The 54,352-nt window shown below is 66.5% G+C and carries 64 protein-coding genes (2 of these 64 cut by a window edge); 36 read left to right on the forward strand and 28 right to left on the reverse strand.

The window, feature by feature from the left end:
* Positions 1-117: the 5' portion of an HpcH/HpaI aldolase/citrate lyase family protein gene (locus DU478_RS02815; protein WP_114509415.1), read on the reverse strand. The gene continues 741 nt to the left of window position 1, outside the view; 117 of the gene's 858 nt are visible here — the first part of the coding sequence; its start codon is at positions 115-117; the stop codon falls past the left edge of the window.
* A 245-nt stretch (positions 118-362) separates the two neighbouring features.
* Here DU478_RS02815 and DU478_RS02820 point away from each other — a divergent pair, with 245 nt between their 5' ends.
* Entirely contained in the window at positions 363-671 is a 309-nt protein-coding gene (locus tag DU478_RS02820) for a hypothetical protein (protein ID WP_114509416.1), read from the forward strand.
* A 96-nt stretch (positions 672-767) separates the two neighbouring features.
* Here the strand turns inward: DU478_RS02820 and DU478_RS02825 are convergent, their stop codons facing one another.
* Positions 768-1,523, reverse strand: coding sequence for a sulfite exporter TauE/SafE family protein (locus DU478_RS02825; protein ID WP_114509417.1), 756 nt, complete (start codon positions 1,521-1,523; stop codon positions 768-770).
* A 158-nt stretch (positions 1,524-1,681) separates the two neighbouring features.
* Between DU478_RS02825 and mdh the strand changes: the two genes are divergently transcribed.
* From mdh to DU478_RS02845, 4 genes are all read left to right on the forward strand, one after another.
* On the forward strand, positions 1,682-2,644 hold the full coding sequence (gene mdh / locus DU478_RS02830) for a malate dehydrogenase (RefSeq protein WP_114509418.1): 963 nt from the start codon (positions 1,682-1,684) through the stop codon (positions 2,642-2,644).
* Positions 2,645-2,774: 130 nt separating this feature from the next.
* Positions 2,775-3,434: a histidine phosphatase family protein gene (locus DU478_RS02835; RefSeq protein WP_114509419.1), complete on the forward strand. Its 660-nt coding sequence runs from the start codon at positions 2,775-2,777 to the stop codon at positions 3,432-3,434.
* Between the two features lie 57 nt (positions 3,435-3,491).
* Entirely contained in the window at positions 3,492-4,553 is a 1,062-nt protein-coding gene (locus DU478_RS02840; protein WP_114509420.1) for a saccharopine dehydrogenase, read from the forward strand.
* Positions 4,550-5,680, forward strand: a complete 1,131-nt coding sequence (locus DU478_RS02845) for a saccharopine dehydrogenase family protein (RefSeq protein WP_114509421.1) — start codon at positions 4,550-4,552, stop codon at positions 5,678-5,680. The genes DU478_RS02840 and DU478_RS02845 overlap by 4 nt, the downstream gene beginning before the upstream one ends.
* A 175-nt stretch (positions 5,681-5,855) precedes the next feature.
* Here DU478_RS02845 and DU478_RS02850 read toward each other — a convergent pair whose 3' ends face one another.
* The 3 genes from DU478_RS02850 to DU478_RS02860 are packed head-to-tail and all read right to left on the reverse strand — an operon-like array spanning position 5,856 to position 8,188.
* A complete protein-coding gene (locus tag DU478_RS02850) occupies positions 5,856-6,977 on the reverse strand; it encodes a CaiB/BaiF CoA transferase family protein (RefSeq protein WP_114509422.1) in 1,122 nt (373 codons plus the stop codon).
* Positions 6,974-7,639: a DsbA family protein gene (locus DU478_RS02855; protein WP_114509423.1), complete on the reverse strand. Its 666-nt coding sequence runs from the start codon at positions 7,637-7,639 to the stop codon at positions 6,974-6,976. The genes DU478_RS02850 and DU478_RS02855 overlap by 4 nt, the downstream gene beginning before the upstream one ends.
* A 39-nt stretch (positions 7,640-7,678) precedes the next feature.
* On the reverse strand, positions 7,679-8,188 hold the full coding sequence (locus tag DU478_RS02860) for a DUF721 domain-containing protein (RefSeq protein WP_114509424.1): 510 nt from the start codon (positions 8,186-8,188) through the stop codon (positions 7,679-7,681).
* 92 nt (positions 8,189-8,280) lie between these two features.
* On the opposite strand from DU478_RS02860, the gene mutY reads away from it, so the two are divergent.
* Positions 8,281-9,324, forward strand: coding sequence for an A/G-specific adenine glycosylase (gene mutY, locus DU478_RS02865; protein ID WP_114509425.1), 1,044 nt, complete (start codon positions 8,281-8,283; stop codon positions 9,322-9,324).
* Here the strand turns inward: mutY and DU478_RS02870 are convergent.
* Positions 9,321-9,620, reverse strand: coding sequence for an HNH endonuclease (locus DU478_RS02870; protein WP_233501094.1), 300 nt, complete (start codon positions 9,618-9,620; stop codon positions 9,321-9,323). The two genes, mutY and DU478_RS02870, sit on opposite strands and share 4 nt — an antisense overlap.
* Positions 9,621-9,684: 64 nt before the next feature.
* Between DU478_RS02870 and DU478_RS02875 the strand changes: the two genes are divergently transcribed.
* Positions 9,685-11,031, forward strand: a complete 1,347-nt coding sequence (locus DU478_RS02875; protein WP_114509427.1) for a mechanosensitive ion channel family protein — start codon at positions 9,685-9,687, stop codon at positions 11,029-11,031.
* A 57-nt stretch (positions 11,032-11,088) separates the two neighbouring features.
* Positions 11,089-12,234, forward strand: a complete 1,146-nt coding sequence (locus DU478_RS02880) for a TIGR03862 family flavoprotein (RefSeq protein ID WP_114509708.1) — start codon at positions 11,089-11,091, stop codon at positions 12,232-12,234.
* A 133-nt stretch (positions 12,235-12,367) separates the two neighbouring features.
* On the opposite strand, the gene DU478_RS02885 is transcribed toward DU478_RS02880, so the two are convergent.
* Genes DU478_RS02885 through leuS form a run of 4 tightly spaced genes read right to left on the reverse strand, consistent with a single transcriptional unit; the run spans position 12,368 to position 17,017 of the window.
* Entirely contained in the window at positions 12,368-12,955 is a 588-nt protein-coding gene (locus DU478_RS02885; RefSeq protein ID WP_114509428.1) for a glutathione S-transferase family protein, read from the reverse strand.
* A gap of 15 nt (positions 12,956-12,970) precedes the next feature.
* Positions 12,971-13,969 carry a DNA polymerase III subunit delta gene (locus DU478_RS02890; protein ID WP_114509429.1) on the reverse strand — a complete coding sequence of 333 codons (999 nt, stop codon included), beginning with the start codon at positions 13,967-13,969 and terminating at the stop codon, positions 12,971-12,973.
* Positions 13,966-14,454 (reverse strand): LPS assembly lipoprotein LptE, encoded by a 489-nt coding sequence (lptE, locus tag DU478_RS02895; RefSeq protein WP_114509430.1) that lies wholly within the window; start codon positions 14,452-14,454, stop codon positions 13,966-13,968. Before lptE ends, DU478_RS02890 begins: the two co-directional genes overlap by 4 nt.
* Complete coding sequence (gene leuS, locus DU478_RS02900) at positions 14,441-17,017, reverse strand: leucine--tRNA ligase (protein WP_114509431.1); 2,577 nt, start codon at positions 17,015-17,017, stop codon at positions 14,441-14,443. The genes lptE and leuS overlap by 14 nt, the downstream gene beginning before the upstream one ends.
* Before the next feature lie 190 nt (positions 17,018-17,207).
* On the opposite strand from leuS, the gene DU478_RS02905 reads away from it, so the two are divergent.
* Positions 17,208-18,467: a glycosyltransferase gene (locus DU478_RS02905; RefSeq protein WP_114509432.1), complete on the forward strand. Its 1,260-nt coding sequence runs from the start codon at positions 17,208-17,210 to the stop codon at positions 18,465-18,467.
* Positions 18,468-18,489: 22 nt separating this feature from the next.
* Here DU478_RS02905 and DU478_RS02910 read toward each other — a convergent pair whose 3' ends face one another.
* The gene (locus DU478_RS02910) at positions 18,490-18,993 is read right to left on the reverse strand and encodes a DUF3576 domain-containing protein (protein WP_114509433.1); all 504 of its coding nucleotides are present in this window, start codon (positions 18,991-18,993) and stop codon (positions 18,490-18,492) included.
* A gap of 267 nt (positions 18,994-19,260) precedes the next feature.
* On the opposite strand from DU478_RS02910, the gene DU478_RS02915 reads away from it, so the two are divergent.
* The 3 genes from DU478_RS02915 (at position 19,261) to DU478_RS02925 (ending at position 22,471) form a co-directional block, all read left to right on the forward strand.
* Positions 19,261-20,262 (forward strand): porin, encoded by a 1,002-nt coding sequence (locus DU478_RS02915; RefSeq protein WP_114509434.1) that lies wholly within the window; start codon positions 19,261-19,263, stop codon positions 20,260-20,262.
* 92 nt (positions 20,263-20,354) lie between these two features.
* Positions 20,355-21,827 carry a tetratricopeptide repeat-containing sulfotransferase family protein gene (locus tag DU478_RS02920; protein ID WP_114509435.1) on the forward strand — a complete coding sequence of 491 codons (1,473 nt, stop codon included), beginning with the start codon at positions 20,355-20,357 and terminating at the stop codon, positions 21,825-21,827.
* Positions 21,818-22,471 carry a YggS family pyridoxal phosphate-dependent enzyme gene (locus tag DU478_RS02925; RefSeq protein ID WP_114509436.1) on the forward strand — a complete coding sequence of 218 codons (654 nt, stop codon included), beginning with the start codon at positions 21,818-21,820 and terminating at the stop codon, positions 22,469-22,471. Before DU478_RS02920 ends, DU478_RS02925 begins: the two co-directional genes overlap by 10 nt.
* A gap of 172 nt (positions 22,472-22,643) precedes the next feature.
* On the opposite strand, the gene DU478_RS02930 is transcribed toward DU478_RS02925, so the two are convergent.
* The 6 genes from DU478_RS02930 to DU478_RS02955 form a co-directional block, all read right to left on the reverse strand.
* Complete coding sequence (locus tag DU478_RS02930; RefSeq protein ID WP_114509437.1) at positions 22,644-23,207, reverse strand: F0F1 ATP synthase subunit B; 564 nt, start codon at positions 23,205-23,207, stop codon at positions 22,644-22,646.
* Positions 23,208-23,211: 4 nt separating this feature from the next.
* Positions 23,212-23,781, reverse strand: coding sequence for a F0F1 ATP synthase subunit B' (locus DU478_RS02935; RefSeq protein WP_114509438.1), 570 nt, complete (start codon positions 23,779-23,781; stop codon positions 23,212-23,214).
* 87 nt (positions 23,782-23,868) lie between these two features.
* Positions 23,869-24,093 (reverse strand): F0F1 ATP synthase subunit C, encoded by a 225-nt coding sequence (locus DU478_RS02940; protein ID WP_007816449.1) that lies wholly within the window; start codon positions 24,091-24,093, stop codon positions 23,869-23,871.
* A gap of 76 nt (positions 24,094-24,169) precedes the next feature.
* Positions 24,170-24,928, reverse strand: a complete 759-nt coding sequence (locus tag DU478_RS02945; protein ID WP_114509439.1) for a F0F1 ATP synthase subunit A — start codon at positions 24,926-24,928, stop codon at positions 24,170-24,172.
* Positions 24,918-25,265 carry an AtpZ/AtpI family protein gene (locus tag DU478_RS02950; protein WP_114509440.1) on the reverse strand — a complete coding sequence of 116 codons (348 nt, stop codon included), beginning with the start codon at positions 25,263-25,265 and terminating at the stop codon, positions 24,918-24,920. Before DU478_RS02950 ends, DU478_RS02945 begins: the two co-directional genes overlap by 11 nt.
* Positions 25,266-25,576: 311 nt before the next feature.
* Complete coding sequence (locus DU478_RS02955; protein ID WP_114509441.1) at positions 25,577-26,098, reverse strand: OmpA family protein; 522 nt, start codon at positions 26,096-26,098, stop codon at positions 25,577-25,579.
* A 271-nt stretch (positions 26,099-26,369) separates the two neighbouring features.
* On the opposite strand from DU478_RS02955, the gene DU478_RS02960 reads away from it, so the two are divergent.
* A complete protein-coding gene (locus tag DU478_RS02960; protein ID WP_114509442.1) occupies positions 26,370-26,762 on the forward strand; it encodes an ArsR/SmtB family transcription factor in 393 nt (130 codons plus the stop codon).
* 29 nt (positions 26,763-26,791) lie between these two features.
* On the opposite strand, the gene DU478_RS02965 is transcribed toward DU478_RS02960, so the two are convergent.
* Positions 26,792-27,724, reverse strand: a complete 933-nt coding sequence (locus DU478_RS02965) for a DMT family transporter (protein WP_114509443.1) — start codon at positions 27,722-27,724, stop codon at positions 26,792-26,794.
* A complete protein-coding gene (locus DU478_RS02970) occupies positions 27,721-28,602 on the reverse strand; it encodes a LysR family transcriptional regulator (RefSeq protein WP_114509444.1) in 882 nt (293 codons plus the stop codon). The genes DU478_RS02965 and DU478_RS02970 overlap by 4 nt, the downstream gene beginning before the upstream one ends.
* 121 nt (positions 28,603-28,723) lie before the next feature.
* Here DU478_RS02970 and DU478_RS02975 point away from each other — a divergent pair, with 121 nt between their 5' ends.
* From DU478_RS02975 to DU478_RS03045, 15 genes are all read left to right on the forward strand, one after another.
* Positions 28,724-29,305, forward strand: a complete 582-nt coding sequence (locus tag DU478_RS02975) for an FMN-dependent NADH-azoreductase (RefSeq protein ID WP_114509445.1) — start codon at positions 28,724-28,726, stop codon at positions 29,303-29,305.
* Between the two features lie 349 nt (positions 29,306-29,654).
* Entirely contained in the window at positions 29,655-31,151 is a 1,497-nt protein-coding gene (gene ffh, locus DU478_RS02980) for a signal recognition particle protein (RefSeq protein ID WP_114509446.1), read from the forward strand.
* 160 nt (positions 31,152-31,311) lie between these two features.
* Positions 31,312-31,860, forward strand: coding sequence for a GNAT family N-acetyltransferase (locus DU478_RS02985; RefSeq protein ID WP_114509447.1), 549 nt, complete (start codon positions 31,312-31,314; stop codon positions 31,858-31,860).
* Positions 31,857-32,363 (forward strand): GNAT family N-acetyltransferase, encoded by a 507-nt coding sequence (locus DU478_RS02990; protein WP_114509709.1) that lies wholly within the window; start codon positions 31,857-31,859, stop codon positions 32,361-32,363. Before DU478_RS02985 ends, DU478_RS02990 begins: the two co-directional genes overlap by 4 nt.
* Positions 32,360-32,944, forward strand: coding sequence for a GNAT family N-acetyltransferase (locus tag DU478_RS02995; RefSeq protein WP_114509448.1), 585 nt, complete (start codon positions 32,360-32,362; stop codon positions 32,942-32,944). Before DU478_RS02990 ends, DU478_RS02995 begins: the two co-directional genes overlap by 4 nt.
* Positions 32,941-33,540, forward strand: coding sequence for a GNAT family N-acetyltransferase (locus DU478_RS03000; protein WP_114509449.1), 600 nt, complete (start codon positions 32,941-32,943; stop codon positions 33,538-33,540). The genes DU478_RS02995 and DU478_RS03000 overlap by 4 nt, the downstream gene beginning before the upstream one ends.
* Before the next feature lies 1 nt (position 33,541).
* Positions 33,542-33,859: a chorismate mutase gene (locus tag DU478_RS03005; RefSeq protein ID WP_114509450.1), complete on the forward strand. Its 318-nt coding sequence runs from the start codon at positions 33,542-33,544 to the stop codon at positions 33,857-33,859.
* Positions 33,860-33,902: 43 nt separating this feature from the next.
* Positions 33,903-34,271, forward strand: a complete 369-nt coding sequence (gene rpsP / locus DU478_RS03010) for a 30S ribosomal protein S16 (protein ID WP_114509451.1) — start codon at positions 33,903-33,905, stop codon at positions 34,269-34,271.
* A gap of 254 nt (positions 34,272-34,525) precedes the next feature.
* The gene (locus DU478_RS03015) at positions 34,526-35,347 is read left to right on the forward strand and encodes a MipA/OmpV family protein (protein ID WP_114509452.1); all 822 of its coding nucleotides are present in this window, start codon (positions 34,526-34,528) and stop codon (positions 35,345-35,347) included.
* A 74-nt stretch (positions 35,348-35,421) separates the two neighbouring features.
* The gene (gene rimM, locus DU478_RS03020) at positions 35,422-35,931 is read left to right on the forward strand and encodes a ribosome maturation factor RimM (protein WP_114509453.1); all 510 of its coding nucleotides are present in this window, start codon (positions 35,422-35,424) and stop codon (positions 35,929-35,931) included.
* A 10-nt stretch (positions 35,932-35,941) separates the two neighbouring features.
* Positions 35,942-36,757: a hypothetical protein gene (locus tag DU478_RS03025; protein WP_114509454.1), complete on the forward strand. Its 816-nt coding sequence runs from the start codon at positions 35,942-35,944 to the stop codon at positions 36,755-36,757.
* 76 nt (positions 36,758-36,833) lie between these two features.
* On the forward strand, positions 36,834-38,021 hold the full coding sequence (locus DU478_RS03030; RefSeq protein WP_147276314.1) for a hypothetical protein: 1,188 nt from the start codon (positions 36,834-36,836) through the stop codon (positions 38,019-38,021).
* Positions 38,022-38,098: 77 nt separating this feature from the next.
* Complete coding sequence (gene trmD, locus DU478_RS03035; RefSeq protein ID WP_114509456.1) at positions 38,099-38,899, forward strand: tRNA (guanosine(37)-N1)-methyltransferase TrmD; 801 nt, start codon at positions 38,099-38,101, stop codon at positions 38,897-38,899.
* An 80-nt stretch (positions 38,900-38,979) separates the two neighbouring features.
* A complete protein-coding gene (aspS, locus tag DU478_RS03040; RefSeq protein ID WP_114509457.1) occupies positions 38,980-40,758 on the forward strand; it encodes an aspartate--tRNA ligase in 1,779 nt (592 codons plus the stop codon).
* A 3-nt stretch (positions 40,759-40,761) separates the two neighbouring features.
* Positions 40,762-41,520, forward strand: a complete 759-nt coding sequence (locus DU478_RS03045) for a BglII/BstYI family type II restriction endonuclease (protein ID WP_114509458.1) — start codon at positions 40,762-40,764, stop codon at positions 41,518-41,520.
* Here the strand turns inward: DU478_RS03045 and DU478_RS03050 are convergent.
* Positions 41,493-42,125, reverse strand: a complete 633-nt coding sequence (locus DU478_RS03050; RefSeq protein WP_114509710.1) for an MT-A70 family methyltransferase — start codon at positions 42,123-42,125, stop codon at positions 41,493-41,495. The two genes, DU478_RS03045 and DU478_RS03050, sit on opposite strands and share 28 nt — an antisense overlap.
* A 170-nt stretch (positions 42,126-42,295) precedes the next feature.
* Positions 42,296-42,772 (reverse strand): hemerythrin domain-containing protein, encoded by a 477-nt coding sequence (locus tag DU478_RS03055; protein ID WP_114509459.1) that lies wholly within the window; start codon positions 42,770-42,772, stop codon positions 42,296-42,298.
* A 162-nt stretch (positions 42,773-42,934) separates the two neighbouring features.
* Here DU478_RS03055 and DU478_RS03060 point away from each other — a divergent pair, with 162 nt between their 5' ends.
* Together DU478_RS03060 and DU478_RS03065 are read left to right on the forward strand one after the other, a co-directional pair.
* Positions 42,935-44,320 (forward strand): DUF1800 domain-containing protein, encoded by a 1,386-nt coding sequence (locus DU478_RS03060; protein ID WP_114509460.1) that lies wholly within the window; start codon positions 42,935-42,937, stop codon positions 44,318-44,320.
* Positions 44,321-44,325: 5 nt separating this feature from the next.
* The gene (locus DU478_RS03065) at positions 44,326-45,564 is read left to right on the forward strand and encodes a DUF1501 domain-containing protein (protein ID WP_114509461.1); all 1,239 of its coding nucleotides are present in this window, start codon (positions 44,326-44,328) and stop codon (positions 45,562-45,564) included.
* Between the two features lie 41 nt (positions 45,565-45,605).
* On the opposite strand, the gene DU478_RS03070 is transcribed toward DU478_RS03065, so the two are convergent.
* The gene (locus DU478_RS03070; protein WP_114509462.1) at positions 45,606-46,322 is read right to left on the reverse strand and encodes a response regulator; all 717 of its coding nucleotides are present in this window, start codon (positions 46,320-46,322) and stop codon (positions 45,606-45,608) included.
* 165 nt (positions 46,323-46,487) lie between these two features.
* Here DU478_RS03070 and mce point away from each other — a divergent pair, with 165 nt between their 5' ends.
* Complete coding sequence (gene mce / locus DU478_RS03075) at positions 46,488-46,892, forward strand: methylmalonyl-CoA epimerase (RefSeq protein ID WP_114509463.1); 405 nt, start codon at positions 46,488-46,490, stop codon at positions 46,890-46,892.
* A 47-nt stretch (positions 46,893-46,939) separates the two neighbouring features.
* A complete protein-coding gene (locus DU478_RS03080; protein ID WP_114509464.1) occupies positions 46,940-47,236 on the forward strand; it encodes a DUF1467 family protein in 297 nt (98 codons plus the stop codon).
* Here DU478_RS03080 and DU478_RS03085 read toward each other — a convergent pair.
* The 5 genes from DU478_RS03085 to DU478_RS03105 form a co-directional block, all read right to left on the reverse strand.
* Positions 47,190-47,891 (reverse strand): EI24 domain-containing protein, encoded by a 702-nt coding sequence (locus DU478_RS03085; protein ID WP_114509465.1) that lies wholly within the window; start codon positions 47,889-47,891, stop codon positions 47,190-47,192. The genes DU478_RS03080 and DU478_RS03085 overlap by 47 nt on opposite strands.
* Entirely contained in the window at positions 47,888-48,466 is a 579-nt protein-coding gene (locus tag DU478_RS03090; RefSeq protein ID WP_114509466.1) for a nitroreductase family protein, read from the reverse strand. Before DU478_RS03090 ends, DU478_RS03085 begins: the two co-directional genes overlap by 4 nt.
* A gap of 71 nt (positions 48,467-48,537) precedes the next feature.
* Positions 48,538-48,780 (reverse strand): hypothetical protein, encoded by a 243-nt coding sequence (locus DU478_RS03095; RefSeq protein ID WP_114509467.1) that lies wholly within the window; start codon positions 48,778-48,780, stop codon positions 48,538-48,540.
* A gap of 9 nt (positions 48,781-48,789) precedes the next feature.
* Positions 48,790-49,182, reverse strand: coding sequence for a thiol-disulfide oxidoreductase DCC family protein (locus DU478_RS03100; protein WP_114509468.1), 393 nt, complete (start codon positions 49,180-49,182; stop codon positions 48,790-48,792).
* Between the two features lie 40 nt (positions 49,183-49,222).
* On the reverse strand, positions 49,223-50,059 hold the full coding sequence (locus DU478_RS03105; protein WP_114509469.1) for a DUF6473 family protein: 837 nt from the start codon (positions 50,057-50,059) through the stop codon (positions 49,223-49,225).
* 156 nt (positions 50,060-50,215) lie between these two features.
* On the opposite strand from DU478_RS03105, the gene DU478_RS03110 reads away from it, so the two are divergent.
* Positions 50,216-51,091, forward strand: coding sequence for a 3-hydroxybutyryl-CoA dehydrogenase (locus DU478_RS03110; protein WP_114509470.1), 876 nt, complete (start codon positions 50,216-50,218; stop codon positions 51,089-51,091).
* A 1-nt stretch (position 51,092) separates the two neighbouring features.
* Here the strand turns inward: DU478_RS03110 and DU478_RS03115 are convergent, their stop codons facing one another.
* The gene (locus DU478_RS03115; RefSeq protein WP_158545731.1) at positions 51,093-52,157 is read right to left on the reverse strand and encodes a glycosyltransferase family 2 protein; all 1,065 of its coding nucleotides are present in this window, start codon (positions 52,155-52,157) and stop codon (positions 51,093-51,095) included.
* 268 nt (positions 52,158-52,425) lie between these two features.
* Between DU478_RS03115 and sucC the strand changes: the two genes are divergently transcribed.
* The 3 genes from sucC to sucD all read left to right on the forward strand — a co-directional run.
* The gene (gene sucC, locus DU478_RS03120; RefSeq protein ID WP_114509472.1) at positions 52,426-53,619 is read left to right on the forward strand and encodes an ADP-forming succinate--CoA ligase subunit beta; all 1,194 of its coding nucleotides are present in this window, start codon (positions 52,426-52,428) and stop codon (positions 53,617-53,619) included.
* A gap of 88 nt (positions 53,620-53,707) precedes the next feature.
* Entirely contained in the window at positions 53,708-54,055 is a 348-nt protein-coding gene (locus DU478_RS03125) for a hypothetical protein (protein WP_114509473.1), read from the forward strand.
* Positions 54,056-54,195: 140 nt separating this feature from the next.
* Positions 54,196-54,352 carry the 5' end (the start) of a succinate--CoA ligase subunit alpha gene (gene sucD, locus DU478_RS03130; RefSeq protein ID WP_114509474.1) on the forward strand. It continues 731 nt past the right edge of the window, so 157 of the gene's 888 nt are visible here — the first part of the coding sequence; its start codon is at positions 54,196-54,198; the stop codon falls past the right edge of the window.

Genomic DNA, 54,352 nt, shown 5'->3' on the forward strand with positions numbered 1-54,352 from the left:
ATCTTCGAGGTCGAAGATGATCGCATCCACCGGCAGCGTGCGCGCCTTGTCGAGCGCGCGCTCCTTGGAGGCGGGAAGATACAGAACCGAACGGAAGGGGCGGGTGTTGAGGGTCATCCGAGTCTCCTTGGGAAACAATCTTGCGCGGACGATGCGCATACATTGGCATACATTTCAACCCCGAACGTGCCGCAGCGCAGCAAAATCCGCCGGATTTCCGCCGCGTCCGGACCGTTAACCCTTTCTGAAGGAGCAGGCGCGCAGAGTTTCAGCAGACCTGAAACAGGCAGGCGGACCCTGCGCCGCATTCAAGAGGACCCGTTGCCGCGGCCCGGCCGCGCCCCCCGACGAAAGGGACCGACATGACCCGTTTTCTCCTTCTGGCCAGCCTGCTGGCGATCCCCGCCACGGCGCCTCCCGCGCTGGCCGCCACCGCGCAATGCGCCCCGCGCGAGCGCGTCGTCGAACGGCTGGCCAGCACGTACGGCGAAACCCGGCAAAGCATCGGCCTAGGCGCCAACAACGCGGTGATCGAGGTCTTCGCTTCCACCGAAAGCGGCACCTGGACGATCACCGTCACCACGACAGAGGGGCTGACCTGCCTCGTCGCCAGCGGCCAGGCCTTCGAAACCATGGCCGAGGCGCTGCCGCCACCGGGCGAAGACGCCTGAACGACATTTTCCCCTTCTTCGGTTCACAATAACCCTCAGAGAGCACGAGAGACTGGTCTCTCGTATCGCCCGGGTCCCACCCGGGCGATCCCCGGCTCAGGTCAGCGCATCGAAAATCAACTTCGCACCGGTGACCGTCAGCAAAACGTAAGTGAGCCCGAAGAACACCCGCTCGGGCACGATCCGGTGGGCGCGGATGCCGAGCCAGGTGCCGAAAACCGCAAAGGGCGCCAGCACCAGGTCCAGTCCCAGCGTCTGCCAGGTAAAGATGCCCATGGCCGCGTAGAAGCCGGCCTTGAGAACGTTCATCGCCCAGAACACCACGACGGTCGTTGCCTGGTAGGTGGTCTTGTCCAGCTTCTGACCCAACAGATAAACCGCCGCGGCAGGCCCGCCCGCATGGCTGACGAAGCTGGTGAAGCCCAGCACCAGCCCGGTGACGAACCCCGTTTTGGCACCGAACCGGCGCTGCGCAAGGCCGATCAGGCCGGTGCTCTGCGCCAGTTGCCAGGCCACGAACAGCACCGAGATCGCCCCGATCAGGAAGCGGATCACGTCCGGGTCCGCCTGCGCGTAGAACACCGCGCCCAGCACCGTGCCCGGCACGCCGCCCAGCATCAGCAGCTTCGCATCCGGCCAGCTCCACTTGCCCCAGTAGACTTTCAGGCTCGCCGCGTCGATCAGCATCAGAAGCGGCAGCATGATCCCCAGGGCCACCCCCGGTTCCACCACCAGCGCCAGAATCGAGGCGCTGGCAAAGGCCGCGCCGGACCCGAAACCGCCCTTGGATATGCCCGCAAACACCACCGCAGGCGCCGCCACGGCGAGAATCGTCCAATCCAGAAGCTCCACGCCCGACCCCCTAAAGCCCTCAATTTTCTTGCTTTAGCGCGAACAGTTCCGCGATGACACCCCCGCGGCGCGCGGACGCCGCGCTGCGGCGGACTTGCGCGGCGCGGCGCAAAGCACTAGCCATGCCGAAAATTTGCAACGGAGCGGAGACAGCATCCATGGCCAGACCCAAGATCGCCCTTATCGGCGCCGGACAGATCGGCGGTACGCTTGCCCACCTGGCAGCGATCAAGGAACTGGGCGACATCGTCCTGTTCGACATCGCCGAGGGCACGCCGCAGGGCAAGGCGCTCGACATCGCCGAATCCGGCCCGTCCGAGGGCTTCGACGCCGCGCTCAAGGGCGCCAACGACTATGCCGATATCGCGGGTGCGGACGTCTGCATCGTTACCGCCGGCGTGCCGCGCAAGCCGGGCATGAGCCGCGACGACCTGCTGGGCATCAACCTCAAGGTCATGAAGGCCGTGGGCGAAGGCATCGCCGCCAACGCGCCGGACGCCTTCGTGATCTGCATCACCAATCCGCTCGACGCGATGGTCTGGGCGCTGCGCGAATTCTCGGGCCTGCCCCATGCCAAGGTCTGCGGCATGGCCGGCGTGCTCGATTCGGCCCGCTTCCGTCATTTCCTGAGCCTCGAGTTCAACGTGTCGATGAAGGATGTCACCGCCTTTGTCCTCGGCGGTCACGGCGACACGATGGTGCCGCTCACCCGCTACTCCACCGTGGCCGGCATCCCCCTGCCCGACCTGGTCAAGATGGGCTGGACCACGCAGGACAAGCTCGATGCCATCGTGCAGCGCACCCGCGACGGCGGCGCCGAGATCGTCGGCCTGCTGAAGACCGGTTCGGCCTTCTACGCCCCCGCGACCAGCGCCATCGAGATGGCCGAAGCCTATCTCAAGGACCAGAAGCGCCTGCTGCCTTGCGCCGCCTGGTGCGACGGCGAATTCGGCCTCAAGGGCTTCTACGTCGGCGTGCCGACGATCATCGGCGCCGGCGGCATCGAACGCATCGTCGACATCAAGATGACCAAGGACGAACAGGCGATGTTCGACAACTCGGTCAACGCCGTCAAAGGCCTGGTCGAAGCCTGCAAGGGCATCGACGAGTCGCTGGCCTGACACCCTTCGCCGGGGCGGACGCCGCCCCGGCCAGACGCCCCGGCGCCGGGCCAACGGTCGCCTTGTCTGTCCTCTCTCTTTCCTTACGCGATCGCCTTGCCTAAGAGGCAGGCCGAAGGAGAGGCTGCCCATGTCCCACGTCACCCTTGTCCGCCATGGACAGGCCAATTCCAGCGCCCGCGACGAGGGCGGCTATGACCGGCTGAGTCCGCTGGGGCATGACCAGGCGCGCTGGCTGGGCGACTACCTGCGCGACACCGGCGACGTCTTTGTCCGCGTCTACAGCGGCACCCTGCGCCGCCATGTCGAGACCGCCGCCGGCATCGCGGCGCCCTGCGACCGGGAAACGGTGCTGGATCCTCGCCTCAACGAGCTGGAATATTTCACGATGGCGGCGCTGATGGCCGATCAGCACGGCATCCCGGTTCCGACCGACCGCGAAAGCTTCGTGCATCACCTGCCGACGCTCTACCGCCTCTGGCGCGATGGCGCGATCGAGGGCGCGCCCGAGAGCTTCGACCAGTTCGAAACGCGGGTCAGCGATGCGCTGCACGAGATCGCCGCCGGAACCGGCCGGGCGCTGGTGGTGACCTCGGGCGGCGTGATCGGCATGGCGATGCGGGTGACGATGGCGCTGGACATCCCGGCGCTGGCGCATGCCTGCCTTGCCATCCGCAACGCGTCGCTGCACCGGTTCCAGCCGCTGGCGACGGGCCTTGCCCTGACCCAGTTCAACGCGACGCCGCACCTGGACCGGCGCGACCGCCAGCATGCCTGGACTCACCTTTGATACCTCTTTTCCCCGTGGGCCGGCTGGGATAGCTTTAGGCGAAATGCGGGGGACTTCATGACACATCTGTGGGTGCGCGCGGAACAGCGCCCGAACGAGGAACGCGTGGGCCTGACCCCGGACGGGGTGGCGGCGCTTTTGGCCAAGGGCATCGACGTCACCGTCGAATCCAGCAGTCAACGGGCCATCCCCCTCAGCGGCTACCGCGCCGCCGGGGCGGTGATCGCCCCGGAAAACAGCTGGCCAGGCGCGCCGGAGGATGCGCTGATCTTCGGCCTCAAGGAACTGCCGGATGACGGCACGCCGCTGAAGCACAAGCACATCATGTTCGGCCATGCCTTCAAGGGCCAGCCTGCAGGCCAGCGCCTGCTGAAGCGGTTCCGCGCCGGCGGCGGCACGCTCTACGATCTGGAATATCTCACCTCGGCCAACGGCCGCCGCATCGCCGCCTTCGGCTATTGGGCGGGCTATGCCGGCGGGGCGGTGGCGCTGCAATGCTGGCTGGCCCAGCAGGAGGGCGGCATCTGCGGCCCGGTCAGCACCTACCACGACGCCAAGAGCCTTCTCGACGACCTGCAGGGCCAGCTTGTCCGGGACGGCGCACGCCGCCCCCGCGCGCTGGTGATCGGCGCAAAGGGCCGCGTCGGCAGCGGCGCCACCGACCTTTGCACCGCGCTGGGTCTCGGGGTCACGCAATGGGACATGGCCGAAACCGCCCATGGCGGGCCGTTCCCCGAAGTGTTGGAGCACGAGATCTTCCTAAACTGCATCCTCGCGCAGCCCGGCACACCGGTCTTCGTGCCAGCCTCGGCCTGCACCGATCCGCGGACGCTGCGGGTGATCGGCGACATCGCCTGCGATCCCGACAGCGACTTTTCCCCGATCAAGGTCTACGACCGGACCACCAGTTGGGACGAACCGGCCCTGCGCGTCCACGACGACCCGGTGCTCGATGTGACGGCCATCGACAACCTTCCGTCGCTGCTGCCGGTCGAAAGCTCCGAGGATTTCGCCGAACAGCTTCTGCCGACGCTGATGACGCTCGGCGATCTCGACAGCGGCGCCTGGGGACGGGCCTTCGCCGTCTTCGAAACGCATGTGAAAGAGGGGGCGCAATGACGATTCACTGGTGCGGCACGGGCCTTTCGGCCATTCCCGGCCTGCGGCGGCTGATCTCGGACGGGCACGAGGTGACGGTCTGGAACCGCACGCTCGACAAGGCCGAGGACGCGGTCGGCGACCTGACCCAGCGCCTGCACGAATTCGAGATGGCGGCGCTGCGCGCCGAGGTGCAACCGGGCGACGTGGTCGTGTCGATGCTGCCTGCGGACTTTCACGTGCCGCTGGCCGAAATGGCCATCGACCGCAGCGCGCATTTCGTCAGTTCCTCCTACATCGCGCCGGACATGCGTTCGCTGCACGCCCGCGCGCAGATCAAGGGAGTGTGCCTTGTCAACGAGGTCGGGCTCGACCCGGGCATCGACCACCTGATGGCGCATCACCTGGTGGCCGCCTACCGCAGCAGCGCCGCCTACGATCCCGCCAATGCGCTCAGCTTCACCTCCTACTGCGGCGGTGTGCCGAAACATCCCAACGCCTTTCGCTACAAATTCAGCTGGGCACCGGTCGGCGTGCTGAAGGCGCTGCGCTCCCCGTCGCGGTCGATCCGTGCCTTTTCAGAGCTCGAGGTGGCGCGCCCCTGGGACGCGCTCAGCCGCTACGATGCGCCGCTGCCGGTGCCGGAAAGCTTCGAGGTCTATCCGAACCGCGACAGCCTGCCCTTCATCGAGCAGTACCACTTCGACCCGACATGGAAGGTGAAGACCTTCGTGCGCGGGACGCTGCGGCTCAACGGCTGGTCGGAGGCCTGGGCGCCGATCTTCGACGCGGTCGAGACGGCGGACGACGCGGCGCTGAACGCCCTGGCGCAGCGGCTGCTGGCGGAGAACGCCTATGAAGAGGAAGAACCGGACCGCGTGGTCATGTGCGTGTCGCTCCTGGCCGAGGCCGAGGGCCGACCGGCCTGGCACCGGACCTATGTGATGGACGCCCATGGCGATGCCCGCGGCACGGCGATGGCGCGGCTGGTGTCGCACCCGGTGTCCTGGGCGGTGGACGCGGTGATGCTACGGCAGATCCCGCCTGGCGTCTCGGCTGCGCCCTCCGATCCCAAGCTGGTGTCGGAGTGGCTGGGCCGGGTGGAGACGCTGGCGCAGACGCTGATGGTTGTGGATCATCTGGCATGAATGCACCGCTGCCGCGCTTTCAATGCGGGCGGCAGTCCTGATACCGAGCGCCGGATTGGGGGCCAGCCCCCAAACCCCCGGAGATTTAGGGGCAAGATGAAGGGACCGCGTTGCGCGCCCGTCTTCATCTTGCCAATAAACTCCCGCCGGAGGCTCCGGCGCTTGCAGCCCCCGCCTAACCCTCACCGAGCTTGGGCGACGGCCTGTCCAGGACCAGTTCGGCATCGGAAAACCGGAAGGGCGCGCGCAGGCCGGGCACGTCGCCCGGGGCGATCCGCATCCCGCGCGCCTGCACCTGCGGATCGGCCATGACCTCGGCCATGTCGTTGATCGGCCCGGCGGGCACGCCTTCGGCCTCGCACGCGGCCAGCAGGTCGGCCTTGGTCCGGGTGAGTGTCGCCGCGGTCAGGCGCGCGGTCATCTCGGACCGGTTGGCGATGCGGTCTGCGTTGGTCAGAAAATCCGGGTGCTCGGCCATCTCCTCGAGACCCAGCAGTCGGCAGAGGCGCCGGTACTGCGCATCGTTGCCGGTGGCGATGATGATGAACCCGTCGGCGCAATCGAAGACCTGATAGGGCGTGAGGTTCGGGTGGTAGTTGCCCGTCCGTCCCGGCGGCGTGCCGGTGGCGAGGTAGTTCATCGCCTGGTTCGCCGTCACCGACACCGCGCAGTCGAGCAGCGCCATGTCGATGTGCTGGCCCCGCCCGGTGGCATGGCGCTGGTGCACTGCGGCGAGGATCGCCGCCACCGAATAGACCCCGGTGAAGAGGTCGGTGACCGCCACGCCCGCGCGCTGCGGCTGACCGTCGGGATCGCCAGTGATCGACATCAGCCCCGACATGCCCTGGATGATGTAGTCGTAGCCCGCCCGGTGCGCGTACGGCCCGTCCTGCCCGAAGCCGGTGATCGAGCAGTAGATCAGAGCGGGATTGAGCGCCGACAGGCTGTCGTAATCCATGCCGTATTTCCGCAGGCCCCCGACCTTGAAATTCTCGATCAGGATATCGGCGTCGGCGATGAGTTCGCGCATCCGTTCCTGGCCCTCGTCGCTTGCGAGGTCCACCACCACCGAGGATTTGCCCCGATTGCAGGAGTGGAAATAGGCCGCCGTCCGGTCATCTTCACGCTCGATGAAGGGCGGCCCCCAGCGCCGCGTGTCGTCGCCCTGCGGCGCTTCGACCTTGATGACCTCGGCGCCCAGATCGGAAAGCGTCTGGCCGGCCCAGGGACCGGCCAGGATACGGGCCAGCTCGATGACCTTGAGGCCGGCGAGCGGCCCGCGTGGGGCAGAGGTCATTCGCCGAGCTTTTCGTCCAGGATGGCCGAGAAATCGGCATAGTTCATGTTGGAGTACTTCTGCCCGTCGATGATGAAGGTCGGGGTCGACTGGACGTCATCGGCGGTGGCGTTTTCCTGGTACCAGGCCACCAGCGTGCGCAGCTTGTCGCCGTCGGTCAGACAGGACTCCAGCTTGTCGTTGTCGATCCCCGCGATCAGGCCGATCTTGCGCAGCTCGTCAGCGATGGCGCCGTCTGCGCCGGCCCGGACCCAGTCCGACTGGCCCTTGTAGATCAGGTCCGCGATGCCGAAGAACTTCGACGGCTCGCAGCGCGCGATCATCGACGCCCACATGCCGTACTTGTCGAAATAGACCTCGCGGTAGGTGAACTTGATCTTGTCGGTGTCGATGTAGTTGGCCTTGAGGTCGCCATAGACGTTCTGATGGAACGTCGCGCAATGCGGGCAGGTGAAGGAGGCGTATTCGATCACCTCGACCTCGGCCTCCTCGTTGCCCAGCACCATTTCCTGGATCGTGCTGGTGTCGACCTCGGCGGCCTGGGCATTGGCGGCGCCCGTGGGCAGTTCCGCCGGGGCGGTGCCGGTGCTTTGAGACAGCCAGAGGCCGCCTCCGGCCATCAGAGCGAATGCCAGGGCGGCGGCGGCAAGGGTACGGGTCATGGAAAGTCCTCTTTCGTCGGTGGGGCCGGGGCGGATGCCTCAGCCTTTGGATCTGGATATGACGTTCGCGGCCAGACGTTCAAGCGCCGCGCGCAGGGCGTCGTCACCGACCGTTTCGGTCGAGGCGCGCGCGCGGGCGACAACCTCGGGCGCGGCGGCCGCGTCGGCGCGCGGGCGCGGCCGGTGCTGAAAATCGGCCTGCCCTTCGGCAAAGCCGGTGGCGGCGGTCTGGGTGATGCGGATGCGCGCGATGGCATTGTAGCCGTAGACCGCGTTCACGCGGGCGCGGATCTGCTCTTTCTGCATCTCGAGCATCGGTGCCTGCGCGCCGGTGGTGAGCAGCGTCAGCGTCGCCCCCAGCCCGCCCTTGCCAAAGCCGATGTCCACCGGGCGGCTGATCGCGGCAACATCCTCTCCGGCAATCTCGGGCCAATGGGTCAGCACCCGGGACTGCGCAAAGCCGCGGCTTTCGCTGGCGCGCCGTATCTGCCCCTGCAGGAGCGTCGCGGTACGGGCGAAACCCTTTGATGTGCCGGATCGTCTGGCCATGGCTTGAATCCCTCTCTGGCTTCCTATTCTAAGGGGCGAGGGCCGCCCTCGCCAGCCCCAAGAGCGCGGGCGCCATCACAGGAGGTTGAGACTTGCGTGAACCCGCCGACCCAGGCGCGCTGCTGGACTGGTACGACCGCCATGCGCGCGCCATGCCCTGGCGCGTGGGGCCGGCGACACGGCGCGCGGGCGTCCGCCCCGACCCCTACCGCATCTGGCTGTCCGAGATCATGCTGCAACAGACCACGGTGGCAGCGGTGCGCGACTATTTCGTCAAGTTCACCACGCTCTGGCCGCGGGTCACCGACCTTGCCGCCGCCGAGGATGCCGAGGTCATGGCCGCCTGGGCGGGCCTGGGGTACTACGCCCGCGCCCGCAACCTGCTGAAATGCGCCCGCGTGGTCACGTCCGAGCACGGCGGCACCTTTCCCGCCGATCATGCCACCCTGCTCACCCTGCCAGGCATCGGCCCCTATACCGCCGCCGCAATCAGCGCCATCGCCTTCGACGCGCCGGAAACCGTGGTCGACGGCAACGTTGAACGGGTCATGGCGCGGCTTCACGACGAACACACGCCCCTGCCTGCCGCGAAGCCCATCCTGACCGAGATGGCCCGAAGCCTCACGCCGCAGGAGCGGCCCGGCGATTATGCCCAGGCGGTGATGGACCTCGGCGCCACGATCTGCACGCCGCGCAAACCCGCCTGCGGGCTCTGCCCCTGGCGGCCCAGCTGCGCCGCCTTCGTCAACGGCACCGCGACCGAGCTGCCGAAGAAAAGCCCCAAGAAGAAAAAGCCCGTGCGCCTTGGCATCGTCTATCTCGCGCGGCGCATCGACGGCGCCTGGCTGCTGGAGACCCGGCCCGACAAGGGGCTTCTGGGCGGAATGCTGGGCTGGCCCGGGTCGGACTGGTCCGACGCCCCCGTCGAAGACCCCCCGATTCGCGCCGAATGGAAGACGCTGGACGCCGAGGCCCGCCACACCTTCACGCATTTCCACCTGCGCCTCACGGTCAAGACCGCGCTGGTGCCCATGGACCGCGCCCCCCTGCGCGGCACCTTCTTGGAGCCCGACGCCTTCGACCCCGAGGCCCTGCCCACCGTCATGCGCAAGGCCTACAATCTCGCCCGGACCTAGCGCTTGCGCCGCCCGCCCGCGCTCCGCTTGTGAAACCCCGGCGGACGTTTCGCCACCCACTTGACGAAGGCCGCCAGCCGCGGATGCGCGCGCAGCTTTTCCGGCGTGTCGTAATCGCGCGCAAGCTCCGCCTCGGTCAGGCTCGCATGGATCTCGTTGTGGCAGATCTGGTGCAGCAGCACGACCGGCCCGCCCTTGCCGCCTTTGAGCTTGGGCACGAGGTGATGCAGGCTTTGCCGGACGCCCTTCGGCACCGGACGCCCGCACAGCGCGCAGATCGGATCGCTTTCCGTCACCATTGCCCCCTTTTGATCCGGGGCATAATCTGCGCCGCGAACTGACACTGACAAGGCGGCGCCGATGGACTGGGACCTCTCCACCCAACCGGAGATCGTGCAGCGCGCGGCGGACTACGGGCTGATCGGCTGGGACACCGCCCGCAGCTGGCTGGTCTCGCCCGCCGTCTGGTCGCAATTCGCGCTGATCGCCGCCGCCTTCATCCTGGCCTGGCTCATCGCCCGGCAGCTGCGGCCGTGGCTCGCGCAGTGGCTGACACCGCCCGCGGCGAGCACCGGCGCGCTGTCCCGGGCCCGGCGGTTCGCGCTGATCTTCCTGCCGCTGATCCTGCCGCTTCTGGCCTATGCCCTGACCGGACTCGGAGAGCAGATCACGCGGCAGCTCTTCGGTTCGGGCGCGGTCATCGCCTTCGGCCAGCGGCTGTTCCTGGTGCTGGCGGCACGCGCCTTCGTCCGTGACATGGTGAGCGATCCCTTCCTCAAGCTGCTGGGCCGCTATGTGCTGATGCCGGCGATGCTCCTCTATGCCTTCGGCATCCTCGACGACGTGACCGCCCGGCTCGACGCGGTCATCCTCAGCCTCGGCACGATCTCCTTCTCGGCCCTGGCGCTGTTGCGCGGGGTCATCGCGGGCACACTGCTCTTCTGGCTGGGACGCTGGTCCAACGACCAGAGCGCGCAATACATCGAACGCCAGGACATGCGCCCGGCGACGCGGCAACTGGCCGCAAAGGCGGCCGAGATCGCGATCTTCGGCGCGGCCTTCCTGATGCTGATGACCATCATGGGCATCCCGCTGACCTCGCTCGCCGTGCTGGGCGGCGCGCTGGGCGTCGGGATCGGGCTCGGGCTGCAACGCATCGTCGCCAACTACATCTCCGGCGTGATCCTGCTTCTCGAAGGCCAGGCGACCGTGGGCGACTACGTCGAGCTCGACAACGGCCAGGCCGGCACCATCGTCAGGACCACCGCCCGGGCGATGATCCTCGAAACCTTCGACGGCCGCTGGATCGTGGTGCCGAACGAGGATTTCATCACCACCCGGATCGTCAACTATTCCGACCAGGGCAGCGCCAACCGCTACTCGGTCGACTTCTCGGTCTCCTACGACACCGACATCAACCGCATCCCCGACCTGATCGCCGCCGCCGTCGCCACACATCCCGGCGTGTTGCAGGACCCCGAACCGCCGGATGTGGAGCTGCGCGGATTCGGCGAGTCGGGCATCGACTTCGGGGTGGAGTTCTGGGTAAACGGCATCGACGACGGCAAGAACAAGTACGCCTCGGACGTGCTGTTCCTGATCTGGAACGCGCTCAAGGAGAACGGCATCGACATCCCCTACCCGCACCGCGTCATCGAAATGCGCACCGGTCCGGCTGCCGCGCCGGACCCGTCGCCGCGGCCCTGACCGGTGGCCGCGATCCGGACAGATGCGCTTGTCATCGGGGGCGGGCCGGCGGGACTGATGGCCGCCGACGCCCTGCTCTCGGCCGGGCACCGCGTCATGCTCTGCGAGGCAAAGCCGTCGATCGGACGCAAGTTCCTGATGGCCGGAAAATCCGGCCTCAACCTCACCAAGGCCGAAGCCTTCGGGCCGTTCCTCGACGCCTATGGCGCGGCGGCGCCGATGCTGCGTCCGATCCTCGAACACTTCCCGCCCGAGGCCGTCGCCGCCTGGGCCAACGGCCTCGGTCAGCCGACCTTCACCGGCTCCACCGGGCGGGTTTTCCCGACGGCGATGAAAGCCTCGCCGCTGCTCCGCGCCTGGCTCGAACGGCTCGCCGATCTGGGCCTCGACCGCCGCACCCACTGGCGCTGGACCGGGTGGGAGGACCCCGGCACCCACAGCTTCCAGACCGCCGGAGAGATCCTGCGCGTCGGCGCCCGGGCCGTGGTCTTCGCCCTGGGCGGCGCCAGCTGGGCGCGGCTGGGGTCGGACGGGCAATGGGCCAACATCTTCGCCGCCGGCGGCATCGCCGTCACCCCGTTCGCGCCCGCCAACACCGGCATCACGATCGCCTGGTCCAGCCACATGGCGCCGCACCTGGGCGCGCCGCTCAAGAACGTGGCCTTCCTCGCCGGCACGCGGCTGTCACGCGGCGAGGCGGTGATCGCGGCGCATGGGCTCGAAGGCGGCGGTCTCTACCCGCTGTCGCCGGCCCTGCGCGCGGGCGCGCCGCTGCGAGTCGATCTCGCGCCGGACCGGACCGCCCGCGAGCTGGCGAGAAAGCTGGCGTCGCAACCGGCAAGACAAAGCCTGCCGAACCGCCTGCGCCGCGCCTGCGGTCTCGATGCCGCCAAGATCGCGCTGCTGAACGAATGCGCGCGCCCCCTGCCGCAGGACCCGCAAGAGCTCGCCGCCGTGATCAAGTCCCTGCCGCTGCCCCATGCCGGCCTGCGCCCGCTCGACGAGGCGATCTCGACCGCCGGCGGCGTGGCGCTCGACGCTCTCGACGCCACCCTGATGCTGCGCGACAGGCCCGGCTCCTTCTGCTGCGGCGAGATGCTGGACTGGGAAGCCCCCACCGGCGGCTACCTGCTGACCGCCTGCCTCGCCACCGGGCTCTGGGCCGGCGAACACGCCGCCGCCTTCCTCGAAACGGCGGCCTGATCCTTCATCTTGCCGATAAACCTCCAGAGAGCACGAGAGACAGCGTCTCTCGTATCGCCCAACGGGCGATCCTGCTGCGCCGATGCGCAGGCGCATCGGACGACGTCTGTCGTATCGCCCGAAGGGCGATTCCCTAGCGGGCTGCGGCGGCCTGGTAGGCGGGACGCGCGGCAAGGCGCCTGGCATAGGCCCGGAACGGCTCCGGTGCCTCGGGAAAGGTCGCCATCCGCGCCCAGCCGCCGCAATGGGTCAGCAGGATGTCCGGCACGGTCATCTCTTCGCCCATGACGAACGGCCCCGCCATCTCGGCGCTGATCCGCTCGAGGTTGCGGGCGAATTCGGCGCGCAGGCTGTCCTTCACCGCCGGCACGCGCTCGGCCTCGGGAAGGATGAAGCTGTGCCGCGCGGCGGTCCAAAGCAGGGCATCGAGCTCGTCGAGGATGCGTTGGGTCCAGCCGTCCTGCCGGGCGCGCTGCACGGTGCCGGCGGGGGCGGTGAAGCGCCCGTGCTTGTCCGCGAGGTACGTCAGGATCGCGGTCGAATCGGTCAGCGTCGCCTCGCCGTCCAGCAGTACCGGGATCTTGCCCAGCTTCGAATGCTGCGTGACCTCCTCGGACCGCGGCTGCACCGGCAGGTGCGTGTAATCCGCCCCCAGTTCCTCCAGCAGCCACAACACCCGGAAGGCGCGGCTCTTGCCCATGCCGATCACCGTGTAGCCCATGCGTCTCTCTCCCCGTTACCGTCGTTGCAGCATCGCCAGCCGGATGAGCGCCCGCTCCACCAGTGCCATCGCAGGCGCCTTCTGCCCGGCAGAGCGCAGCTGCAGGTCGGTGTCGGTCAGGATCTCCAGCGCCATTTCCAGCTTGTGCACGCCCCAGACCTGCGCCTGCCGCATCATCGCATCGCGCTGTTTCCAGTTCATCCGCACGTTTCCCGCCCCGGCAGCGATGGCGTGCAGGGCGCGGAAATGCCGGGTGCCCATGATCACCAGGGTCACCGCATTGGTGCCCTGCGCGTGCAGGCGCGACATCACCGGACCGATCTCGGCGGATTTGCCATCCGCCACCACGGTCAGGATCTCGTCCACCTCCGCCTCGGTCGAGGTCGGCGCGCAAAGCGCCACCTCTTCCGGGGTCAGAGGCGCCTCGTCGCCCAGCTTGTAGAGCGCCACCTTCTCGAGCGTCTGGCGGAAATCGCCGGGATCGAGTTCGCGCGCCAGCGCCGTCAGCGCGTCCATGCCCGGACGTGCCACGTCGCGCAGGCCGGCGCGGGCGAGGTCCGCCTCGATCTCGGCGCGGCTTGGGGGATCGTTGTAGATGCCCGCGGCATAGGCGTTGCGGTGCGCTTCGAACAGCTTTCGCAGCCCGCTGCCGCCCTTGAGCGCACCCGCGGTGACGACGATCTGCGCATCGCCCGGCAGCCAGGCGTCCAGCGCCGCGCCGACGGTCTTGGCCAACCCGTCGGTCGCGTCTTCGACGAAGGCCACGCGCGGCCCGGGAAAGAACCCCTGCGCCTTGACCGCGTCGAGCAGCATCGCCGGATCCTTGCGCAGTTCGGCGCCAGGGATACGCGCCAGCCGCATCTCGGCCTCGCCCTCGGGGCCGATCAGGGCGGCGATCACCTGCTGGCGCTTGAGCGCCACGCGCATCGCATCCTCGCCGTAGATCAGCAGGCCGGTCTTGTCGGGATCGGGCTTGGCGAAATAGCCCGACGCCTCGCGCGCCGAGAGTTTCATGCGGGCAGCTCTGACGACAGCAGCAGCAACTGGTCGACGATCTGGTCGGCCAGAATCACCATCAGCCGCTCTTCGGCATCGCGCGCCCCCGCCAGGGTCGCGACGTTCGATCCGAAGGCGGAATAGCCGGTGAAGGCGACCGCGCGGCGTTCGGAGATCAGCGTGTCGGTCACGGTGTCGCGCAGGCGGTACCGCGCCTCTCCGGTCAGCCGGTACCGCGTGGTGCTGCCCGCGGAGGTCGTGCCGAAGCCGTCCTGTTCGGTGGTGACCTCCACCGACAGCGCAAAGCGGCCCGCGGCGGCACGGCCCAGCCGCTCCTCGATCCGGCGGTTGAGCATGTAGACTTCCTGCGTTTCCGGCGGGGCCAGCATGACCTGGCCCTGCAGCCGTCCGGCGCTGCCCGTCGGCCCGTAGGCCGGGGCAAAGCCGCAGGCGCCGAGCGCCAGGCCGGACAGCAGGAACAGGCGGCGGTCAGATGACGACATTCACGATCCGTCCGGGAACGACGATGAGTTTTTTGGGCTGGGCCCCGTCCAGCGCCTTGATCACAGCATGATGCGCCAGCGCCAGCTTTTCAACCTCGGCAGTGTCCATGTCGCGCGGCACGTCGATCTCGCCACGGCGCTTGCCGTTGACCTGGATCGGCAGGGTCACCGTGTCGTCCACCATCATCGCCTCGTCCGCGACCGGCCAGGCCGCGTTCGCGATGAGCCCCTGACCGCCCAGCAGCGCCCAGATCTCTTCTGCCAGATGCGGCGTCATCGGCGCCATGAGCTGCGCCAGCACCCGCGCCGCCTCGCGCTTGGCCTTGGCCCCGGCATCGGATTTCGCCAGCGTGTTGGTAAAGGCGTAAAGCCGCGCGATCGAGGCGTTGAAGCCGAAGGATTCGATGCCCTGCGTCACGTCGAAGATGGTCTTGTGCATTTCTCGCAAAAGCGCCTCGTCCGACCCTTGCGGCCCGTCCTCGGCACCGGCGATGTCGGACGCGATACGCCAGACCCGGCCCAGGTGCTTGGCCGCGGCCTCGGCCCCGGCGGCGGTCCATTCCACGTCGCGTTCGGGCGGGCTGTCGGAGAGGACGAACCAACGCGCGGTATCGGCGCCGAACTGGCTGATGATCTCGACAGGATCGACGACGTTATTCTTGGATTTCGACATCTTGGCCGAGGGAATTACCTCGACCTCTGCGCCGCCGTCCTTGAGGAACGCCTTGCCGTCGCGCAGTTCCACCGTCTCGGGGTAGTGGTAGACCGGGCGGCCCTCGGCGGTCCGGGTCTGGAAGATCGCATGGGTCACCATGCCTTGCGTGAAGAGCGCATCGAAGGGTTCGATGCTCTTGCCCGGCAGGTTGCCGGTGCGCTGCATCGCGCGGGCGAAGAAGCGCGAATAGAGCAGGTGCAGGATCGCGTGTTCGATGCCTCCGATATACTGGTCCACGTTCATCCAGTACTCGGCCTCGGTCATGTCCACCGGCGTGTCGGACCAGGGCGCGGTGAAGCGGGCGAAATACCACGAGGAATCGACGAAGGTGTCCATCGTGTCGGTCTCGCGCTTGGCCGCTGCCCCGCAGGACGGGCAGGTGCAGTCACGCCAGGTCGGATGCCAGTCGAGCGGATTGCCGGGCCGGTCGAAGGTCACGTCGTCGGGCAGCTTGACCGGCAGGTTTTCCTTCTTTTCCGGCACCACGCCGCAGGTGTCGCAATGAATCACCGGGATCGGGCAGCCCCAGAACCGCTGACGCGACAGGCCCCAATCGCGCAGGCGGAACTTGGTGACACCCTGCCCCACGCCATTGGCTTCGCAGAAGGCGATGGCGGCGTCGATGGCCTGATCGGCGGTCTGCGCCTCCTCGCCGGCAAAGCCGTTGATGTAGCGCACCGTTTCAGGCTTGGGCGGCACATAGGCCGGTCCGCCGTCCTCGGGCAGGATGAACGTGCCTTCCTCGCCCATGGCGGGCGCGTAGACCGAGGTCACGGGTAGTTCGTACTTGCGCGCGAATTCGAGGTCGCGGGCATCGTGCGCCGGGCAGCCGAAGATCGCGCCGGTGCCGTAGTCCATGAGAATGAAATTCGCCACGTAGACCGGCAATTCCCACGCCGTGTCAAAGGGATGGCGCACGCGCAGCCCGGTGTCGTAGCCCTTTTTCTCGGCCTTCTCCATCTCTTCTTCCGAGGTGCCCATCTTGCGGCAGTCGGCGTTGAAGGCCGCGAGCGCCGCGTCGTCCCTTTCCAGGTGCCGGGCCAGCGGATGATCGGGCGAGATGCCAACGAAACTCGCGCCCATCAGCGTGTCGGGCCGGGTCGTGTAAACCTCGATCCGGTCGAACCCGTCGGGCGCGTCGATGGTGGAAAAGGCGAATTGCAGCCCGCGCGACTTGCCGATCCAGTTGGCCTGCATCAGCTTGACCTTGGCCGGCCAGTCGTCGAGCGCGTCGAGCGCATCCAGCAACTCTTCGGAATAGTCGGAGATCTTGAAGAACCACTGGGTGAGTTCCTTGCGCTCCACCACCGCGCCCGACCGCCAGCCGCGGCCGTTCTCGACCTGCTCGTTGGCCAGCACCGTCATGTCGACCGGGTCCCAGTTCACCACCGCATTCTTACGATAGACCAGCCCCTCTTCGAGGAAGTCGAGGAACAGCGCCTGCTGCTGGCCGTAATATTCCGGATCGCAGGTGGCGAATTCGCGGCTCCAGTCGATCGACAGGCCCAGCGGTTTCATCTGCGCGCGCATGTCCGAGATGTTCTGGTAGGTCCATTTGCCCGGATGGATGCCCTGCGCCATGGCGGCGTTCTCTGCCGGCAGACCGAAGGCGTCCCAGCCCATCGGGTGCAGGACGCTGTGGCCGGTGGCCAGCTTGTAGCGTGCGATCACGTCGCCCATCGTGTAGTTGCGTACGTGCCCGATGTGGATGCGGCCCGACGGATAGGGAAACATCTCGAGCACGTAATACTTCGGCTTGTCCTCGGATCGCACCGCCTTGAAGGTCAGGGCGTCGTCCCAGGCCTTTTGCCATTTGGGTTCGATCGATGCGGGATCATAGCGCGACATTTGGGCGTCCTTTGGGTGGCGGGCGGTTCTGCGCTGGTGTGATAGGCCGCGTGCAGCCCAGCGTCCAGATGCAGGGGCGACATTTCCGCCACCGCCGGGCGCGCTGCGGTCTCGATCCCCGCCGCAAAGCTTGGCGAGCCGCGTCCCGCCGTGCCACAAGGCACAAAAAGTCAGCGCGGGTGGCGGTTTCATGAAGATATTGTGCATACATCAGAATTTTCCCGGTCAGTACAAGCACCTGGCCCCAGCGCTGGCCCGGCTGGGACATCAGGTCGTGGCGCTGACGCCGAAGGTGGAAAAACCCACAACCTGGAACGGCGTGCAGGTGATCCCCTACAGGATCAACGGCCGCAGCACGCAGGGCATCCACCCCTGGGTGCTGGATTTCGAAACCAAGGTCCTGCGCGGGTCATGCTGCTATCGGGCCGCCCTGGCCCTGCGCGACCGCGGCTTTGAACCCGACGTGATCCTGGCCCACCACGGTTGGGGAGAGAGCCTGTTTCTCAAGGATGTCTGGCCGAAGGCCCGGCTGGGCCTGTACTGCGAACTCTATCATCTTTCCACCTATCCGATGCTCGACTTCGACCCGGAATTTCCGGCCAAGACGGGCGAGGGCGAAGCGCTGCGCATTCGCCTGAAAAATCTGAACAATCGCCTGCACGAAGAGGTTATGGACGCGGGCATCAGCCCGACGCGGTTCCAGGCCGCGACCTTTCCGGAAAAGTACCAAGATCGCCTCACCGTGGCGCATGACGGCGTCGCCACCGATGTAATCGTTCCCAATCCGGACGCCCGGCTCGAGGTGACGGACGGTAGGGTGCTGACCCGCGACGACGAGGTGGTGACCTTCATCAACCGCAACCTCGAACCCTACCGCGGCTATCACATCTTCATGCGCGCCCTGCCCGACATCCTGCGCCGCCGTCCGAATGCCCAGATTGTCCTGCTAGGGGGCGACGAGGTGAGCTATGGGGCCCGTCCGCCCGAGGGCCAGAGCTGGAAGCAGATCTACATCGACGAGGTGCGCGGCCGGATTTCCGACGCCGACTGGGCGCGGGTGCATTTCCTGGGCCGCGTCCCCTATGCGCGGTTCCTGGCGATGATGCAGGTCAGCCGGGTGCACGTCTACCTGACCTACCCCTTCGTGCTGTCCTGGTCGCTGCTGGAGGCGATGAGCGCGGAATGCGCGATCCTCGCCAGCGACACGGCGCCGGTCAAAGAGGTGCTCGAAGAGGATGTGACCGGGCGGATGGTTGATTTCTTCGACCGGGACGGGCTGGTGGAGCGTCTCTGCGACCTGCTGGACGATGCACCGGCGCGGGCGCGTCTGGGCCGGGCGGCGCGCGATTTCGTCAAGTGCAGCTATGACCTCGAGACGGTCTGTCTGCCGCAGCATCTGGCCTGGGTGGACCGGCTGGCCAAGGCAGAGCCGCGGCCGCCGCAGGACTGAGACGAGGCGGCGGTCTCCGGCTTCAGAATCGGGTGTCTTGCTGGCGCAGCTGGCGGGCGCGGGTCAGGATCGCATCTTCGACCCCGCGCAGCGTGGCCGCATCGACCGGCCCCGACGCCGTATGCAAGGCCAGGTTCAGCGACCGCGCATCGAGCGCCGGGTCCGAAACGTAGATCGTCGCGCGGTAGGCGCGGCCGCCTCCGGGGGGCACGCCGAATCCGGTGCTGATTACGCCGGTAAAGGGGTCGACAGACTGGACCGGCAAAAAGTTCAGAACCTCTAGCGACGCGTTCCAGATGTACTTGTTGACGGCACCGATCTCGTCGGTCGGGCTGCGGGACCGGAAGATGTCGAAGAACGACGACTCCGGCGCGCCGCGTTCGCCGTAGATGATCTCATCGGCGATCTCGCTGGCCGGGCGCGTCTGCACGGGCTGGGCATCGTCGCGACGGAACGCGCCGCATCCCGCGAGCGCCACCAGGGACAGCACAAGGCCTGCACGCAGTCCGATCCGCAGTTTATCCATTCTTCCCGCTCCCGCCGGTCTTTTCACTGCGTTTTGCATACCTGCCAAGCCTGCCGCCGACAAGCCGAACTTGCCCCGCCCCTCGCGGGCGCGCGCAGGGTTCCAAAGCGGCCCGGAACAGCTTGTGGCAAATGCGCATCACTGATCCACTTGTTGCCCGGGCCATTTTGGCTTCCCTTGCAATGACCCGGCCCGCAGGAGCATAGAAGCTTCATCAAGGCCGGACATCCGGATTGGTACGTGCCTTACGAACACATGAGGGAAACAATGAAAAAGATTCTTTTTGCATCCACCGCGCTGGTTGCAACCGCAGGCGTCGCATCCGCTCAGGACCTCGGCGTCGCTCTGACCGGTGGTGCCGAAATGGGTATCTTCGGTGGTGACTTTTACGGCACCAACAACGACGACGCCCAGTTCCTGACCGACCTGGAAGTGCGCTTCACCCTGTCCGGCGAAGCAGACAACGGTCTGACCTTCGGCGCCACCATCGACCTCGACGAAGCCAACGCAAACGGCGTTCACGAGAACGAAGCCCTGCAGGGCGGTGAAGCCGTGTTCGTGAGCTTCGGCGGCGCGACCTTCTCGATGGGTGACGTCGACGGTGCATACGACGCACGCCTGGCCGAAATGGCTCTGGCCGGCGGCTCGCTGCAGGACGACGAAACCACCCACGCCGGTTTCGACGACCAGGACGGCTTCTTCTCGAACACCTTCGTCTCCGGCCTCGACGGCAACGAAGATGGTCAGATCGCACGCTTCGACTACACCTTCGACGCGTTCACCGGCTCGTTCTCGATCGAGCAGGACAACCAGGGCCAGGGTGACGACAACGTCTACGGCGTCGGTTTCTCCTATGACGGCGAACTGGCCGGCATCAACCTCGGCGTTGGCATCGGTTACCAGACCCAGAACGACGTTGCGAACTCCACCGGTATCTCGGTCACCGGCGCGTTCTCCAACGGCCTGTCCGCTGGTGTCCTGTTCACCCAGACCGACTTCGATCCGTCGGGTCTCGAGAACCAGCGTCACTTCGGCATCGGCGTCGGCTACGAAGTCAACGCTCTGTCCATGGGTCTGAACTACGGTAAGTTCAACGACTACCAGGGCATCGACGGTCGCGAAGCATCGGGCTACGGCCTGGCCGTGTCCTACGACCTGGGCGGCGGTCTGGCTGCGCAGCTGGGCTACAGCCACAGCAACATCGACGGCGGCGGTCTCGGAGACGTCGACTTCGACAGCTACTCGCTGGGTCTCAGCATGAGCTTCTAAGTCTTTCACAGACTTCGAGGGAAAGAGCGGGCTTCGGTCCGCTCTTTTCTTTTGGGACGCAGGCTTTTATCACCTCAGGAAAAGGGGGCAGGATGGCCGCGCTTTCCAGACAGCAGATCAAGACGCTTTACGATCAGGCCGTGGCGATGATGCGCGCGGGCCAGATCGCGCCGGCCGCGCAGGCGTTCCGGCAGCTGCTCACCGTCCTGCCAGACCATCCCGAAATCCACGCCAACTTGTCCGAGATCGCTCACAAGCTGGGCCAGCAGCAGACCCGCGCCGATCACCTCGCCCGCGCGCTCGCCGCCCGGCCCGACGATCCGCGCCTCAACGAGGCCGCGACCGAGGCCTTCACCGCGACCGGGGACTATCCCGCCGCTCTGGCAGCCCATGACCGGCTGATCGCCCAGGATCGCGGCAACCTGAAACGCCAGGCCGACAAGGCGGTGACGCTCCAGAACATCGGCGACTTCGATGCCGCCAACGCGCTTTTCCGCAAGCTGATCAAGAAACATCCCAAGACCGGCGCGCTTTACCGCATGTTCATGACCACCGCGCGCATCGACGCGGACGACCCGGTGATGACCGGCATGGACCGCGCCCTGCGCGACCCGAAGCTGCCGACCTCGGACCGCATGCACATCCACTTCGCCCGCGCCCGCGCGCTGGAGCAGCAGAAACGCACCGGCGAGGTCTTCGCCGACCTGCACAAGGCCAACGCGCTGCAACTGGAGCTCTACCCCAAGGACAGCGCCGAGAAGGAGGCGCAGAACGCCGCCCTGCACGCCTTTCAGGACGGCGCCGACCTGACCCCGATCGGCCCGGAACAGCCGGTGCGCAGCCTCTTCGTCACCGGCATGCCGCGCTCCGGCACCACGCTGGTGGAACAGATCCTCGCCAGCCATTCCGACGTGACGGCAGGCGGCGAGATGCCCTATGCCTCGCGCCTGACCGTGAGCCTGTTCGGCAGGAAGTCGGGCTTCATCCCGATGGACGAGGCCGCGGACCAGCAGATCTTCGACTTCGCCAAGGGCTACGTGCAGGCGATCCGCATGCAGACCGGCGCCACCTCAGGCGCCGTCACCGACAAGGCGATTCAGGCGCATCGCATCTACGGCCTGCTGCACCGCGCCCTGCGCGGCGTGCGCTTCATCGTCGTGCATCGCGACCCGCGCGACATCGCGCTGTCCATCTACAAGAACCATTTCCGGCTCGGCACGCACCGCTATGCCAACGACCTGGCCGAGATCGCGGCCGAAATCAAATCCTTCCGCGCAAACATCGCCATGTGGAAGACCCGCCTGCCCGCCGGCGTGCTGTACGAAGTCCGTTACGAGGACCTGGTGGCCGATCCGGACCCGCAGATCCGCGCGCTGATCGACGCCGCCGGCCTGCCGTGGGAGGACCGCTGCCTCGACTTCCACACCGCCAAGAGCACGGTCAAGACGCTCAGCCTGCAACAGGTGCGCCAGCCGATCTACACCGGCTCGGCCCAGGCGTGGAAACGTTATGAGGCCGATCTTGCGCCCTTCATCGACGCCTGGGGAGACACGCCATGGGACTGACCGACATCCAAGACCGCATCGCCAAGGCCGAAAAAGACGCCGACCGCGCCCCCGGCTCGGTGCAGCTTATCGCCGTGTCAAAGGTGCAGCCCAATGACCGGGTCGAAGCGGTGCTGGACCTGGGCCACCGCATCTATGGCGAGAACAAGGTGCAGGAAGCGGCGGGCAAATGGCCCGACTTCCGCGCCCGCTATGACAGGCTGTCGGTGCACCTGATCGGCCCGCTGCAAAGCAACAAGACCCGGCAGGCCATGGGGCTCTTCGACGCGATCCACTCGGTCGACCGCCCCAAGATCGCCAAAGCCATCGCCCGCATCGCCCAGGAAGAGGGGCACTGCCCGGAGCTCTTCATCCAGGTCAACACCGGCGAGGAGGACCAGAAGGCCGGCGTCCTGCCTGCCGATACAGACGCCTTCGTCGCCGAATGCCGCGACCTCGACCTGCCGGTGCGCGGCCTCATGTGCATCCCGCCGGTGGATGAGACCCCGTCGCTGCATTTCGCGCTGCTGGCCAAGCTTGCCGCGCGCAACGGTCTCGACGGCCTGTCGATGGGCATGAGCGCGGATTTCGAAGAAGCCATCGCGCTCGGCGCCACCCACATCCGCGTCGGCTCCGCCATCTTCGGCGAACGCGACTACGGCTGACCGCCGGCGGCCCGCTCCCGACGGCCCCCAGCTTCATCTTGCTAATAAACTTCCGGGGGGTCCGGGGGGCTGGCCCCCCGGCGTGCAAGGTTTGCCGTCCCACGCTCCCCCTGAAACGGAAAAAGCCCCGCACCAATGGTCCGGGGCTCCTCCAATCCGTTCCGCACGAAAGTCAGTGCAGCTTGGCGCTCACCTCGTCGATCGACGCGTCGATCCGCTTGTTCGCCTCGGCATCGGTCATCTGCTTGGCCATGACGTCCTTGGCTGCCTGCACCGCGACGGTGATCGCGCTGTTGCGCACCTCGCGCACGGCTGAGGCTTCGGCAGAGGCGATCTGGTCCTCGGCGGCGGCCATACGGCGCTCCAACGACTTGGCGATATCGGCCTTGGCCTGCTCCGCCGCCAGTTCCGCTTCCTCGCGGGCCTGGGCGACGATGCGGTCGGCCTGCTCCTGCACCTCGCGCTGCTTGCGCTCGTAGGAGGCCAGCAGGGTCTGCGCCTCCTCGCGCAGGGCGCGGGCTTCGCTCAGCTCGTCCTGGATGCCCTGGGCGCGCTTGTCGAGCATCCCGGCCAGCAGGCTGGGCACCTTGAAGTAGACCAGCACCACGAGGAACAGGATGAACGCCAGCGTCACCACGAAATCGGTGTTGGTCAGAGAAAAGAACACGTCGCCCGCGGCAAAGGCCGGGGTGGCCGCGACGAGGGACAGAAGGACGGATCCGGTCAGCTTGTGCATGGGACTATCCTTTCATCCGGTTGGCGACGGCGGGATCCACGTCCTTGGCATCGGCAGAGCCGCCAAGCGCTGCGACCAGAGCCAGTGCCGTCTCCTTGGCGACGGCTTCGACGTTCTCCATGGCCGTGGCCCGGATCTCGTTGATCGCCTTCTCGGATTCCGCGGCCTTGGCGGCGATTTCCGCATCGGCTTTCTTATTGGCCTCGGCCACCTCGGCCTTGATCTCCTCGCGGGTGCGCTGGGAGATCGCCTGCGCCTCGGCGCGGGCATCGGCGAGCGCCTTGTTATAAGCCTCTTCCGCGGCTTCGGCCTGACGCTTGAGGTCTTCGGCCTTGGCGATGTCGTTGCTGATCGTGCCCTGGCGTTCGGCCAGAACGGCGGCGATGCGCGGCAGGGCCACGCGCGACAGCACAAGGTAGATGGCGATCAGCGCCAGAACCAGCCAGAAGATCTGGTTGCCCCAAGTGGCGAAATCCAGCTGCGGCATCCCCGGCGCGCTGCCGGCATCTTGGCTGGCGACGCCGACGGTATCGGCCAGGCCGTCGCCCGCGGCTTGAGTTGTTTCGGTAGCCATGTGGCCGTCCTCCAGGAGTACTTTTCTCTACAACGGGCGGGGCGGTCCGTACCGCCGCCGCCCGCGCGTAAGGATCAGAACCGTGGCTTAGACAGCGAACATCAGCAGCAGGGCGACGAGGAACGAGAAGATCCCCAGCGCTTCTGCGAATGCGATGCCGATGAAGAGCGTCGCGGTCTGACCGGCTGCGGCCGACGGGTTGCGCAGGGCGCCGGACAGGAAGTTGCCGGCCACGTTGCCCACACCGATTGCGGCTGCGCCGGAACCGATTGCTGCCAGACCTGCGCCGATATGTGCGAGTTCGCCTTCCATGAGATGTCTCCTTACGATTGGAAGTTGGATTGTTTGGGTGTGTCTGAGACGGGTCCGGGCGGATCGCCCGGCACCCTTAGTGATGCGGATGCAGCGCGTCCTTGAGGTACACGCAGGTGAGGATCGTGAACACGTAGGCCTGGATGAAGGCCACCAGCACCTCGAGCCCGTACATGGCGGTGATCGCGAGGATCGACACCGGCGAGATCACCGCGATCGCGGCGAAGCCCGCGAAGACCTTGATCACCGCGTGACCGGCCATGATGTTGCCGGCAAGACGGATGGAGTGGCTGACCGGGCGCACGAAATACGAAATGATCTCGATGATCGCCAGCACCGGGCGCAGCGCCAGCGGCGCGCTGCTGACCCAGAAAAGGCCCAGGAAAGACGCGCCGTTCTTGATGAAGCCCAGCACCGTCACGGTGAGGAACACCGCCAGGGCCAGTACCACGGTCACCGCGAAATGCGAGGTCGTGGAGAAAGACATCGGGATAAGCGCGAGGAAGTTGGCGAAGACGATGAACATGAACAGCGTCATGATGTAGGGGAAATACTTCACCCCGTCCTTGCCGGTCACGTCCTCGACCATCTTGTAGACGAAACCGTAGGCGAGTTCGCCGATCGACTGGGTCCGCGACGGCACGATGGCCCGCTTGCCGGTGCCCAGCACCATCAGCGCGATCACCGCCAGCACCGTCAAGGCCAGCCAAAGCGTCGCGTTGGTCACGGTGAACATGTTGATCGCGCCATCGCCGAACAGCGGCTGCACGATGAACTGATCCATCGGGTGGAACACCAGACCGCCTTCTTCACCGCCATGCGCTTCAGTCGCCATGCCTATCCCTCTCGTCCTCTTCGGCCGTCTCTGCGGCCACCTTCTTTTCCTGCATCTCCGCGGCGCTTCGGATCATGGTTTTGACCCCGGCCGCAAAGCCCAGCAACGTGAACACCACCAGGAGCCAGGGCAAGGTGCCGAAGAGCACATCGAGCCCGTATCCGATGGCAAAGCCGATCCCCAGACCGGCCACCAATTCGATCACCATGCGCCAGGCCATCTGGGCCTGCGAATAGTGTTCCTCCTGGTGCGATTTCGGCGGAGCCTTGGCGCTTTTGTACGCCGCGATCCGCGCGTCCAGATCGGCAAGCTGCCGTTTCGGATCGGGATCAGTCACACCTATCGCCCCTTTCGGACCTTCGCCCATGTGCTATGCGGCGGGCCGACGTGAGTCAAGAACCCTGGGGACGCACCAAGATTGCATATAAGTATCTGATATTATGGGATTTCGCATGATGGCAAAACAAGCGCGTCACGCTGCTCGCCCCGTCCGACACGTCAAATACCCGAACCGGGGTTATTCAACTTTCCGGTTGAGTATGCCGAAGGCCCGCAGCAGACGCCCCTGCCGGCAAAAGAAAAGAGGCGCCCGAAAGCGCCTCTTCCAGATACGGGATCGTTGAGGATCCCCGCAGTGTGCCGTTCCGATCAATCTGTGCCGGTGCCGCTCGACCCGTCGTCCAGAGCCGCGGCAACACCCACCGCGAGGATGCCCAGACCGCCGACCACCAGGCCCGGCCCCAGCGCCGGGTTGCCACCTGTCGTGCGCACGACCGTGGCGCCGACGCAGCTGGTGTTGGTGATCTCGACGCGGCGGTTGGCCGGATCGTTCGGACCGCTGGTGCCGGGGCGAGCCGCTTCGCCTCCGCCGGCGACCTGCACGATGTTGGCGCCCTGCAGCGTGCCCGCAACCGACGCGGCACGACGTTCGGACAGCGCCTGGTTCGACGCGGCAGAACCGACGGCGTCGGTATATCCAGTGACGGTCAGCGGTTCACCCGCATTGCGCGACAGGAAATCGTTCAGCGCAGCCTGAGCCGCTGCGTCAAGGGTTGCTTGACCGTTGTTGAAGAACACGACAACGCCGCAGCTGTCCTGAGCGGCGGCGGGGATCGCGGTGCCCGCAAGCATTGCCGCAGCAACAGCAGCGGTCTTGATCTTGGTCAGCATGGAAGGGTCTCCCTAATATTGGGTTAGGCTCTGAAATGAGCCGTGGAATACGTTGGACAACATCTGAACGCACGAATGAGTTCCACAAGTTTATCACAAATCGGCGGTTCGTGGCCGGTTTCCGCCAAGGCCTACGCAAATTACCGCCGAAAGGCTTTGGTTTCGCACCCTGACCCGTGCCCTCGCGATCCTTGTCCTGCCGTTTTTTTCGGCAGAGGCTGAGATGGCTCACCCTTGACCTGACGCGTGCTTTGCCGCCTAACGACAGCGTATGACACGTGACTTGGACATCGTCTTTTCCGCATTGGCGGACCCGACCCGCCGCCGCATCCTGACGATGCTGCTCGAGGACGACATGGCCGTGACCGACGTGGCGGAACCGTTCGAAACCAGTCTTGCGGCCATCTCCAAACATTTGGCCATCCTGGCCCAGGCCAGGCTGATCAGTCAGGAAAAGCGCGGGCGGGTCAAATGGTGCAAGCTGGAGCCCGATGCGCTGCGCGATGCCAGCATCTGGATGCAGGCTTTCGGGCAGTTCGAAGCGCTCGATCTCGATGCGTTCGAGCGCTTCCTTGCCGTCGAATTCCCGTCAGGCCAGCCCCGCCAGTCGCAAGATCACGAGTACGACGACGACGAGGCCGACAAGGTAGATAAGATTACGTAGCATGGTGTCCTCCGCTCCAATGTAGCGTGTCAACTCCGGCCCGTTGTCTTTCGTTCCGCCGCAGGGTCCAACGACGCCGACGCGTCCTCGTCCCGCAACAACAGCAGCAGGGCGACGACGGTCATGGCCACACCGACCAGCACCAGCCCGCGCGGCGCGCCATGGCCCAGCGCCAGTTCCCAGACCAGCACCCAGCTTGGCGTCAGGTAGGTATAGGCCATGACCTTGGCAGAGGGCAGGTTGAGCGACCCGAAGCGCAGCAGCGGCACGGTCAGCGCCGTGGCCGGGATCGCGGTATAGGCCATCGCGATCCAGACGATTGCCGGCAAAGCGGCCCAGTCGGTGCGGATCAGCGACCCGGCGCCGTAGATGAACAGCAGCACCGTTCCGGCCGCGAGAATCCCCGCGTTGAAGATCAGCGCCGGTTCGCCCCGGCTCAGCAGGCGCAGCATCGGGATGTACAGGGCATGCGCAAGGCAGCCCCAGAAATAGATCGTCTCGCCGCGTCCGATCTCGAAGGCGATGGCCGCCGAAAGGTCGGCGCGAAAGATCACCCAAAGTGCGCCGGTCCCGCCGATGCCCAAAGCCAGCGCCATGCGCGGCGTCGTGACCTGCCGTAGCAGCAGCCAGCCGAAGCCGCCTGCGAGGATCGGCGTCAGTGTAAAGACCGCCGCCATGCTGACCGGTTCGGCGGTGCGCAGCCCTTCGAACATGGTGACGAAGTAAAAGACGAAGAGCGCCGCCAGAACGAAATAGCGCCACGGCGCGACAAAGGCCGTGCGCGGGACGGCCCCCGTGGCCCAGGCCGCAATCCCCAGCACGCTCGCCGCGATGAGGAACCGCACCGCGTTCAGGGCTTCGGGCGCGATGAACGGCGCCGCCATTCCGCCGAGGGAAAAGGACCCCGCCACCAGCGCCGAAAAGCAGAGCATCGCCAGATGGCCGCGGACGGCGCCGGTCATGTGTCCTGCCAGTCCGCGATGTGGTCCTTGAGATAGCGCAGCAGCGCCTGCACCTTCGCGGTGCGATGCAGATCGACATGGGTCACCAGCCAGAGGTTGGAGCTCCAGTCCTCGAGCGGCGGCATCACCTCGACCAGGCCGCCCATCGCCGCGGCGTCACGCCGGGCCACAAAGCCGATGCCCGTGCCGGACTGGACCGCGAGATCAAGAACCCGGCTGTCGGTGCTGCGGAACACCACGCAGGAATAGGGGACCGTCTTGTGCAGCCAGCGCTGGAACGGGGCGCGGCTTTCGGGATTGTCATGCCCGACAAAGCGGTGATCGGCGAAATCCTCGGGCGAGTCCGGAAGCCCGAAGCGGTCGACATAGCTTTGCGCGGCATACAGCCCGACCTGCTGCGGGACGAAGGCCTGCACCACGTTATCGGGCTCGTCCGGCTGCGGACCCGCGCGCAGGGCCACGTGTGCTTCGCCGTATTCCAGCCGGAACACCCGGTCGTCGGTCAGGTAGCGCACCACCAGCCCCGGATGCATGGACTGGAACCCCACCAAGGCCGGCACCATGATCGGTGCGAGGCTGACCAGCGAGGTCACCAGCAGATCGCCCGACACATCTGCGCCGCGGCCCTTGATCCGCCCGGCAAGCTGCTGGAACTGGTCGTCGGTGGTCTGCGCCACGCGGGCAAGATCCTGCCCCGCCTCGGTCGCGGTATAGCCGCGGGCATGGCGCTGGAACAGCTTGACCCCCATGCGCGCCTCGAGCGCGTCGATATGGCGGATGACCGTGGCGTGATGCACGCCCAGCACTTCTGCGGCGCCGCTGACCGTGCCCAGCCGCGCCACCTGGAAGGCGGTTCTGATCTCGTCCCAGTTGTCCATGCCTCGACCTCCGCATCATGTGTGCGCTGCGTCACAGTTGCTGTGTATCTGCGGCGATTGAGTGTGGATGTGCAAGGTCCAAGTATCCCACAGGAATTCACGCATCCAAGAGGATCCGACCATGACCAACCACGTTCTGCGCATCGACGCATCCGCCCGCCACGACGACTCCGTGTCCCGCAAACTGGCCGACAAGGTGATCGACAAGCTGTCGCCTGCCACGGTCACCAAGCGCGACCTGTCGACACCGCTGCCGCTGATCGACTCGACCTGGATCGGCGCCAACTTCACCCCGGTGGACGACCGCACGGACGAGCAGAAAGCCACGCTCGCCCTCTCCGACACGCTGATCGCCGAGATCGAGGCCGCCGACACGCTGGTGATCGGCCTGCCGATCTACAATTTCGCCGTGCCCTCCACCTTCAAGGCCTGGGTCGACCTTGTCGCCCGCGCCGGCGTCACCTTCCGCTACACCGAGAACGGCCCCGAAGGCCTGCTGAAAGGCAAGCGCGCGATCCTCGCCGTGGCCTCCGGCGGCACCGAGGTCGGTTCGGATTACGACTTTGCCACCGGCTACGCGCGCCACATGCTGGGTTTCATGGGCATCACCGATGTCTCGGTCGTGGCCGCCGACCGGCTGATGATCGACCCCGACGCCTCGCACAAGACCGCGAACGACCAGATCGAAAACCTGGCCGCCTGATCACGCATCAGCCGGACCCGGGGCGCCCTGATGCGGCCCGGGTCCCGCAAGATCGACGCGGCGCCCGTCCGACGAGACCAACGGCCTTCCGATCCGCGCTTCGTTTCCACACAACAGCCCCCACGCCTGCCGCAACCGCCCGACGTGCATCTACGCTCGGGCTTGACTCGCGTCTGGCGCAGGCCTAAACGCCAACGCAATCCCGGAAGTCTTCACGCTTCCGGTCCCTTGGGCTCGGCCCGGGATCGCCCTCCGTCAGCGCGTTGCGCCCACGGGGGCATTTGTGCATTGCGCCGGTCGTCCCTATCTTCGGGGCAACCGGAAACCGTCGAAGGAGGCCCCGCGGCCCATGTTTGAAAATCTCTCCGAACGCCTCTCCGGCGTCTTCGATCGGCTGACCAAACAGGGCGCGCTGTCCGAGGATGACGTGAAGACCGCCCTGCGCGAGGTCCGCGTCGCCCTGCTCGAGGCCGACGTGTCGCTGCCGGTGGCGCGCGATTTCGTCAAGGCGGTTCAGGACAAGGCGACAGGGCAAGCGGTGACGAAATCGGTCACCCCCGGCCAGCAGGTCGTCAAGATCGTGCATGACGAGCTGATTGCGGTGCTGCAGGGCGAAGGCGAGCCGGGTGCCCTGCGCATCGACAACGCCCCCGCGCCGATCCTGATGGTCGGCCTGCAGGGCGGCGGCAAGACCACGACCACCGCCAAGCTCGCCAAGCGGCTGAAGGACCGCGACAACAAGAAGGTCCTGATGGCCTCGCTCGACGTCAACCGCCCCGCGGCGATGGAGCAGCTGCAGATTCTCGGCACCCAGATCGGCGTCGACACCCTGCCCATCGTCAAGGGCGAAAACCCGGTGCAGATCGCCAAACGCGCCAAGACGCAAGCCTCCCTGGGCGGCTACGACGTCTACATGCTGGACACCGCCGGGCGGCTTTCCATCGACGAAGAGCTGATGGCCCAGGTCGAGGCGGTGCGCGACGTCGCCAATCCGCGCGAGACGCTGCTGGTCGTCGATGGCCTCACCGGCCAGGACGCCGTGCACACGGCGGAAAATTTCGACAGTCGTATTGGCATCACCGGCGTCGTGCTGACCCGGATGGATGGCGACGGCCGCGGCGGCGCGGCGCTTTCGATGCGCGCGGTCACCGGCAAGCCGATCAAGTTCGTGGGCCTTGGCGAAAAGCTCGACGCGCTGGAGACGTTCGAGCCCGACCGCATCGCCGGTCGCATCCTTGGCATGGGCGACATCGTGGCGCTGGTCGAGAAGGCGCAACAGACGATCGAGGCCGAACAGGCCGAGCGCATGATGAAGCGCTTCCAGAAGGGTCAGTTCAACATGAACGACCTGAAGATGCAGCTCGAGCAGATGATGAAGATGGGCGGCATGGAAGGCATGATGTCGATGATGCCGGGCATGGGCAAGATGTCCAAGCAGATGAACGACGCCGGTCTCGACGACAAGATCCTCAACCAGCAGGTCGCGCTGATCAATTCGATGACCAAGCGCGAACGTGCCAATCCCCAGATCCTGCAGGCCAGCCGCAAGAAACGCATCGCCAAGGGTGCCGGCATGGAGGTTTCGGACCTCAACAAGCTGCTCAAGATGCACCGCCAGATGTCCGACATGATGAAGAAGATGGGCAAGATGGGCAAAGGCGGCATGATGAAACAGGCCATGAAGGGCATGTTCGGCAAGGGCGGCCCGTCGCCCGAGGACATGGCCGCGGGCATGGACCCCAAGGCGCTGGAAGCGGCCGCGCGCCAGATGGGCGGCAAGATGCCCGGCATGGGCGGCGGCGCGGGCCTGCCGCCGGGACTGTCGGGCTTTGGCAAGAAGAAGTGATGCGGCTTGGCGCGCATATCCCTGTCTCTGACCGGCCAGCGCGTGCTGCCGCCGGGCCGGCGGCGCGCGTCTCTGCTTCATCTTGCCGGATAAACTCCCGCCGGAGGCATCCCGCCCGCGCCAATGGCGCAACCGCCGAACAGACTGCCCGAGGCCTGTCATGAGCCTCACCAACGCACCCCGGCTCGACACCGAACGCCTGATCCTGCGCGGACCGGAGAAATCCGACGCCCCCGCGATCATGGGCTTTCTCATGGATTCCGAACGCAGCGCAGGCTTCGGCCACATCCCCGGCCGCGGCGATGCATGGCGTTGGTTCGCCATGCTGGTCGGCCACTGGCATTGGCACGGCTACGGCTATTTCGTGATCGAAGACCGCGAGACCGGCGCACCGGCTGGCATCTCGGGCGTCTGGAACCCCGAGACCTGGCCCGAGCCGGAGCTGGGCTGGGTGGTCTTCGACGGTTACGAGGGCCGCGGCATCGCCTTCGAGGCGGCGACCCGCGTCCGGACCTACGCCTACACGGACCTGGGCATGACCACGCTGACCTCGAACATCGTGCCGTCCAACACCCGGTCCAAAGCGCTGGCCACCCGGCTGGGCGCGGTCTACGAGCGGACCTATCACAACGAGAACATGGGCGAGGACGAGCTTTGGCGGCACCCCTCGGCGGCGGCGCTCGGCTTCGGTCGGAGGGCGCAGGCGTGACCATCCCCGTGATCGAGACCCAGAACCTCCGCCTGCGCGGTCCGAAACTTTCGGATTTCGATGCGCTCTGCGCCTATTTCTCCGAACCGCGCAGCGCCTTCAACGGCGGTCCGCTGGACGCCGAAGGCGCGTGGCGGGTCCTGACCTCCGCCGCCGGCGCCTGGCAGTTACGCGGCTACGGGCTCTGGTTCGTGACACCGAAGGACGACGACACCTTCATCGGCTTTGCCGGCGTCTTCCACAACTTCGACTGGCCCGAGCCTGAACTCGGCTACGGCATCGGCGGCGCCCAAGAAGGCAAGGGCGTGGCCTTCGAAGCGGTGACGGCGGCGCGGCAGGCGGCGGCCACGCATTTCGGCCTCACCCGTCTGCCCAGCTTCATCGCGCCGACAAACGCCCGCTCCATCGCGCTCGCCACCCGGCTCGGCGCCATCCGCGAGGATGACATCACCCTGCGCGGCGACACCGCCCGGGTCTACCGCCACCCCGAGGTCGCGCCATGACCGCGCCGGTGGAACAGCACCGCCCCGGCATCGCCGCGCGGCATGCCGCCCGCCTGGGCGGCCAGATCGCGACGCTGGACACGCGGCGGCTGCAACTGCGCGGGCCGCGCATCTACGATTTCGACGCCTTCGCCGGGATCATGTGTTCGGACCGGGCGATCCACATGGACGGCCCGATGACCCGCGACGCGGCCTGGAGCGAGTTCACGCAATACGTGGCGCTCTGGCTGCTGCACGGCCACGGGCTCTGGACCATCGACGCACAGACGCAGCCCTCGGCGGGTTTCGCGCTGCTGGGCATGGAATATGCCGATCCGGAACCCGAACTGGGCCTGTTCCTGACCGCCGAAGCCGAGGGCCAGGGTTATGCCCAAGAGGCGGCCGAAGCCGTCCTGACCTATGCCTTCGAAACGCTGAAATGGGACAGCTGCGCCAGTTACGTGGCGCAGGGCAACAGCCGCTGCATCGCGTTGATGGACCGTCTGGGGGCCTTCCGCGACGAAACGGCCGAAGCCGAACTCGGCCAGGTCGACCTCTGCGTGTTCCGCCACGCCCCGCGCCAGGAGGAGGCCGTAGCATGACGGCCATCCCCGAACTCACCACGCGGCGGCTGGTCCTGCGCGGACCCGAGGCCGCGGATTATCCCGACTTCAAGGCCACGTTCAGCTCGTACCGGTCGCGCTTCATGGGCGGACCGCTCAACGCCTACGAGGCCTGGATGCTCTATGCCGCCGAGATCGGGCATTGGGACATCCGCGGCTTCGGCATGTGGATGATCCACCTCGCCGACACCGGCGAAACCGTCGGCATGGCGGGTGGCTGGTTCCCGGCGAAATGGCCGGAAAGGGAACTGGCCTGGATCATCTGGCCCGACCGCGCCGGTAAGGGCTACGCGCTCGAAGCGATGCACAGGGTGCGCCGCTACGTCTACGAGGTGCTGGGGTGGGAGACGGCGGTCAGCTACATCGACCCCAAGAACCTCGACAGCATCCGCCTGGCCGAACGCCTGGGCGCGAAGAAGGACCACGAGGCCGCGACCGTGGACGGCACCGACGCCTGCTACCGCCACCCGTTGCCGGAAAAGCTGGCGGGAAGCCAGATCGCCCACGGGATCGAGATGGAAATCGCCAATTACATCGACCCGCTTTTCAAGCCGAAGGGGTTTGCCATTGACTGACATGCACACATCCGCCGCCACCTCTTCGGACGCCGCGACCCGCGCAGCAGAGGTTCTGAAAGGCCACCGCGAGTCGATCGACCGTCTGGACGCGATCCTCGTCTTCACCCTGGCCGAGCGGTTCAAGCACACCCAGGCCGTGGGCGTCCTCAAGGCGCAGCACGACCTGCCCCCCTCTGATCCGTCGCGCGAAAGCAAACAGATCGCGCGGCTTCAGGATTTGGCTGTTCAGGCCGATCTCGACCCTGAATTCGCCAAGGCCTTCCTGAATTTCATCATTCAGGAAGTCATCAAGCACCACGAGAAGCACCAATCCTGACGGCACCGACCCGTCATGCGCCATTCTTAAAAGGAGAAACACAATGGCTATCAAAATTCGTCTCGCCCGCGGCGGCTCCAAGAAACGCCCGCACTACTCGATCGTGGCCGCCGACAGCCGCATGCCGCGCGACGGCCGCTTCATCGAGAAGCTGGGCACCTACAACCCGCTGCTGCCCAAGGACAGCGAGGACCGCGTGAAGATGAACCTCGAGCGCGTGCAGTACTGGCTGAGCCAGGGCGCCCAGACCACCGACCGCGTGGCGCGCTTCCTCGAATCCGCAGGCGTCAAGGACAAGGCCGAGCGCAACAACCCCAAGAAGGGCACTCCCGGCAAGGCCGCGCAGGAACGCGCGGAGGCCCGCGCCGCCAAGGCCGCGGCCCCGGCCGAGGAAGACGCTGCCGCGGAATAAGCGGCGGCCCGCCAGTCCGTTTATTGCGCAGCACATCAAAGGGCGCGCGGGGCTTCCTCGCGCGTCTTTTTCGTGGTTGGCTGGGCCTGTGGCGCCGCCCGGACCGCAGCGCTTGTGGCAGGAGGGCACTCGCGCTATTTTGGTCACGCTTCAGTGCAAATGACCGTGGCCAGCTTGCTTGGCGCCACAGGTGATTTATGTGCCAGTAAAGGGAGCGCACTGCTGCGTTATCCCTGAGTGAAGAAGGGTCATCCATGTCGCGCATCGCTGCCGCTTTTGCCGTCACCGCCTCTCTGGTCGCTGCCCCGGTTTTCGCCGCGGGTCCCGACATGACCATGTCCGATCCGGTGATGGTCGCTCCGGCGCCCGCGCCGCAAGGGCCGGCACTGGCGTTTTCCCTGCGTGGCGGTGTGGCGGGCAACCCGGCCTATCTCGGCTCCGACGAATACAGGGCCGGTCCCGACCTCGGTTTCAAATTTCACTACCTGCGCCTGCCCAACGGGTTCGAACTGGGCAATCCCGATCCCTGGGCCGACAACCTGGGCTGGGACGTGCACGGGTCGTTCAATGTCATCGGCGAGCGTGATCCCGACGACTACAACGAGCTGGGCAATCTCGACTCGGTCGACACCGCCGTCGAACTGGGCCTTGGCGTCGGCTACACCGCACCCAACTTCAGCGCCTTCGCGGATGTGCGCCGCGGTTTCGGCGGCCACGAAGGCGTGGTGGCCGAGCTGGGCGCCGACGCGATTCTGCGCCCGTCGGACCGTCTGACGCTGACGATGGGTCCGCGCCTGATGTGGGGCAACGACGAATTCAACGACACCTATTTCGGCGTGCCCGCCTCGCGCGCCACCGCCAACCTGCCCGCCTACGATGCCGACGGCGGACTGGTCAGTGCCGGCGTGGAATTCGGCGCCACCTACCAGCTGAACGACACCTGGGGCCTGGAAAGCGCGCTGACCTACGACCGTCTTACCAACGATGCCGAGGACAGCCCGATCGTGCGCAATGGCTCCGAAGACCAGTGGGGCATCCGCTTCGGCGTGACCCGCGTCATCCGTCTGGGCTTCTGAACCGCGCGACCGGTTGCCCTTGTCGCCCCCGGCTTGCTAAGCAGGGGCGGCAACATCGAGGCGAGGAGCCCCTCTTGAGCGATCTGATCTGTGTCGGCGCCATCGCGGGCGCCTTCGGCGTCCAGGGCGAGGTACGGATCAAGAGCTTTACCGCCGATCCCGAAGCCATCGCCGATTACGCGCCCCTCACTTCCGAGGACGGCAGCCGCAGCTTCGACGTGCAACTGACCCGCGCCATCGCGCAGGGTTTCGCCGCGCGCCTCTCCGGCGTGCGCAGCAAGGAAGAGGCAGACGCTCTCAAGGGCCTGCGGCTGTTCGCGCCGCGCGACCGCCTGCCCGCCCTGCCAGACGACGAATTCTATCATGCCGACCTGATCGGCCTCGCGGTCTTCGACACCGGCGGCAAGCAACTGGGCACGGTCAAGGCGGTTCTGAACCACGGCGCGTCCGATCTGCTCGAGGTGCAGGTGCCCGGCGCCAGCGCCACGGTGCTGGTGCCCTTCACCCTGGCGGTGGTGCCGACGGTCGACCTTGCGTCGGGCCGCATCGTCGCCGACCCGCCCGACGGCCTGTTCGAGGCATGAGCGGCCCGCGATGACGCGGCTGGTCATCCACGTGGGCTTTCACAAGACCGGCACGACGTCGGTGCAGACGCTGCTGCGCGAGAACCGGGACCTCTTGTCCGAACACCTCGCGATCTACCTGCGCCCGGATTTCGAAGAGCTGGCCGAGACCTGCCGCCGCTATTGCCTGAACCCGAAGCCGCTGCGCCTGGCCAATGTCGGGCGCGCGGCGCAGGCGTTCTTTGGCACGCTGGCCGCCGACGAGGCGCGGCCGATTTTGATGTCCAGCGAAGACCTGTCGGGCCTGATGCCCGGACGACGGGACCTTGCCACCTATGCCGCCGCGCCGCACCTGATGCGGGTGATCTGCGAAGCCGCCCGGGCGCGCTTAGGCAAGACGCTGGACCTCACGCTGTTCTTCTCGACGCGCGAGGCCGACAGCTGGCTGCGCAGCGCCTGGTGGCAGCACCTGCGCGGCACCCGGATGACCGAGGATCTCGACAGCTACGCGCAAAGCGCCCGGTCGGCCGCGGATTTCGACACCGTCCTGCAAGAAGTGCAAAGCACCACGCGCGGGGCCGTGGTGACCGCCCTGCCCCTGGAAGAGAGCCGCGACCTGCCGCAGGGGCCGCTGACGCCGTTGCTGGAGCTGGCGGGCCTGCCGGACGCGGTGCGCGCCCGAATCGAGATGCGTCCGCCCGACAACGTCCGGCCCGATCTGGGGCTGGAGCCGGCGTTCCTGGCGCTGAACCGGTCGGGCCTGCACATGAAGGACCTCGCCGAGATCAAGGCGCGAATCCTGAAAATGACCGCGACCCGCCAACGCAGGGACAATGACCCGGACTGAGCCGGGATTGTTGCGACTCCCTCAAAACTCCCATGCCGTGCCCGGTTTTTGCCACATTCCGGCAGCAGGGTCGCCCGTGACTGTGCAAGTTGGGCTGGCCGTGAATTACATTACGCAAAGACTTTTCCTGTCCGGGCTGGTACTGATGCCCGCGATCGCCTGCCTGCTGGTGCCGGATGCCCTGCGCCTGCAGGTCTTCGACGCCCTGGGCGTGACCGGAACCCTCCTGCTGTGGAGCCTGCTGACCGCACTAGTCGTCCACGCGGCGACCCGCATGCCCGCACGGGTCGAGCGTCCTGCCTATCAGAACGAGGCGCCGGTGCTGCTCCGCCGCGGGGTACTGGGATCTCCGGACCTCGCCCTGCCCGGCCCAAAGACGATGCGCGAGACGCTGGGCGTGGTGTTGTCCCAGGCCGACATGCCGCCGCCGCAAGACGGTCCCGAGTCCGCCGACCGCGCACTTGGCCTTGCGCTCGGGCGGCTGATCGAGGCCTGGAACGCGCCGACCCTGCATGCGCAAAGCGACGCGCGCCTGGCCGAACTCTTCCTTTTCTACCAGCTTCTGACGCGGCGCGCCGACGAGGCAGGCGCGCTGGCGCAGCTTTTCGCACGGCCCGACGTGGTGCTCGAGATCCGCGACCAGATCGCCACGATCCGCAAGCGCCGCGCGGCCTTTGACAAGCAGAACAACGCCTTTGCCGCGAACCAGACCGCCTGGGAGGAGCAGGGCGAGGCCGACCGGCCCGCGGCGCTGCTGACCGCCCTGCGAGGGCTGGTCCATCCCGACATCGACCTCTGGCACAAGGTCGTGACCGAACACGATCCGCACGATGCAGCCCAGCGCGAAGCCGCGCTGTGGTGCGTCCGCCAGCCCGACTGCGACCGCGCGACGGTGGCCTGCTTCCTCGCCTATGCCGCGGCCGACGGCCTGCTTGCAGCGGCGGCACGGCGCGGCGACCGGGCCTGGCTCTCCGGGGTGCAATCCGTCGTGGATGGCTGGAACGCGGGCCGCTACACCCGGCGCGAACTCGGGCTGTCCCCCTCGGACAGCCTGAGCGCGATGGCACCGGTCTTTTCCAACGCGCTGGACCAGGTGGCCGAAGCCACGGGCAGCACGCGTTGGGCCACACCGCGGGGAGCCTTTGCCGAATACACCGGCCGCAAACCGCGCCCGCGCGATCACTGGTGTCTGCGCACCGGGCGACTCCTGCGCGCGCCGCGCCGGACCGACTACTTCGACCAGGGCGTCGCATCCGCCGCCTGACACCGGCGGCGGCTTTCCCCTTTGCCATCGGCTGCCCCGGCGGCTAGGGAAGGCCAAGCACCGCAAGCAGGCCCGACATGACCCAGACCCCGCCCCGTTCCCACGGCCGCAAGAGCATCGCCGCGACGCTGCAGCCGCGCGAGCTGATCACCCCCACGCCCGACCTCGTCGCCGCCTGGAAAGCCCAGGCGATCACGCTGTTTCCCGAGGCCTTTCCCGGCCCTCTGGGCCTGTCTCTGACCGGCAAGGCGCTGCAGGACGGGCTCTGGCAGATGGATGCGGTGTTCCTGCGTGAATTCGGCGAAGGCCGGCACCGCAACGTCGACGACACGCCGGCGGGAGGCGGCGCGGGCATGGTGCTGCGCGCCGATGTCATGGGCCGCGCGCTGGACCACGCGCGCCGGACCATGCCCGCGGCGGCGCCGATCCTCTACCTGTCGCCCCGTGGACGGCGCATCAACCAGTCGCTGGCCCGTGACCTCGCCGCCGGTCCCGGCGTCACGCTGATCTGCGGCCGGTTCGAAGGGCTCGACCAGCGGGTCATCGACCACTACGGCATCACCGAAGTGAGCCTTGGCGATTTCGTCCTGACCGGCGGAGAGATCGCCGCTCATGCGCTGCTCGACGCCACGGTGCGCCTGCTGCCCGGGGTGCTGGGCAATGCCGCCTCGATCGAGGAGGAAAGCTTTGCAACCGGCCTTCTGGAACATCCTCAGTACACCAAGCCGGCCGAGTGGAACGGCCATGCCATCCCACCGGTGCTGCTGTCGGGCAACCACGGCGAAATCGACCGCTGGCGCCGGGCACAATCCGAGGCGCTGACCCGCGACCGCCGGCCCGACCTCTGGGCCGCGCACACCGAGGCCACCAAAGGCTGACCGGCCCGGCCAGCGCTTGACTTCACCCCTCAGAACAGGTGTATCGGGCCGAACCCGAGATGCCCCGAAGGAAGACCGCCATGCACGCCTACCGCAGCCACACCTGCGCCCAGCTCACCTCTGACAACGTCGGCCAGACCGTGCGCCTGTCGGGCTGGGTCAACCGCATCCGCGACCACGGCGGCATCCTCTTCATCGACCTGCGCGACCATTACGGCATCACCCAGGTGCTCTGCGACCCGGACAGCGCCGCCTTTGCCGACGTGGAAAAGGTCCGCAGCGAATGGTGCATCCGCATCGACGGCGAGGTGAAGGCCCGCGATCCCGAACTGGTGAACGCCAAGCTGCCCACTGGCGAGATCGAGGTCTTTATCCGCGACATCGAGGTGCTGGGCCCGGCCGAGGAACTGCCGCTGATCGTCTTCGGCGACCAGGAATACCCCGAGGAAACCCGCCTGCGCTACCGCTACCTCGACCTGCGCCGCGAGGCGATGCAGACCAACATGAAGCTGCGGTCGGACGTGGTGGCCAGCCTGCGCAAACGCATGTGGGACAAGGGCTTTCGCGAATACCAGACGCCGATCATCACCGCGTCGTCGCCCGAAGGCGCGCGCGACTTCCTCGTGCCCTCGCGCCTGCATCCGGGCAAGTTCTACGCGCTGCCGCAGGCCCCGCAGCAGTTCAAGCAGCTGATCATGGTCTCGGGCTACGACAAGTATTTCCAGATCGCCCCCTGCTTCCGCGACGAGGACCCGCGCGCCGACCGGTCGCCCACGGATTTCTACCAGCTCGACATGGAGATGTCCTTCGTCACCCAGCAGGACGTCTTCGACACGATCAGCCCGGTTATCGCGGGCGTGTTCGAGGAATTCGGCGGCCGCCCCGTCGATGCCCCCGGCGACTGGCCGCAGATTTCCTACCGCGACGCGGCGCTCTGGTACGGCACCGACAAGCCCGACCTGCGCAACCCGATCAAGATGCAGGTGGTGAGCGAACATTTCGCAGGCTCCGGTTTCGCCATCTTCGCCAAGCTGCTCGAGCAGGAGGGCACCGAGATCCGCGCCATCCCGGCGCCCAAGGGCGGGTCGCGCAAGTTCTGCGACCGGATGAACGCCTTTGCCCAGAAAGAGGGCCTGCCGGGGATGGGCTACATCTTCTGGCGCGACCAGGGCGACGGCATGGAAGCCGCAGGCCCGCTGGCCAAGAACATCGGCCCCGAGCGCACCGAGGCGATCCGCCAGCAGCTGGGCCTTGGCGTCGGCGACGCGGCCTTCTTCCTCGGCGGCAAGCCCAAGCAGTTCGAGAGCGTCGCGGGCAAGGCCCGGACGGTCATCGGCGACGAGCTGGGCCTGACCGACAAGAACCGTTTCGCCTTTGCCTGGATCGTCGATTTCCCGATCTACGAAAAGGACGCGGAAAGCGGTGCGATCGACTTCGAACACAACCCCTTCTCCATGCCGCAGGGCGGGATGGAGGCGCTGGAGGGCGACCCGTTGGACGTGAAGGGCTTCCAGTACGACCTGGCCTGCAACGGCTACGAACTGGTGTCGGGCGCGATCCGGAACCACCGGCCCGAGATCATGTTCAAGGCCTTCGAGATCGCCGGCTACGGCGCCGACGAGGTGAAGAAGCGCTTCGGCGGCATGGTCAACGCCTTCCGCTTCGGCGCCCCGCCCCACGGCGGCTGCGCCGCGGGCATCGACCGGATCGTGATGCTGCTGGCCGACGAGGCCAACATCCGCGAGGTCATCATGTTCCCGATGAACCAGCGCGCCGAAGACCTGATGATGGGCGCCCCGTCCGAGCCGACGAGCGACCAGCTGATGGAACTGCGCTTGCGGGTGATGCCGGAGGAGTAGCGAATGTTCGACCGCCTGAGGCAGGCCGGTTTCGACGTCATGGTGCGCAACCACGCCGAAGCCATCCTGTCGGTCGATTTTCGTCCGGAAACCGAGGAACTGATCGACGCGCTCTTGAGGGTGCGCATCCCGGCCGCGGAACTCATCGCCTCCGGCGGAGGCGAGGCAAAGTCCACGCAACGTCTGCGCCGCGAACTCACCCAAGCAGGTTGGCGCAAGCACAACTTCCGCATCGAAACGACCGTGGACAACGTCCCGAAAGGCGACGGCACCAGCCACGAGATCGACCATATCCGACGCTCGGATGCTGGTACACTCGCGCTCGAAATCGAATGGAACAACAAGGATCCGTTCTTTGACCGGGACTTGGAGAATTTTCAGCGTCTGCATGCGCAGTCGATCATCAGTGCCGGGGTGATCGTGACCCGCGGCGCCGCGTTGCAGGACCATATGGCACGGGTGATCGAGGATTACTTGCGCCAAGCGCAAATCGCCGACGAAGCCCCCTTGCTGCGCTTGGGAATGAAAGAGCGCACCGTACGGCAACGCCAGTCCGTCCAGCGTGCCATGGGCGCTGGGATGGATTTCCCGCAAAGCTTTTCACGGTTTTTCGTTGCCGATAAATTCGGTATGGCGACAACGCATTGGAAAAAACTCGAAGACCGTGTGCAGCGTGGCGTCGGCAACCCCTGCCCGCTGCTGCTCATCGGTCTCCCACGGGATGCGATTACACCTTATTCAGCGGCGACGCCCGAGTTGTAGGCGTAGGTTTTCCAGCTCGGCTTGTAATCCGAGTCCGCCTGATTGCCCCAGACGGTCCAGCCTTCCCGTACGCCGCGCCCGAACATTTCCAGATAGGGCCCCCAGGAACAGCTTTCGATCAGTTCGTACTGCTCGTCCGGCTTGCGGGAGTGTTCGCGCTTGCGGGTCTGGACCATATTGACCTGACGGCGGCCCGGCCCAAGCGTTCTGGCATTCTTGCCGCGCGTGCCGAACAGCAAAAGCTCGGTCACGTTGCGGAAATAGAACCCCACACCGCGACCGTCCGATCCGCCATCCTTGCGGATCTTGTGCCAGACGATGTTGGACTTGTACTCGAAGCCCCAGGCGTTCAGCACCGCCAGCCCCTCTGGCAGCAGCGCATTGGGAACCCACAGATAGCAATGCGCGCGGTCCTCGAGATGATCGGCGACCGGCAGGTCGCAGATATCGTCCAACGTCATCGTTGGATACCGCGCCAGCCGCTTGTGCTCGGGCGCGACCTTTCCGGTGCGGTTCGTAAACCGCCACGGCGGATCCGCCATCACCGTGGCAAAGCGGTCCTCGCCGAGGAATGTCGATAAATCTTGTGCGGCACTGTCGGTCATCTTCAACATATAGCTTGCCCCCAGCGCCTGTGTCATCCCGAATTTCGGAAAAGTTTAGACTTACGGCACAGAGAACACAATGCGAACATTTTCTTACCAGACCATTAATCCTGGCGCCCAATACGAAAAAGGCGCGGCGTGTCCCCGCGCCCTGTCTTTTGGGAAACCGATCAGTCCTCCAGACTGTCCTCGACCTTTTCATCCACCAGCTTGCGTTCTTCTTCCTTGCGGGCGTTGAAGCGGTCGCCGTAGCCTTCGATCTCGCTCTCGGGAATGACCTCGCGGGCACGGGCGAAGACCTCGTCTTCTTCCTCTTCGATGTGGTGCTCGTAGTCGTGGCGCAGCACCTTGAACTTCTCCAGCCAGCCGCCCGAGCTCATGTCCATCTCGTTGAGCTCTTCCATCAGGTCGTCGAGCTGCTGGTGCTCGTGCACTGAATGGCGCGCCGCGTCCTGGCCCCAGGTCTTCGAGATCAGCTTGGAATAAAACGTCTCTTCCTCCGCCGCGGCGTGGCTCTTGACGTGATAGTAGAATTCGCGCCAGGCCTTCTTCCGGTCCTCCGACGCGCCGGAGGTGTCGGAAATCCGGTCCAGCAGCGTTCGATGGTGGTCATGGTCTGCCTTGATGGCGGTATAGATGTCGGGCATGGGTCTCTCCTCAGATGCCAAGTCCAACGTCCGCGTCCCGCCTTCGTTCCCGCCGCTTTGCGCAAGGCTTTGCCGAGGTCCGCACTTCGTGATGTGCGGCCTCTGTGCGGCGCGGGTCAATGGGCGTATGATGAGACCAAATCCATGTGAAAGAGGCGTGCCATGGAGTTCGATCCGCAGCTTGGCGACATCCGCTTCGGATGCGGTCTGTCGCCGGTGGTCCCGCCGCCGGTGTCGGTTGCGGCGATGCTGTCTTCGCTGCAGGGGCCGGACCGCGCGGCGCGCGATTTCCCGGTCGAGCACTGGGACGATTTCCTCTCCCGTACCAAGTACAAACAGTCCCTGCGGCAGCTGCGCCGTCAGAACCGCGGCACCCCCGAAGCGGCGGAGGCCAGGAAGGCGCAGAAGGTGCTGGCGCGCCATGCTCGCGAGGCGCAGATGCACTGGCTAGGTCAACACCTGCTGCGCCGCACCAAGACCGAGACCCCGTTCCGCGAACGCCTGACCGCCTTCTGGGCGGATCATTTCACCGCCACGGGCAAGGTCGGCCTGCTGCGGCGCGCGGCAACGCCCTACGTGGAAACGGCGATACGACCGCATGTCGCCGGACGGTTCGAGGATCTGCTGATCGCGGCGGTTCTGCATCCGGTCATGGTGCATTACCTCGATCAGGACAGTTCCGTCGGCACCAATTCGACACGCGGCCTGAAAGTGCCGCAGAAGGCCGGGGTCAACGAAAACCTCGCCCGCGAGGTGCTTGAGCTGCATACGCTGGGCGTCGGCGGTCCCTACACCCAGACCGACGTGACCGAACTGGCCGAGCTTTTGACCGGCGTGACGCTGGACCAGGTCGCCGGGTTCAAATTCCGCAAGGATTGGGCAGAGCCGGGGGCCGAAACCGTGCTGGGCCGAAGCTATGGCGGCGAAGACGCGCGGCTGGCCGACGTCAAGGCCGCCCTGCGCGACCTGGCACGCCACCCGGCGACCGCCGCGCATCTATCCGCCAAGCTGGCGGTGCATTTCCTCGGCGACGCGCCCGAGCCTGGCGTGGCCGAGGCGATGGCGGCGGCCTATCGCGACAGCGGCGGCGATCTGTCCAGCGTCTATGCAGCACTGTTACAGCATCCCGCCGCCTGGACGCCCGCGCGGCGCAACGTCAAGCCCGCCTTCGATTTCGTCGCTTCAGCCTGCCGCGCGCTGGCGATCGCGCCAGAGGCGATGGCCGGCCTCGATGCCAAGGCGACAATGCGGCATGTCCAGTGGCCGCTGGCGCTGATGGGTCACATCTGGGAAAAACCCGATGGACCGGACGGGCTGCCCGAGGCGGACAACGCCTGGATCACGCCGCAGGGCGTGTCGGCACGGCTGCAATGGGCTCTGGCGGTGCCGCAAATGCTGCTGCGGGACCTGCCCGATCCGCGCGATTTCGTCGTCACGGCACTGGGGCCGGACGCCCCGCCCAACGTCAGATTTGCCGCCGAGGCAGCGGAAAGCCGGTCCGACGGCGTCGGGCTAGTGTTGGCCTCCCCGGCCTTTCAGAGAGTGTAATCGCCATGGCCCAGACCCTGAATCGCCGCGCGTTCCTGTCCCGCTCTGCCCTGCTGGGCTGTTCGCTGGCCGCCAGCCCGCTGGTGACGCCAGTGAGCTTTGCCGCGGCCCCGGGCGACGGCCGGCTGGTGGTCATCGTCCTGCGCGGCGGCATGGACGGGCTCGACGCGCTGCGCCCCTACGGCGATCCGGGCTATGCGGCGCTGCGCAAGGGGCCGTTTGGTGTCGACAGGCAGGCGGAGGTGGCGGACCTCGACGGATATTTCGCCCTGCATCCGGCGCTGGCCGGGCTGATGCCGCTCTGGTCGGCTGGGCAGTTGGCAGCGGTTCACGCGGTGTCGACCCCCTATCGCGACAAGCGCAGCCATTTCGACGGACAGGACCTGCTCGAGGCGGGCACGGCGGATTTCAGCGGCGGCCGGTCGCGCGACGGCTGGCTCAACCGGCTGCTGACGCTGCTGCCCGGCAGCGATGTGGAAACCGCCTATGCCATCGGACGCGGCAGCATGGCGATCCTCGACGGCCAAGCCCCGGTCAGCCGCTGGTCGCCGGACAGCGACCTGGCGCTCAGCCCGCAGGCGCTGACGCTCGCGCGGCTGGTGATGCAGGACGATCCGGCCTTTGCCGCGGCGATGGAGCAAGCCTTTGCGCTGGCGGATGGCGACGGCGATGCCATTGCGGTCGAAGGCGGCATGCGCGAGATGATGACGATGATGAACGACGATGCCGCTGCGGCGCGATCGGCGGCGGGTGAAATCCGGATGGCGGACTTCGCGGCGCAACGCCTGCGCGGCGATGCGCGCATCGCGTCCTTCTCGATCAACGGCTGGGACACCCACGAGGCGCAGGACAGGAGCCTGCCCCGTGCGCTGTCGCGGCTGGCCGAAACGATCCTTGCCCTGCAGAAGGGCCTGGGCGGGCCGATCTGGAAAACCACCGCGGTGGTGGCGGTGACCGAATTCGGGCGGACGGCGCGGATCAACGGATCGGGCGGCACCGATCACGGCACCGGCGGCATGATGCTGCTGGCGGGCGGCGCCCTGCGCGGCGGGCGCGTCGTCGCCGACTGGCCGGGTCTGGACGAGTCGGCGCTTTACGAGCGGCGCGACCTCATGCCCACGCGGGACATGCGCGCACATCTGGGCTGGTTGATGCACGGGCTCTTCGGCGTATCGCGCAGCGACCTGGAACGGGTCGTGTTTCCGGGCCTCGACATGGGCGGCGACCCGGGCCTGCTGCTCTGACGGCAGGGAGCGCCGACGCGCGCCACGGCCCCGGTCTCTGGTCAGATCGCAACCTGGTCCGACAGCCGTTCCTGCACCAGCCCGGCAAGCTGGGCGATGCGGGCATGTACCGGACGGCCCATATTGCGCGCCTCGGTCAGGTCCTCGGCGGCGCTGCACAGCGCTTGATCGTTCGCGGATCGCGCCACACCCGACAGAAACCGCGCCGCGAAATCGACGCTGCGCGCGTCCGAAATATCGCCGAGCATGTCGGCGGCATGGGCCATGTCATCGCGATACGCCAGCGGATCGGGCGACACCGCGTCGTCCGGAACGTTGCGCGGACCCATGGCGCGGCGGTCGGCCGGCAGATGCGCAAGGATCGCCGACTGAAAGGCCGCGAGGCTCAACACCGGTTTTTCCAGGAACCCGTCGGCGCCCGCGGACCGCGCCAAAGGCTCTGTCATGCCGTCGCCGCTGATCGCCAAGAGCACCGCCACGCGCGGCGAGGCCGCGGCCAATTCCTCCAGCAGGTCGGCGCCGGACCCGTCGGGCAGACCCATGTCCACGATCACCACCGAAGGGCGGTAGACCTGCAGATGCCGCCGCGCGGACCGCAGGGAATCGGCACGGCGGATGCGCGCGCCGCTGCGCAGGCACAAAAGCCGAAACGCCTCGCAGGCATATTTGCTGTCTTCAACCGCGAGGACCGTCAGCCCCAGCAGCGGGCGCTCCGCCGTTGGCCTGGGCAGTCCACCCCTTGTCATCAGGTCATCCATGTCAGCCTCCGCATTGGATCGAGTCGGAGAATGACTCACCGGGCCTAAGGAGCCGTTAACCGCGATCCGGGCTCGCCGCTCCAAAGTGCCGCAGGCGCGCGCGGCGGGCTTGCCCCGGAGCCACGGCAGGGCCATAACCGGCCCGAACAGTGAGGGAGCCTTGCCATGATCGGCCGTTTGAACCATGTCGCCATCGCCGTGCCCGACCTAGAGGCCGCCTGCGCCCAGTACCGTACGGCGCTTGGCGCCAATGTCGGCGCGCCGCAGGACGAACCTGACCACGGCGTGACGGTCGTCTTCATCGAATTGCCGAACACCAAGATCGAACTGCTCTACCCGCTGGGCGACGACAGTCCGATCGCGGGCTTCCTTGAAAAGAACCCCGCCGGCGGCATCCACCATGTCTGCTACGAGGTGCCCGACATCCTCGCCGCGCGTGACAAGCTCAAGGAAACCGGCGCGCGGGTGCTGGGGAGCGGAGAACCCAAGATCGGCGCCCACGGCAAGTCGGTTCTGTTCCTGCATCCCAAGGATTTCAACGGCTGCCTGGTGGAACTGGAAGAGGTCTGATCCGACCTTAGATCAGGTACAGCCGTCACAGACAAAGGACACCTCCCATGGGGATCACCTCTGGCCTCGTACTCTACGCCGTCCTGTGGTTCATGACCTTCCTCGTGGTCATTCCCATTCGCCTGCAGACGCAAGGCGACGTCGGCACGGTGGTCGAAGGCACCCATGCCGGGTCGCCCGAGGTGCACAACTTGCGCAAGAAGGCCTGGATCACCACCGGTGTTGCGGCGATCCTCTGGGCGATCATCGCGTCGATCATCATTTCGGGGCTCGTCACCGTGCGTGACATCGACATGTTCAACCGGATGGGGCCCGCGACTGAATCTGGTGAAACAGATGCGTGAAGGTGGCCGCACCCAGGATCGGGATCAGCAGGTTCACCAGCGGCACCGATAACGGCATGGCCATCAGGATGCCGGCAATCCAGACCCGGCCGACGTTCTGGCGCAGCATCGTCCGCGCGCCCTCTCGCCCGACCCGGCGCATCGCGGCGAGCGTGAAATATTCCCGACCCAGCAGGTAACCGTTCATGCCCCAGAAGATGAAGGGCGAGAACGGCGGGAAGAAGACATACAGAAACAGCGCCAGCACGTTGGCGCCGATCAGCAGCCCGAGGAAGTTGATCGTGTCGCGCACCGCATCCCCGAACGGCACCCTGGTGGCAGGGGGCAGGTGCGGATAATGCCGGTCCTCGACCGCCTGCGCCACGTCCTCGAGGAACATCGACGTGATGGCCGACGCGACCGGCAGCATGAGGAACACCGACAACAGCAGCATTACCCCGAACGACCCCCAGGTCAGCAGGTCGTTGAGCCAGGTGACCTCGCCCACCAGCGGCACGGTGACCTCGTCGCCGAAGAGCGCCGAGAGCAGCCACAGGAACCCCGCGTAGAACACCACGAGCAGCGCGAAACTCAACCCGATCCCGAGGAACAGCACCCGCCGGAAGCGCGGATCGCCGATCTGCGCCACGGCGCGGAAAAAGCTGTTCAGGATCATGCGGCGACCCAGGTCGTCACGGTGTCGAGATTCGGGCGCGGCCGTTCGGGCGGGGCGCTGGTTTCGGTGCCGATGTGGATGAACCCGGCCACCCGTTCGTTGGGCGCGAGGCCCAGCGCCTCTTCGACAAAGCCGCGGTCATGCGCGACCCAGCCCGACAGCCAGTTTGCCCCCCAGCCCGACGCCAGCGCGGCGTTCAACAGCGCCAGGCACACAGCGCCCGCGGAATAGGTCTGTTCGATCTCGGGGATCTTGGGCGAGGCACGCTGCACCTCGATCACCGCCACGCACAGCGGGCTGTCGGCGAATTGCTTGCGGCCCTTGTCCGCCTGTTCCGGGTCGAGCGACAACGCCGCGGCACGGTCCAGTGCGGTGTCTGCCAACCGATCCAGCGCCCCGCGCTCCAACACCAGCAACCGCCAGGGCTCGAGCTTTCCGTGATCCGGCGTCCGCACCGCCGCCTCGAGCAGCGGCATCAGCGCCGCGCGATCCGGGGCCGGTGCCGTCAGCGTCTTCGCCGGGCGCGACCGGCGGGTCAGCAGGAAATCGAGGGCGGCGGGATTCGGGTCGGGCATAGGCGTCTCCTTTGATGACGCATATGTCAGCGCGGCGGCGGAGAGTTTCAACCGTTTTGCGCAGCCGCCCGTCAGTCGCCCGAACGCTTGGTGCGCGAATAAACCCCTTCGGGCAGCGAAATCGCCGCCGCAAGGTCGCGCATCTGCGCGATCGACAGGGTGATCTTCTGCATCCGGTCGGTGCGAGGGTCATATTGTTCGACGGTGATGCATTCCTCGAAGGAATGCACGACGATGTCTTCCTGCAACGGCGCTTCGCCCTCGTCCACGAGGGTCACCACGGTCGCGTCGAATTCGTGCTCTATGCTGAACATGGTGCCAGACTATCCGCGCGGCACCGCCTTGCCTAGCCTCTGCCTGCGCCGATGCAGGGCGAAAAGCGCAGGCGCGGCGATGTAGTCGTACAGCGCGGCCGAGACCTGCGCCACGCCCGGCAGGCGTACCATCCGCGCCAGCCAGGCCAGATGCGGCAGCCGGTCCCAGAGCAGCGCGAAGGCCGGGATGCCGTCGTACATCCGGCCGTCCTTGAGCACGTGGAACCGGCGTGCCGCCGCACGTTCCGTCAGGCCGTAACGTTCCAACGCCGCGCGGTCCAGCCCGACATACGCGACCGGCAGATCATGCGCGCGGGTGTAACGCTTGTAGGCTGCCACCTCGCGCGCGCAGATCGGGCAGGTGTCGTTGTAGATCACGGTGAGGTCAGCTGTCTGGTCCATGCGACACAGCTAGGCGCCCCGCAGGCCCCGGCAAGCGCCGTCAGAGATGCCGCGACAGCATGTCCTGCAGCACCGGGCACAACGCCGCGGCGGCCTCCTGGTGGGTCCGCGGGCCGATCATGCCCTGTGCCGCACTCGCGTCGAATTCGTCGTAGATCATGCCCTGCGTGCCCTCGGCCCGGGCCTCTTCGGACGGGCAGACGATGACCACGCCGGCGACGCGGGGGCGCAGCACCTCGACCATCGCGGCGGTGATGAACAGCGGATCGCCGGTCACGTCGGTCGCGTCGGTGTCGGGCGGCGGCTGATCGGCGAACCAGAGCAGCACGATGGGGCCGCGCAACGCACCCACGAGCAGCTTCATCCGGGCGGTCCAGGCCGCGCGCAATTCTGCGACCATCAGGCCAAAGCGGTCCTCGGACAGGTCGCGGAGGCGGGTCAGCATGTGGCGTGTAAAGTGAAACTCGGTAAAATCCACCTCGGGGTAGATCGCCTGCAACGTGCGCGAGGCGCGCAGGAACCGGTCGTTGCGCCGCGGATGCACTGCGTAATAGCGGTTCGACATGTTCTGCGCGCCCATCACCTGGATCACGGTGGCGGCGGCGCCTTCGGCGGCCTGCATGATCGTCGGATCGTTGAGGTAGAGGTCGAGCCCCGCATTGGGGCTGCCGAAATTGACGCAGGGCACAGAGAGACCCTGTTCCGTCAGTGCCGGAAACGGCTCTTCGATGAACCGCCCGTAGGTGTCCGTGCCACCCAGGAACGCGATGTAATCGCCCTGCAGCCTGCGGCGCGGGCCGCGGAACTGCACCCTGCTCAGGCCATACCTGCACGGATAGTATTCAAGGGCGTCGCCGCCCTTTCCGACATACGTCATCACACCCACCTTTTCTCATTCCCGCGAACAGATTCGGTGTTTTCCCTTTCCAAATCGCTAACCTGAAAATGCGCCTTTAACTTGAGCGACCCGCCTTGCAGCCGCCCGGCCCGCGGGCCTATGGTTGCGCTCAGGCCAAAGGCAAGGATGACAGGCATGGAAATCAAGTCGGTGGGCGTCGTGGGCGCGGGGCAGATGGGCAACGGCATCGCGCATGTGATGGCGCTCTCGGGCTACGACGTGCAGCTCAACGATGTGAACCAGGAAGCGCTCGACAAGGCGCTGTCGGTCATCGAGCGCAACCTCGACCGGCAGGTCAGCCGCGAAAAGATCACCCAGGCCGACAAGGAGGCCGCCATGGGCCGCGTCTCGACCACGCTCGAGATCAGCGAACTGGGCCAGGCCGACCTGGTGATCGAGGCGGCGACCGAACGCGAAGAGGTCAAGCACAAGATTTTTGAATCGCTGGTGCCGCATCTCAAGCCCGAAACGATCCTGACTTCGAACACCTCGTCCATTTCGATCACCCGCCTGGCCAGCCGCACCGACCGGCCGGAAAAATTCATGGGCTTTCATTTCATGAACCCGGTGCCGGTGATGCAGCTGGTCGAGCTCATCCGCGGCATCGCCACCGATGGCGACACCTACGACGCCTGCCATGCGGTGGTGGAAAAGCTGGGCAAGACCGCCGCCTCGGCCGAGGATTTTCCGGCCTTCATCGTCAATCGCATCCTGATGCCGATGATCAACGAGGCGGTCTATACGCTGTACGAGGGCGTCGGCAACGTGCGGTCCATCGACGAGGCGATGAAACTCGGCGCGAACCACCCCATGGGGCCGCTGGAGCTTGCGGATTTCATCGGGCTGGACACCTGTCTGGCGATCATGAACGTCCTGCACGACGGGCTGGGCGACACCAAGTACCGGCCCTGCCCGCTCCTGTCGAAATACGTCGAGGCCGGGTGGCTGGGCCGCAAGTCGGGCCGCGGGTTCTACGACTACCGCGGCGACACGCCGACGCCGACCCGCTAGGTCAGCGCCCGCCCGGCACGTCGCGGATCAGCCCGGTCAGCGACTGCGGACCTTCGTAGCGGCGGCTGTGCTCGAAGACCGGCGACCGGTCCAGCCCGCCGCCGTCGAGCAGCGCCTTGTAATACCGGCTGCCGCCCGCGTGCTGGCCACGCTGGACGATGTATTCGATGCCGGCCCGGCCGCGGGTCAGCGGGAAATGCAGCAGCGCCGCGATACTTTCCGAAAGCCGCACCGGCCGGTCCATCACATGCCCGTTGAAAACCGTTCCCGGCTGCCATTTGAACAACCCGATCTTGGTGGCGTTGAGCGCGCCTTGAAAAAGGTGCCGGGTGCGGTTGCGCGCGAGCCGGCGCAGAACCGCGTCCAATCCGCGCGGCGTGACCGTCCGGTCGAGTCTCAGAAACCGCTCGATCATCCGGCTTTGCAGCGCCGTAGGCTGCGCATCCTGCAGGAAGAACAGCCGGTCACGCGCGCCGCCGTTGAACCGGACGGGCGGCGCGGGGTGGGTCTCCAACTGTTTTTTCGTCACCGGGCGCATGGTATAGCCGCCGGGAAAGGGTGCGGGTCCGTCGAAATGGTCGAAGCGCTGCGTCAGCGACAGCCCGTCGTCGGCTTTGTGGACGTGATCGGCTAGAGCCAAGTCCCCGTACATGTCGATCATCAGCGCAATGGCGGCCTCGGCGCCTTCGGCCTCCAAAGCCGCGATGTATCCAGCAAGGCCGCGCGACACCGGCCCGGGGCAGACGAACAACTCGTCTACGTCCGGTGACAGGCACCATTGCCCCGCGCCATAGTGATCCAGCAGACCGGATTTCCAGATCGCCCTTTCCTTGCCGAACTCCGCCCCCGGCACCGGTTCGAAGAGCGTCACGTCGGGCTGCGCCGCGAGGTATTCGCGGCTCCCGTCGGTGGAGCGGTCGTCGACGATCAGGAACGAGGCGTAGCAAAGCGTGCGGTAGTGCGACAGGAAGTCCGGCAGAATGTTGATCTCGTTGTGCGACAGCGCCACGACGGGCGTCTGGCCGGGACGATGCCGGTCTTCGGTGATCCGCGTGATCCGGTCCATGGCCACCCCTGCTTCTGCGATACCGGCAGGCATATCCCCCGGGCATGTGGCTGGCAACCGTCGCCACGTGCTTCCGAATCTTGGCGCTCGATCTGTTTTCGCTACCATTTTCAGCGCCCCGCCGGATATGTGATCACAGCCTTTGGGCGCGTGATCACATATCTGGGGTTTTGCCGCGAATTGATCGCATTGGGCAAGTTTTCGGTTAAGGTCGCCTGAAACCTATGCCTATACCAGATGCAATCGCAGCAAGACGGGACAGGATTCCATGAATATCCACGAGTATCAGGCGAAAGCCCTGCTGCGCAGCTACGGCGCTCCGGTGTCCGATGGCCGCGTGGTTCTGAGGGCCGAAGAAGCCAAGACCGCGGCAAGCGCGCTCGACGGACCGCTTTGGGTCGTCAAGGCGCAGATCCACGCAGGTGGCCGCGGCAAGGGCAGCTTCAAGGAAGCCGATGCCGGTGAGAAAGGCGGCGTGCGGCTCGCGAAATCGGTAGAGGAAGCCGCGGACGAGGCCAAGCGCATGCTGGGCCGCACCCTGGTCACCCACCAGACCGGACCGGCGGGCAAGCAGGTCAACCGCATCTACATCGAGGACGGCAGCGGCATCGAAACCGAACTGTACCTCGCCCTGCTGGTCGACCGCGTGACCAGCCGCATTTCCTTCGTCTGCTCGACCGAAGGCGGCATGGACATCGAAGAGGTCGCGGCGAAGACGCCGGAAAAGATCCTCAGCTTCTCGATCGACCCCGCCACCGGCTACCAGGCGTTCCACGGCCGCCGCATCGGTTTCGCCCTGGGCCTGACCGGCAAGGCGATGAAGCAATGCGTCGGTCTGATGGGCACACTCTACAAGATGTTCGTCGAAAAAGACATGGAGATGCTCGAGATCAACCCCCTCATCGTCACCGACGAGGGCGATCTCAAGTGTCTCGACGCCAAGATGGGTTTCGACGGCAACGCGATCTACCGCCACGCGGATATCGGCGAGCTGCGCGACACCTCCGAGGAAGACACCAAGGAGCTGGAAGCGTCGAAGTACGACCTCAACTACATCGCCCTGGACGGCGAGATCGGCTGCATGGTGAACGGCGCGGGCCTCGCCATGGCGACCATGGACATCATCAAGCTCTACGGCGCGGAGCCTGCCAACTTCCTCGACGTAGGCGGCGGTGCGACCAAGGAAAAGGTCACCGAGGCGTTCAAGATCATCACCTCGGACAAGAACGTCAAAGGCATCCTGGTGAACATCTTCGGCGGCATCATGCGCTGCGACGTGATCGCGGAAGGCGTCGTCGCCGCGGTCAAGGAAGTCGGGCTCGAAGTGCCGCTGGTTGTCCGCCTGGAGGGCACCAACGTGGAAAAGGGCAAGGAGATCATCCGGTCCTCCGGTCTCAACGTGATCGCCGCCGACGACCTCAAGGACGGCGCGCAGAAGATCGTGAAGGCGGTCAAGGGCTGAGCCATGCGCGGAACCGGGCCTCATATCGGATATACGGCGGAACCGACCAACGCTTTGGCGGGTTTCCTCTCGAACGGAGGTTTCCGCCATGCCCGATCTTCTGCCCGACCGTCACAGCCTGCCCGAGCTGGTGCAGCACTACCTGCCCGCGTCGCGACGGGAGCGCCTGACACCCTTCGTCTACGCCGGGGGGATGGTCGCCATCGGACTGACGCTGTTGCTGGCCAAACCACGGATCGGCAACGTGCCGCGGTCGGACCTGTCCGGGGACCGTCCGGCCATGGGGCGCAGACGTCGTGCCGCGCGCAAGTCGCGGGACGTGGTCGCGCCCTTCGCGCCCGGCAACGTCACGGATTCGATCGGTCGGTCGCTGATGGTCGGCGGTGTCGCGCTGGCGCTGACGCGGCTGCTGGACGAAATGTCCGGTCGCGACTGACCCCCACCCTTTCGCACATCTTCATTCGGCAGGGCGCGCCTTTGGGCGACGGCCTGCCTATTCGCATCCACGGCCCGCAGCACGCGGCGCCGTTTCTGAAATTGCACCGCACAGACGCGGCTGAATAAGGAGACTGCCCCATGGCCGTCCTCATCGACGAGAACACCAAAGTCATCTGCCAGGGCCTGACCGGGAGCCAAGGCACGTTCCACACCGAACAGGCCATCGCCTACGGCACCCAGATGGTCGGCGGCGTGACCCCCGGCAAGGGCGGACAGACGCATCTCGATCTGCCGG

It is taken from the genome of Thalassococcus profundi, from assembly GCF_003344785.1.
In the GTDB taxonomy this organism is placed as follows: domain Bacteria; phylum Pseudomonadota; class Alphaproteobacteria; order Rhodobacterales; family Rhodobacteraceae; genus Puniceibacterium; species Puniceibacterium profundi.

Coding starts and splice junctions, on each gene's coding strand:
- DU478_RS02820 (WP_114509416.1), top strand. CDS start 363: ATGACCCGTTTTCTCCTTCTGGCCAGCCTGCTGGCGATCCCCGCCACG.
- mdh (WP_114509418.1), top strand. CDS start 1,682: ATGGCCAGACCCAAGATCGCCCTTATCGGCGCCGGACAGATCGGCGGT.
- DU478_RS02835 (WP_114509419.1), top strand. CDS start 2,775: ATGTCCCACGTCACCCTTGTCCGCCATGGACAGGCCAATTCCAGCGCC.
- DU478_RS02840 (WP_114509420.1), top strand. CDS start 3,492: ATGACACATCTGTGGGTGCGCGCGGAACAGCGCCCGAACGAGGAACGC.
- DU478_RS02845 (WP_114509421.1), top strand. CDS start 4,550: ATGACGATTCACTGGTGCGGCACGGGCCTTTCGGCCATTCCCGGCCTG.
- DU478_RS02850 (WP_114509422.1), bottom strand. CDS start 6,977: ATGACCTCTGCCCCACGCGGGCCGCTCGCCGGCCTCAAGGTCATCGAG.
- DU478_RS02855 (WP_114509423.1), bottom strand. CDS start 7,639: ATGACCCGTACCCTTGCCGCCGCCGCCCTGGCATTCGCTCTGATGGCC.
- DU478_RS02860 (WP_114509424.1), bottom strand. CDS start 8,188: ATGGCCAGACGATCCGGCACATCAAAGGGTTTCGCCCGTACCGCGACG.
- DU478_RS02875 (WP_114509427.1), top strand. CDS start 9,685: ATGGACTGGGACCTCTCCACCCAACCGGAGATCGTGCAGCGCGCGGCG.
- DU478_RS02880 (WP_114509708.1), top strand. CDS start 11,089: ATGGCCGCCGACGCCCTGCTCTCGGCCGGGCACCGCGTCATGCTCTGC.
- DU478_RS02885 (WP_114509428.1), bottom strand. CDS start 12,955: ATGGGCTACACGGTGATCGGCATGGGCAAGAGCCGCGCCTTCCGGGTG.
- DU478_RS02890 (WP_114509429.1), bottom strand. CDS start 13,969: ATGAAACTCTCGGCGCGCGAGGCGTCGGGCTATTTCGCCAAGCCCGAT.
- lptE (WP_114509430.1), bottom strand. CDS start 14,454: ATGTCGTCATCTGACCGCCGCCTGTTCCTGCTGTCCGGCCTGGCGCTC.
- leuS (WP_114509431.1), bottom strand. CDS start 17,017: ATGTCGCGCTATGATCCCGCATCGATCGAACCCAAATGGCAAAAGGCC.
- DU478_RS02905 (WP_114509432.1), top strand. CDS start 17,208: ATGAAGATATTGTGCATACATCAGAATTTTCCCGGTCAGTACAAGCAC.
- DU478_RS02910 (WP_114509433.1), bottom strand. CDS start 18,993: ATGGATAAACTGCGGATCGGACTGCGTGCAGGCCTTGTGCTGTCCCTG.
- DU478_RS02915 (WP_114509434.1), top strand. CDS start 19,261: ATGAAAAAGATTCTTTTTGCATCCACCGCGCTGGTTGCAACCGCAGGC.
- DU478_RS02920 (WP_114509435.1), top strand. CDS start 20,355: ATGGCCGCGCTTTCCAGACAGCAGATCAAGACGCTTTACGATCAGGCC.
- DU478_RS02925 (WP_114509436.1), top strand. CDS start 21,818: ATGGGACTGACCGACATCCAAGACCGCATCGCCAAGGCCGAAAAAGAC.
- DU478_RS02930 (WP_114509437.1), bottom strand. CDS start 23,207: ATGCACAAGCTGACCGGATCCGTCCTTCTGTCCCTCGTCGCGGCCACC.
- DU478_RS02935 (WP_114509438.1), bottom strand. CDS start 23,781: ATGGCTACCGAAACAACTCAAGCCGCGGGCGACGGCCTGGCCGATACC.
- DU478_RS02940 (WP_007816449.1), bottom strand. CDS start 24,093: ATGGAAGGCGAACTCGCACATATCGGCGCAGGTCTGGCAGCAATCGGT.
- DU478_RS02945 (WP_114509439.1), bottom strand. CDS start 24,928: ATGGCGACTGAAGCGCATGGCGGTGAAGAAGGCGGTCTGGTGTTCCAC.
- DU478_RS02955 (WP_114509441.1), bottom strand. CDS start 26,098: ATGCTGACCAAGATCAAGACCGCTGCTGTTGCTGCGGCAATGCTTGCG.
- DU478_RS02960 (WP_114509442.1), top strand. CDS start 26,370: ATGACACGTGACTTGGACATCGTCTTTTCCGCATTGGCGGACCCGACC.
- DU478_RS02965 (WP_114509443.1), bottom strand. CDS start 27,724: ATGACCGGCGCCGTCCGCGGCCATCTGGCGATGCTCTGCTTTTCGGCG.
- DU478_RS02970 (WP_114509444.1), bottom strand. CDS start 28,602: ATGGACAACTGGGACGAGATCAGAACCGCCTTCCAGGTGGCGCGGCTG.
- DU478_RS02975 (WP_114509445.1), top strand. CDS start 28,724: ATGACCAACCACGTTCTGCGCATCGACGCATCCGCCCGCCACGACGAC.
- ffh (WP_114509446.1), top strand. CDS start 29,655: ATGTTTGAAAATCTCTCCGAACGCCTCTCCGGCGTCTTCGATCGGCTG.
- DU478_RS02985 (WP_114509447.1), top strand. CDS start 31,312: ATGAGCCTCACCAACGCACCCCGGCTCGACACCGAACGCCTGATCCTG.
- DU478_RS02995 (WP_114509448.1), top strand. CDS start 32,360: ATGACCGCGCCGGTGGAACAGCACCGCCCCGGCATCGCCGCGCGGCAT.
- DU478_RS03000 (WP_114509449.1), top strand. CDS start 32,941: ATGACGGCCATCCCCGAACTCACCACGCGGCGGCTGGTCCTGCGCGGA.
- DU478_RS03005 (WP_114509450.1), top strand. CDS start 33,542: ATGCACACATCCGCCGCCACCTCTTCGGACGCCGCGACCCGCGCAGCA.
- rpsP (WP_114509451.1), top strand. CDS start 33,903: ATGGCTATCAAAATTCGTCTCGCCCGCGGCGGCTCCAAGAAACGCCCG.
- DU478_RS03015 (WP_114509452.1), top strand. CDS start 34,526: ATGTCGCGCATCGCTGCCGCTTTTGCCGTCACCGCCTCTCTGGTCGCT.
- DU478_RS03025 (WP_114509454.1), top strand. CDS start 35,942: ATGACGCGGCTGGTCATCCACGTGGGCTTTCACAAGACCGGCACGACG.
- trmD (WP_114509456.1), top strand. CDS start 38,099: ATGACCCAGACCCCGCCCCGTTCCCACGGCCGCAAGAGCATCGCCGCG.
- aspS (WP_114509457.1), top strand. CDS start 38,980: ATGCACGCCTACCGCAGCCACACCTGCGCCCAGCTCACCTCTGACAAC.
- DU478_RS03045 (WP_114509458.1), top strand. CDS start 40,762: ATGTTCGACCGCCTGAGGCAGGCCGGTTTCGACGTCATGGTGCGCAAC.
- DU478_RS03050 (WP_114509710.1), bottom strand. CDS start 42,125: ATGACCGACAGTGCCGCACAAGATTTATCGACATTCCTCGGCGAGGAC.
- DU478_RS03055 (WP_114509459.1), bottom strand. CDS start 42,772: ATGCCCGACATCTATACCGCCATCAAGGCAGACCATGACCACCATCGA.
- DU478_RS03060 (WP_114509460.1), top strand. CDS start 42,935: ATGGAGTTCGATCCGCAGCTTGGCGACATCCGCTTCGGATGCGGTCTG.
- DU478_RS03065 (WP_114509461.1), top strand. CDS start 44,326: ATGGCCCAGACCCTGAATCGCCGCGCGTTCCTGTCCCGCTCTGCCCTG.
- DU478_RS03070 (WP_114509462.1), bottom strand. CDS start 46,322: ATGGATGACCTGATGACAAGGGGTGGACTGCCCAGGCCAACGGCGGAG.
- mce (WP_114509463.1), top strand. CDS start 46,488: ATGATCGGCCGTTTGAACCATGTCGCCATCGCCGTGCCCGACCTAGAG.
- DU478_RS03080 (WP_114509464.1), top strand. CDS start 46,940: ATGGGGATCACCTCTGGCCTCGTACTCTACGCCGTCCTGTGGTTCATG.
- DU478_RS03085 (WP_114509465.1), bottom strand. CDS start 47,891: ATGATCCTGAACAGCTTTTTCCGCGCCGTGGCGCAGATCGGCGATCCG.
- DU478_RS03090 (WP_114509466.1), bottom strand. CDS start 48,466: ATGCCCGACCCGAATCCCGCCGCCCTCGATTTCCTGCTGACCCGCCGG.
- DU478_RS03095 (WP_114509467.1), bottom strand. CDS start 48,780: ATGTTCAGCATAGAGCACGAATTCGACGCGACCGTGGTGACCCTCGTG.
- DU478_RS03100 (WP_114509468.1), bottom strand. CDS start 49,182: ATGGACCAGACAGCTGACCTCACCGTGATCTACAACGACACCTGCCCG.
- DU478_RS03105 (WP_114509469.1), bottom strand. CDS start 50,059: ATGACGTATGTCGGAAAGGGCGGCGACGCCCTTGAATACTATCCGTGC.
- DU478_RS03110 (WP_114509470.1), top strand. CDS start 50,216: ATGGAAATCAAGTCGGTGGGCGTCGTGGGCGCGGGGCAGATGGGCAAC.
- DU478_RS03115 (WP_158545731.1), bottom strand. CDS start 52,157: ATGGACCGGATCACGCGGATCACCGAAGACCGGCATCGTCCCGGCCAG.
- sucC (WP_114509472.1), top strand. CDS start 52,426: ATGAATATCCACGAGTATCAGGCGAAAGCCCTGCTGCGCAGCTACGGC.
- DU478_RS03125 (WP_114509473.1), top strand. CDS start 53,708: ATGCCCGATCTTCTGCCCGACCGTCACAGCCTGCCCGAGCTGGTGCAG.